The sequence below is a fragment of the Pseudomonas sp. YA1 genome (genome assembly GCF_058680555.1).
In genome coordinates, this window is the sequence record NZ_JBZWBG010000017.1 from 1 (window position 1) to 55,233 (window position 55,233).

The window sequence follows — 55,233 nt, forward strand, 5'->3', positions numbered from 1 at the left end:
TGCCAGATCCAGACCAATGCGACTAAGGTTCATGCTGACTCCCCCTCCGGGACTTGTGGCTGCACCATTAGTCTGGCGCTTGACGCCGTAGGAGGGAGGAGTCCATTTCATTGCCCTACGCCCCGGTGGTCCCGACTCCCGTAGGGCGCATGACGCCAACGGCGTTATCCACCGATACCGCCATTTCCGCCACGGCGGATAACCGCAAGCGGCTATTCGCCCTACGCCCCGGTGGTCCCGGCTCCCGTAGGGCGCATAACGCCAACGGCGTTATCCGCCGATACCGCCACTTCCGCCACGGCGGATAACCGCACGCGGTTATTCGCCCTACGCCCCGGTGGTCCCGACTCCCGTAGGGCGCATGACGCCACCGATACCGCCATTTCCGCCACGGCGGATAACCGCAAGCGGCTATTCGCCCTACGCCCCGGTGGTCCCGGCTCCCGTAGGGCGCATGACGCCAACGGCGTTATCCGCCGACATCCGGCCTCGTTGTCACATGCCACGCGAACCGGCATATTGCCAACCCGCCGGACATCGCACCGGCCCGTCGCACGCTATGCTCATGCCCACACCCGGACCGGAAGCGCCTCCATGCATTTGCTGTTCAGCGTCTACCTGAAGATGCTGGTGCTCTATAGCCCCTTCTTCGTGCTGTCCTGCTTCATCAGCCTCAGCCGCGGCTTCGGCCCGCGCGACCGCAAGCGCATGGCCTGGCGGGTGGCCCTGGCGGCGCTGATCGCCAGCGTCGCGCTGTACCTGTTCGGCCGCTACATCTTCATCCTCTTCGGTATCACCGCCGACGCCTTCCGCATCGGCGCCGGCAGCGTGCTGTTCATCTCCGCGCTGGGCATGGCCCAGGGCCGCGCGGCGGTGCAGAGCGACAACGTGCAGCAGGACGTGACCATCGTCCCGCTGACCATTCCCCTCACCGTCGGCCCCGGCACCATTGGCGCGCTGCTGGTGATGGGCGTCGGCCAGGGCTGGGAGGCCAAGCTGATCTCGCTGGTGGCGATCTTCCTCGCCTGCCTGACCCTCGGCACCACGCTCTATCTTTCCGACCGCATCGAACGCCTGCTTGGCGACCAGGGCCTGCAGATCGTCAGTCGCCTGATGGGTCTGTTCGTCTGCGCGCTGGCGGCGCAGATCATCGTCACCGGCCTGAAGGGTTCGCTGTTCCCAGGCTGAGCGCACCAGCCTGAGGCGGACGCCCTGGATGCCGCGCCCTGACGCACCGCGGTGGTGCCCGGGCGAAGCGGCGGCGCTCCCATGGACGCGCCGCCGGCGGTAGGGAGGGAGGTCAGCGCGACGCCTCCCCATCCGGAGCCCACGCCCCCTTCTCCGTCGATATCCGGCGAAAACCCGTTGAAAACGCGGCCTTCCCCGGCATAGCCAGGCCTGCTCGGCATGCTTCCCCGGCGACTCGCGGCGCCTTTTCGCCGACCGATACCGGCCAGCGCCAAGAAGAGGCACAGCCTTTGCTCTGGAGCCTCGACGAAGAGATCCAGGCCGCAGTGCGCACCCCGCCGTCCACCGGACGGATGCCCGACGACAAGCACGACGCCTCCTGAAAACTGCCGCCCCGACCGCTGGTGAATGGAGAACAACACCAATGAAACGTCGCAGTCTGCTCAAGGCCTTCACGCTGTCCGCGTCCATCGCTTCCATGGGCCTGTCCTGGTCCATCCAGGCCGCCGAAACCATCAAGGTCGGCATCCTTCACTCGCTGTCCGGGACCATGGCGATCTCCGAGACCTCGCTGAAGGACATGGCCCTGATGACCATCGACGAGATCAACGCCAAGGGCGGGGTCAACGGCAAGAAGCTGGAGGCGGTGGTGGTCGATCCGGCGTCGAACTGGCCGCTGTTCGCGGAAAAGGCCCGCCAGTTGCTGACCCAGGACAAGGTCGCGGTGGTCTTCGGTTGCTGGACCTCGGTGTCGCGCAAATCCGTGTTGCCGGTGTTCGAGGAACTCAACGGATTGCTGTTCTACCCGGTCCAGTACGAGGGCGAGGAACTCTCGCCGAACGTCTTCTATACCGGCGCGGCGCCGAACCAGCAGGCGATCCCCGCGGTGGAGTACCTGATGAGCGAGGACGGCGGCGGCGCCAGGCGCTTCTTCCTGCTCGGCACCGACTATGTCTACCCGCGCACCACCAACAAGATCCTGCGCGCCTTCCTGCACAGCAAGGGCGTGGACGACAAGGACATCCAGGAGGTCTACACGCCGTTCGGCCACAGCGACTACCAGACCATCGTCGCCGACATCAAGAAGTTCGCCGCAGGCGGCAAGACCGCGGTGGTCTCCACCGTCAACGGCGACTCCAACGTGCCCTTCTACAAGGAACTGGCCAACCAGGGCCTGGAAGCCACCGAGGTGCCTGTGGTGGCCTTCTCCGTAGGCGAGGAAGAACTGCGCGGCATCGACACCAAGCCGCTGGTCGGCAACCTGGCGGCATGGAACTACTTCGAGTCGGTGAGCAATCCGGTCAACGAGAAGTTCGTCGCCGACTGGAAAGCCTACGCCAAGGCGAAGAACCTGCCGAACTACGCCACCGCGGTGACCAACGATCCCATGGAAGCCACCTACGTCGGCATCCACATGTGGGCGCAGGCCGTGGAAAAGGCCGGCAGCACCGAGGTCGACAAGGTTCGCGAGGCGATGGCCGGACAAAGCTTCAAGGCGCCATCCGGCTACACGCTGGTCATGGACAAGAGCAACCACCACCTGCACAAGCCGGTGATGATCGGCGAGATCCAGGACGACGGCCAGTTCGAAGTGGTCTGGAAGACCCCCGAACCGCTTCGCGCGCAACCCTGGAGCCCGTTCATCCCGGGCAACGAGAAGAAGCCGGAGCATGCGCTGAAGAGCAACTGATTTCTGCCGTGAAGAACCCTGCCCCCCCTGACCAGGCGTTCCCCTGAACGGAACGGGAACGCCCCGGTCGCGCGCCGAACGGCCCCCTCGCCCTTCAGGGAGAGGGCGGGGGAGAGGGGCAACGACCGGCCACACCGCACGTCGCCCAGGAACCCCAGCATGCCCCTTGCCCTCCTCACCCGCCCGCTCCAGGCCTGTGTCCTGGTCCTGGCCGCCCTTCTCGCGGTGACGGCCTACGCCGGACCGGCGCAGGACTTCGCCGCTGCCGACAACGGCGGTCGCGCCCACCTTCTCGAACACTGGGCGGCTACGCCCGACGCCGGTCGCCTGGCCTTTCTCGAAGCGCTGCGCCACAACCGCATTGCGCTGGATAGCCACCAGCAGCCATTCCTCCTCGGCGCCGACCAGCGCTTCCAGGCCGCCGAAGGCGACGCCCTGCCGGACGGCGAGCCGAAGCCGCTGCGCCTGAACAATCGCCTGCGCGGCCTGCTCAACACCGCCCTGGCCAGCCACCAGTTGGTGGCCAACGAAGTGCCGCTGCGGCTGGCCGCCGCGCAGCAGTTGCAGAAGACCGCCAAGGCCGCGCAACGGCCGCTGCTCGAAGCGCGCCTGCGGATAGAGAGCGACGCTGGCGTGAAGGAAGCCCTCGGCCTGGCCCTGGCCAACCTGCAACTCGGCGATCCCGACCCGGCGCTACGCCTTTCCGCCGTGCGCCTGCTCGGCGAGTCCGGCGATCCGCTGGCGCGAACCCGCCTGGAGAACCTGCTCGACCCAGCGGTAGAACCGGAGGAAGGCGTACGCATCGCCGCCGCCACCAGCCTGGCCCAGGTCAAGCGCCGGCTGCTGGTCGGCGACCTGCTCGGCCAGGCCTTCAGCGGCCTGTCGCTGGGCTCGATCCTGCTGCTCGCGGCGCTCGGCCTGGCGATCACCTACGGCCTGCTCGGGGTGATCAACATGGCCCACGGCGAAATGCTCATGCTCGGCGCCTACTCCACCTACGTGGTGCAACTGCTGTTCCAGCGCCTGGCGCCGGAATGGCTGGCGCTCTACCCGTTGCTGGCGCTACCGGTGGCGTTCTGCGTCAGCGCCGCCATCGGCATGGCCCTGGAGCGCACGGTGATCCGCCATCTCTACGGCCGGCCGCTGGAAACCCTGCTCGCCACCTGGGGCATCAGCCTGGTGCTGATCCAGCTGGTGCGGATGCTGTTCGGCGCGCAGAACGTCGAGGTAGCCAACCCGGCCTGGCTGTCCGGCGGCATCCAAGTGCTGCCGAACCTGGTGCTGCCGTGGAACCGCATCGTCATCATCGGCTTCGCCCTGTTCGTGCTGCTCCTCACCTGGCTGCTGCTGAACCGCACGCGGCTCGGCCTGAACGTCCGCGCGGTGACCCAGAACCGCAACATGGCGGCCTGCTGCGGGGTGCCCACAGGGCGCGTGGACATGCTCGCCTTCGGTCTCGGCTCGGGCATCGCCGGGCTCGGCGGGGTAGCCCTGTCGCAGGTCGGCAACGTCGGCCCGGACCTCGGCCAGGGCTACATCATCGACTCCTTCCTGGTGGTGGTGCTCGGCGGCGTCGGCCAGCTCGCCGGCAGCGTCCTCGCCGCCTTCGGCCTCGGCGTGGCGAACAAGATCCTCGAACCGCAGATCGGCGCGGTGCTGGGCAAGATCCTGATCCTCGCGCTGATCGTCCTGTTCATCCAGAAACGCCCGCAGGGACTGTTCGCCCTGAAAGGGAGGGTCATCGATTGAACCAGCCACTCACCGTCACCCTCGCCCGCAAGGCCGGCGGCCGCGTCACCGTTATCGCGCTCGGCGCAGCCTTCGCCACGCTGCTGGCCATGCCGCTGCTGCACCTGCTGCCGGCGGACAGCGCGCTGCACCTCTCGGCCTACAGCCTGACCCTGACCGGCAAGATCCTCTGCTACGCCATCGTCGCCCTCGCCCTCGACCTGGTCTGGGGCTACGCCGGCCTGCTGTCCCTCGGCCACGGGCTGTTCTTCGCCCTCGGCGGCTACGCCATGGGCATGTACCTGATGCGCCAGGCCTCCGGCGACAGCCTGCCGGCGTTCATGACCTTCCTTTCCTGGAACGAACTGCCCTGGTACTGGGCCGGCACCCAGCACTTCCTCTGGGCGCTGTGCCTGGTGGTGCTGGTGCCCGGCGCGCTGGCCTTCGCCTTCGGCTACTTCGCCTTCCGCTCGCGGATCCGCGGCGTGTACTTCTCGATCATGACCCAGGCCCTGACCTTCGCCGGCATGCTGCTGTTCTTCCGCAACGAGACCGGTTTCGGCGGCAACAACGGCTTCACCGACTTCCGCAGCATCCTCGGCTTCCCGATCACCGCGCCGGGCACCCGCGCCGCCCTGTTCCTCGCCACCGTCGCGCTGCTCGCGGCCAGCCTGCTGCTCGGCTGGCGCCTGGCGCGGAGCAAGTTCGGCCGGGTCCTCACCGCGCTGCGCGACGCCGAGAACCGCCTGATGTTCTGCGGCTACGACCCGCGCGGCTACAAGCTCTTCGTCTGGACCCTGAGCGCGGTGCTCTGCGGCCTCGCCGGCGCGCTGTTCGTGCCGCAGGTGGGGATCATCAACCCCAGCGAGATGTCGCCGACCAACTCCATCGAAGCCGCCGTCTGGGTCGCCCTCGGCGGACGCGGCACCCTGCTCGGCCCGCTGCTCGGCGCCGGCGTGGTGAACGGCGCGAAGAGCTGGTTCACCGTGGCCTTCCCGGAGTACTGGCTGTTCTTCCTCGGCGCACTGTTCATCGTCGTCACCCTGTACCTGCCGCGCGGTCTGCTCGGCCTGCTGCGCAAGGAGAAGGAGCAATGAGGACCACCCCGCACCTGATGCTCGAACCGGCCTTCCACCCCGGCCTCGATACCGCCGGCAGCGGCCGCGACGCCATCGGCCTGGGCGCCGCCACCAGCGGCCGGCTGGACGCGCGCCACGGCACCATCCTCAGCCTGGAAGACATCAACGTCAGCTTCGACGGCTTCAAGGCCCTGCGCGACCTGACCCTGTACATCGGCGTCGGCGAATTGCGCTGCATCATCGGCCCCAACGGCGCCGGCAAGACCACCCTGATGGACGTGATCACCGGCAAGACCCGCCCGCAGAGCGGTACCGCGTATTTCGGCGACACCCTCGACCTGACCCGCATGAGCGAGGTGCAGATCGCCCAGGCCGGGATCGGCCGCAAGTTCCAGAAGCCCACGGTGTTCGAGGCCCTGAGCGTGTTCGAGAACCTCGAACTGGCGCAGAGGGCCGACAAGTCGGTGTGGGCCAGCCTGCGCGCGCGGCTCGACGGCACGCAGAGGGAACGCATCGAGGAGGTGCTCGCCACCATCCACCTGCTGGAGTCGCGGCAGCGTCCGGCGGGTTTGCTGTCCCACGGCCAGAAGCAGTTCCTCGAGATCGGCATGCTGCTGGTGCAGGAACCGCAGTTGCTGCTGCTCGACGAGCCGGTGGCGGGCATGACCGATGCCGAGACCGAATTCACCGCCGAGCTGTTCAAGTCCCTGGCGCGCAAGCACTCGCTGATGGTGGTGGAGCACGACATGGGTTTCGTCGGCAGCATCGCCGACCATGTCACCGTGCTGCACCAGGGCCACGTGCTGGCCGAAGGCTCGCTGGCGGAGGTACAGGCCGACGAACAGGTGATCGAGGTCTACCTCGGTCGCTGACGCCAGCCATCCGCTCGGCGGGTAGCACCTGCCAAGTGGCGCCCGTCGCGTAGGGCGAATGACCGCTCGCGGTTACCCGCCGAGCCAGGTTGGGAATCGCAGTGAAGAACCATCACGGGACAAATGGAAGAGAACCATGCTGCAAGTCGACAAGCTCCACCAGTACTACGGCGGTAGCCATATCCTCCGTGGCCTGAGCTTCGAGGCGAAGGTCGGCGAGGTGACCTGCCTGCTCGGTCGCAACGGGGTGGGCAAGACCACCCTGCTGCGCTGCCTGATGGGCCTGGTCCCGGCCCGCGAGGGCCAGGTCGCCTGGGAAGGCCGTTCGCTCACCGGACTCAGGCCGCACCAGCGGGTCCGCGCCGGGATCGCCTACGTGCCGCAGGGACGGGAAATCTTCCCCCGGCTGACGGTGGAAGAGAACCTGCTGATGGGACTGTCCCGTTTCAGCGCCAGGGACGCCCGGGCGGTGCCGGACTTCATCTACGAGCTGTTCCCGGTCCTGCGCGAAATGAAACAGCGCCGCGGCGGCGACCTCTCCGGCGGCCAGCAGCAGCAACTGGCGATCGGCCGCGCCCTGGCCAGCCAGCCGCGACTGCTGATCCTCGACGAACCCACGGAAGGCATCCAGCCTTCGGTGATCAAGGAGATCGGCACGGTCGTCCGCAGCCTGGCGGCGCGCGGCGACATGGCGATCCTGCTGGTCGAGCAGTTCTACGACTTCGCCGCCGAACTGGCCGACCAATACCTGGTGATGGCGCGCGGCGAGATCGTCCAGCAGGGCCGCGGCCGCGACATGGAGAGCGAGGGCGTGCGCGGGCTGGTGGCGATTTGAACGGACTGGGACACACTGCCGCTGGCGCAACCGGGGCCTGCGCTGGCAATCTCTATGCCCTCGTCTTTCCGCAGGAGGTCGAAATGACCGTCACTCTGCGCCCGGCCGTCCAGGCCGACGCGGGCTTCGCCGCGCTCTGCGTCGCCGCCGCCTATGCCCCGTGGATCGCGGTGATCGGCCGCAAACCCTGGCCGATGACCCAGGACTACCACGAGGTGATCGCCAGCGACCGGGTCCTCATCGCCGAGCACGACGGCCAGCCGGTCGGCCTGCTGGTGACCCGGGAAACCGCCGACGGCTTCCTCGTCGACAACCTCGCCGTGCTTCCCGAATGCAAGGGCCAGGGCATCGGCCGACAGCTGCTGGAACGCGCCGAGCGCGACGCGACGAGCCTCGGCTACCGCTCGCTGTACCTCTACACCAACGAGCGGATGACGGAAAACATCGCGCTCTACGCCAGGGTCGGCTACCTCGAATACGAACGCCGCCAGGAAGAGGGATTCCGCCGCGTGTTCATGCGCAAGGCCCTGGCCTGACCCGACCGATGACCGCCGCCCTCCCCGACCTGAGCTTCCACCCCGCCTGGCACGCCCAGCTGGAGCTGGCCTACGCCCGCGCCGGCGACGCCACACGCCCGGTGACGCGGCGCCACGCCGGACCGCTGCGGGTGCAGAAGCACCTCTACGCCGAAGGCCCGGAAGTCTGCCAGCACATCCTCGTGCATCCGCCCGGCGGCATCGCCGGCGGCGACAGCCTGGCCTTCGACGTGCGCCTCGGCGAACGCGCCTGGGCCCAGCTCACCAGCCCCGGCGCGGCCAAGTGGTACCGCGCCGCCTGCCCGTCGCGGCAGACCCTGGAGATCCACCTGGAGCCCGGCGCCACCCTGGAATGGCTGCCGCAGGAAAGCATCGTCTTCGCCGGCGCCCAGGCCGAACTGGAAACCCGTATCCAACTGCGCGGCGACGCCCGCCTGTTCTACTGGGACATGGTCGCGCTCGGCCGCCCGGCCAGCGGCGAGCGCTTCGCCAGCGGCCACTTCGTCGCAGCCCTGGACATCCGTCGCGACGACCGCCTGCTCTGGCACGAGCGCCAGCGCATCGACGGCGGCGACCGCCTGCTCGACTCGCCGATCGGCCTCGCCGGGCACCCGGTGCTGGCGACCCTGGTCGCCAGCGGCGAGATCGACACCGACCTGCTGCAACGCTGCCGCGCGCTCCCCTGCGCCGGCCGCGGCAACCTCAGCCAGTTGCCCGGAGGCCTGCTGGTGGCGCGCTGCCTGGCCGACGAGGCGCTGCACGCGCGAGCCTGGCTGATCGAACTCTGGCGCCTGCTGCGGCCGGCGCTGCTCGGCCGCGAGGCCGTTCCCCCACGCATCTGGAGTACCTGAGATGGACTTGTCCCCCCGCGAGAAAGACAAGCTGCTGATCTTCACCGCCGGCCTGCTCGCCGAGCGCCGGCTGGCACGCGGTCTCAAGCTGAACTACCCGGAGGCGGTGGCGCTGATCTCCGCCGCCCTGCTGGAGGGCGCGCGCGACGGCCGCAGCGTCGCCGAACTGATGCACTACGGCACCACCCTGCTGAGCCGCGAGCAGGTGATGGAGGGCGTGCCGGAGATGATCCCGGACATCCAGGTAGAGGCCACCTTCCCCGACGGCACCAAGCTGGTGACCGTCCACCAGCCCATCGCCTGAGGCCGCCCATGAGCGCTTCGATCCGCGACGCCGGCGTCGCCGACCTGCCCGGCATCCTCGCCATCTACAACGACGCCGTGGGCAATACCACGGCGATCTGGAACGAAACCCCGGTGGACCTGGCCAACCGCCAGGCCTGGTTCGACACCCGCGCCCGCCAGGGCTACCCGATCCTGGTGGCGAGCGACGCCGCCGGCGAAGTGCTCGGCTACGCCTCCTACGGCGACTGGCGACCCTTCGAGGGCTTCCGCGGCACCGTCGAGCACTCCGTCTACGTGCGCGACGACCAGCGCGGCAAAGGCCTCGGCGTGCAACTGCTACAGGCGCTGATCGAACGTGCGCGGGCCCAGGGACTGCACGTCATGGTGGCCGCCATCGAAAGCGGCAATGCCGCCTCGATCGGCCTGCACCGGCGCCTCGGCTTCGAGATCAGCGGGCAGATGCCGCAGGTGGGCCAGAAGTTCGGCCGCTGGCTCGACCTGACCTTCATGCAACTGAACCTCGACCCGACGCGCAGCGCGCCCTGAACCCCAAGGAGCCCCCATGATCCCCGGTGAATACGACATCCAGCCCGGCGATATCGAACTCAACGCCGGCCGCCGCACCCTCGCCCTGAGCGTGGCGAACACCGGTGACCGGCCGATCCAGGTCGGCTCGCACTACCACTTCTTCGAGGTGAACGACGCCCTCGCCTTCGACCGTCCGGCCACCCGTGGCATGCGCCTGAACATCGCCGCCGGCACCGCGGTGCGCTTCGAACCGGGGCAGAGCCGCGAGGTGGAGCTGGTGGAAATCGGCGGCGGACGGCGGGTATACGGCTTTGCCGGGCGGGTGATGGGGGACCTCTAGGGCCCCACTGGCCAGGTTCGACCAAAGACAGCGAACACCGACGATCGCCAAAGGAGCGTTCGATGAAAATCAGCAGACAAGCCTACGCCGACATGTTCGGCCCCACCGTCGGCGACCGCGTGCGCCTGGCCGACACCGACCTGTGGCTCGAGGTGGAACGGGACTTCACCGTCTATGGCGAGGAAGTGAAGTTCGGCGGCGGCAAGGTCATCCGCGACGGCATGGGCCAGAGCCAGCTGGGCGCGGCGCAGGTGGTCGACACGGTGATCACCAACGCGCTGATCCTCGACCACTGGGGCGTGGTCAAGGCCGACGTCGGTCTCAAGGACGGGCGCATCCAGGCCATCGGCAAGGCCGGCAACCCGGACATCCAGCCCGGGGTGAACATCGCCATCGGCGCCGGCACCGAGGTGATCGCCGGCGAGGGCATGATCCTCACCGCCGGCGGCATCGACACGCACATCCACTTCATCTGCCCGCAGCAGATCGAAGAGGCGCTGATGAGCGGCGTCACCACCATGATCGGCGGCGGCACCGGCCCCGCCGCCGGGACCAACGCCACCACCTGCACCTCCGGTCCCTGGCACATGGCGCGGATGCTCCAGGCCGCCGACGCCTTCCCGATGAACATCGGCTTCACCGGCAAGGGCAACGCCAGCCTGCCGCTGCCGCTGGAGGAGCAGGTACTCGCCGGCGCCATCGGCCTGAAGCTGCACGAGGACTGGGGCAGCACCCCGGCGGCGATCGACAACTGCCTGGAGGTGGCCGAGCGCCACGACATCCAGGTGGCGATCCACACCGACACCCTCAACGAATCCGGCTTCGTCGAGACCACCCTCGGCGCCTTCAAGGGCCGCACCATCCACACCTACCACACCGAGGGCGCCGGCGGCGGCCACGCACCGGACATCATCAAGGCCTGCGGCTTCGCCAACGTGCTGCCCAGCTCGACCAACCCGACACGGCCGTTCACCCGCAATACCATCGACGAGCACCTGGACATGCTGATGGTCTGCCACCACCTCGACCCGGCCATCGCCGAGGACGTGGCCTTCGCCGAGTCGCGCATCCGCCGCGAGACCATCGCCGCCGAGGACATCCTCCACGACCTCGGCGCGTTCAGCATGATCAGCTCCGACAGCCAGGCCATGGGCCGGGTCGGCGAAGTGATCACGCGCACCTGGCAGACCGCCGACAAGATGAAGCGCCAGCGCGGCCGCCTCGACGGCGACGGTGCGCGCAACGACAACTTCCGCGCCAGGCGCTACATCGCCAAGTACACCATCAACCCGGCGATCACCCACGGCATCAGCCATGAAGTGGGCTCCGTCGAAGCCGGCAAGTGGGCCGACCTGGTGCTCTGGCGCCCGGCCTTCTTCGGCGTCAAGCCGAGCCTGATCCTCAAGGGCGGGGCCATCGCCGCCAGCCTGATGGGCGACATCAACGGCTCGATCCCCACGCCGCAGCCGGTGCACTACCGGCCGATGTTCGCCAGCTACGCCGGCAGCCGTCACGCGACCAGCCTGACCTTCGTCAGCCAGGCCGCCTTCGCCGCCGGCGTACCGCAGCAGCTCGGCCTGCGCAAGGCCATCGGCGTGGTCAGCGGCTGTCGCGGTGTGCAGAAGTCCGACCTGATCCACAACGGCTACCTGCCGACCATCGAGGTCGACGCACAGAACTACCAGGTACGCGCCGACGGCCAGTTGCTCTGGTGCGAACCGGCGGACGTGCTGCCGATGGCGCAGCGCTATTTCCTGTTCTGATTCCCACGCGACGGGTCCCGGCGCCACGCCGGGACGTCGACCGCTCCGTTCGGACAGCTTGGCTTGTCGGCGCTAGCGGCGACAATGGTGCCTCCCCGCAGCCGCCGGCAGTCCGTCCATGTCCTCCCGCCAATCGTCCCGCAACGCTTCCACCCCGTATCTGGCCAAGGCCTTCCAGGCGACGGCCATCGTCGTGGTCAGCTACTTCCTCTACTGGACCTACCAGCTCTACCAGTACGGCGAGATTCCCATCAGCAAGAAGGACGTGATGCTGCGCCAAGCCATCCTCGCGCGCTTTCCGGCGGACTACGAGGTGGAGATCAAGGGCGCCGACCTGCTCGGCTTCGGCGAGAAATTCCTGGTCGCCTACGGCAATCGGCGCTTCGTCGGCAAGGCCTTCGCCATGGACGACCAGGTCATCGAGCGCCTGGAGCGGAACCAGGGACGGACCAACCTGCCGCTGGTGAAGGTGTTCTACATCGCCGAACCCGGCCTCCTCTCCTCGCTGCTCAACCTCTCCCCGTTCCTGGATATCCAGAAGAACATGGTCGAGCTGAGCCTCCGGGAATACCGGAAGATCCAGTTGGTCCCCTTCGATCCGGACGCGAAGCGGAAACCGCGCGAGCAGTTCGAAACCGATTATGCCTTCCCCCAGCTGTTCAGCCTCAGCCAACTGGAAGTCGCCGACTACGACGGTGACGGCCGCGACGAACTGCGCCTGGGCTACCTGTCCTACGCCGGCGGTTCGGGAGGGACGCGCTGGTCGGTGATCTACGACCTGAAGGAGGGCGCGCTGAGCGCCCATTCCGGCTATCCGGAAATGCTCGACATCGACGTCGCCCGGTTCATCCAGGCGGTCAACCTGCACGCCGGCCTCGACGGCACCCTACCGCGCGACCAGCGTCAGCTGGAAGACGTGGTCGGCCGAGGCAGCGAGCGCTTCGCGCTGACCGCCGCGGAGCGCCAGGCACTGGTCGCCGACCCGCCGCAGCGGGACGACTACGCCAGGGTCCTGATGAGCCTTTCGCCGCGCTCGCCCTACGCCCCCGATCGCTTCATCGACCTCGGCGATGGCAGCCGACTGAGCCTGGCCCCGCGCCATACCGACGATTACTCGACCTTCCTCGACATCGGCGGGAAGAAAATCTTCGTCGAAGCCTTCTACGTCGACGACGACGCCTGCCACTGGTGCGAGCATCGCTGGCGAGTGATGGCTTTCCATTACGACGACGGTCGCTGGATCTCGGACCGCACCATCAACGGCGACGGCTTCAACGGGCAGTGGCTGCGCAACGCGGAGCCGCTGGGCCTCAACGACGTTTTCGGTACCTACCGCGACCAGGGCCCGGCGGGCCTGGCCTGGTCCTTCATCGACCCGCGCTGGACCGCCTCCAGCCAGCATGACCTGGACGATCCGCTGGGCGTGGGGATGCGCACCCTGTCGCCGGTGGAGCAATGGGTGAAGGAACGCTATCGGGAAAACTGAGGCAGGCCTTCAGCGCAACTGGCTGTCCTTGCTGCCGCGGCGGTTGTAGCCGCTGAACTTCGCCTGTTCCCTGTCGTGCTCGGCCTGGCAGTTGACGCACAGGCGCACGCCGGGAATCGCCCGGCGCCGCGCCTCGGGGATCGCCGCGTCGCACTCTTCGCAATGGGTCAGGCTCTCGCCACGGGGCAACTGGCTGCGCGCACGAGCGATGGCATCCTCGATCGTGCTGTCGATCTGTTCCTGCACCGCACCGTCGTTCGCCCACCCGCTGGCCATGACTGACTCCTCTGGCTGAAACCCTGGAACCTCCAGATATGGGCGTTCGCCCGCGGCTTTGCAAGGGCGGCGCGACCATCGGCCTGGCGTGGCACAATCGCCAGCCAAGCCTGAAGGTACACCGCATGATGGGACCGTTCCGCCGCCTCGCCCACCTGATCGACCAGGGCCGCCAGCTCGACGCCGCGCTCGCCGGCGATCCGTTCGCCCTGCCGGCGCCGGAGGACCGCTATAGCGTCCGGCAACTGCACGGCCTGTATCCGCGCCGTCATCCCGGTCTCTACGCACCGCTGCTCGGCAGCCTGGCGCTGCTGCTCGGTGCCGCGCCGCTGGGTCTTGCCGCGCTGCGCCTGGCATTGCCGGAGGCTCCTTTGCGGCCGCTGGGCTGGCTCTCCGCCCTGCCGCTGCTGGCGGCCTGGCTGTGGCTGATCGCCCTGCTCTCCCGCGGCGCCAGCCTCGGCCCGCGCCTGGCCCGCGACGCCAGTCTGCTGCTGGTCGGCGCCGGGCTCCTGCTGCGCCTGGCCAGCGGCGAGACGTCGGGCCTGGTGGCGCTCGGCGGCGGCGCCTGTGCCTGGCTGCTGTTCAACAGCCGCGCGATGCAACGCTACATGGAACTGGTCTACGCCCAGCGCCTGTACCGCGCCCAGTCGGCCAACCGCCCCGGTTCGGCGCAGCGGCGCCTGGTCAACCAGGCCGCCTACCGCGAACGCAAGCGACGCGAGCGCTCCGGGCGATCCTGAACCAGACTGTCGCCCTGCGACCTTCTGCGCATTGGCGGGCGCCGCCACCAGCGCGTAGGGTAACGCGCTCTCTCTCCTCGGCCTCAAGGACGACCCGGACATGAAGATCGACTCAGCCTCCAGCTCTCCGAGCCTGGCCCAGCGGCAGCTGATGACCCGCACTCCCGACCAGGATTTCCAGCGCGACTTCCAGGCCGCCTACGCGCGCCTCGCGGTCGCCGCCGAAGGCAGCGCGGAGCAGGCCGGGGCGCTGGCCGACACCCTCGGCGCCACCCAGCTGGAATACAGCCGGGTGCGCGGCGTCAGCCTGGAAGACCAGTTGCGCTTCGCCCATGTGCTCAACCGCGCCTGCGAAAACGGCGCGCAACTGGACGCCCGCGGCTTCCTCGCCCGCCTGGGCGCCGACGACCTGCAGGCGCTGCAGCGCAACATGGGCCTGGCCGAGCCGATCCGGGTCGAGGCGCTGAGCGAGGAAGGCGCGCGCAACCTGCTGCTGCCGGAAGGCTACAGCGTCGACCTGGACGGCGACGGCATCACCGAGGTGGGCGCCGCGAAGATCCGCCACTTCCCCCCGCGCGACGCACCGCAGGCCTTCCTCGACCAGTGGCTGGCGCTCACCGCCGGCATGGACGGCGCCGCCTATTCGAACGCCCGCGACGGGTTGCAATGGGCTTTCGATATCCGCGCCATGGCCGGCCAGCCCCTGGCCACCGACCAGTTGGCCAGCTACCGCACGGCGGTGGACGACTACCTGGGCATGCTCGCCGAGCACCGCCACGCCCTGGTTCCCGGCCAGTACGAACGCGACCTGCCGCTGTACCAGGCGCTGCGCCAGCGCCTGGCCTGAGGTCGCCTACTCTTTGACTTCCATGTAGTCGCGGGCCCAGGCCTGGTATTCCTCGGGGAAGGTGTACTTCTTCGACAGCTCCGAGGCGGTCAGGTCCGAGGCCACCGCACCGCGCTCCTCGCGCAGGCAGTCGTAGGTCGCCTTGATCGCGGCGAAATAGGCGGCGTGGCCGTTGACCACGACACGCACGCCGAGCCGCGCCAGGCGGGCGTCGTCGCGCAGTTGCGGATTACCGTAGGTGACCAGCATCAGCGGGATGTGCAGGTGCTCGGCGATCGCCTCGAGGTGGGCGAAGTCGCGCACGCCGACCAGGCAGATGCCATCGGCGCCGGCTTCCTGGTAGGCCAGGGTGCGCTGGATCACCGCATCGACGTCGATCAGTTCGGCGTTGGTCCGGGCAATGATGGTCAACGCCGGGTCGACCCTCGCCTCCAGGGCCGCGCGGATCTTGCCGACGCCTTCCTCGACGCAGATCAGGTCGGTGGACTTGCGCCCGAACTGCGCCGGCAGCAGGGTGTCCTCGATGGTCAGCGCAGCGATTCCGGCGCGCTCCAGTTCGACCACCGTACGCATTACGTTCAGCGCGTTGCCGTAGCCGTGGTCGGCGTCGGCGATCACCGGCAGGCGCGCCACCCGGCCGATGCGGGTGGCCTGCTCGACGAATTCGCTGAGGGTGATCAGGGCGAAGTCCGGCGCCGCCAGGACCTGCAGGGAAGCCACCGAACCGCCGAGGATGCCGCACTCGAAGCCGAGGTCGGCGGCGATGCGCGCCGACATGGGATCGAACACGGAAGCGGTGTGGTAGCAACGGGAGGAGTCCAACAGCGCGCGAAACATCGCACGCAACTCATGGTGTGAGGCTCTATGCATGACGAAATCCAGGACAACACGGCAAGACGGAGTGGGAAAGCAGCGCCAACATAGCACCATGCGCGGGCCCCTTGGCAAATCCGTATCCAAAGGTCGGGGCGGCCCGCACGGACGTACCAGGACGCTTCCTGCCGATCGCCGGCGGTGAAATCCGCGACGCTCTCGCATACACTGCGCGGCCGTTTTTTTCCCGGACCGTTTCGCGCCATGAACCCGAGCACCGCCGCCCGCGCCCTGGGCATCGATTTTGGCACCTCCAACTCCACCGTCGGCTGGTGGCGGCCGGAGGTCGAACCGCTGATCGAGCTGGAGGACGGCAAGATCACCCTGCCCTCGGTGGTGTTCTTCAACGTCGAGGAGCGCCGCCCGGTCTACGGCCGCCAGGCGCTCGGCGAGTACCTGGAGGGCTACGAGGGCCGGCTGATGCGCTCGCTGAAGAGCCTGCTGGGCTCCAAGCTGCTGAAGAGCGAGACCACCGTGCTCGGCAGCGCCCTGCCGTTCAAGGACCTGCTCGGCCTGTTCATCGGCCAGCTCAAGGCGCGCGGCGAGGCCGCCGCCGGGCAAGCCTTCGACGCGGTGGTGCTGGGTCGCCCGGTGTTCTTCGTCGACGACGACCCGGAGGCCGACCGCGAGGCCCAGGACACCCTGGTGCAGGTGGCCAACAAGCTCGGCTTCAAGGAGGTTTCCTTCCAGTACGAACCGATCGCCGCGGCCTTCGACTACGAGCGCGGCATCCAGCGCGAGGAACTGGTCCTGATCGTCGACATCGGCGGCGGCACCTCGGACTTCTCCCTGGTGCGCCTGGCGCCGGAGCGGCGCAACCTGGCCGAGCGCCAGGACGACATCCTGGCCACCGGCGGCGTGCACATCGGCGGTACCGACTTCGACAAGCAGCTCAGCCTGGAAGGCGTGATGCCGCTGTTCGGCTACGGCAGCCGGATGAAGAGCGACGCCTTCATGCCCACCAGCTACCACCTGAACCTGGCCACTTGGCACACCATCAACGCGGTGTACGCGCAGAAGTCGCAATTGGCGCTGAAGAACATGCGCTACGACATCGTCGACAGCACCGGCATCGACCGCCTCTTCAGGCTCATCGAGGAACGCGCCGGGCACTGGCTGGCGATGCAGGTGGAAGACAGCAAGATCCGCCTGACCGAAACCGAGCGCCTGCACCTCTCGCTGGAGCGCATCGAGGCCGGGCTCGGCGTGGAGCTGACCCGTGGGCTGTTCGAGAACGCCGTCGACGGACTGCTGGAGCGCGTGCGCAACAGCGTCGCGCAACTGCTGGCCTCGGCCGGGGTCGACCCGGACCGGGTCGACACGGTGTTCTTCACCGGCGGTTCGAGCGGCATTCCGGCGCTGCGCCGGAGCGTCTCGGCGATGCTGCCCAACGCCCGTCATGTCGAGGGCAACCTGTTCGGCAGCATCGGCAGCGGCCTGGCCATCGAGGCGAAGAAGCGCTATGGCTGAGCCGCCCTGGCCGCGCCCCTGTCCTATAGGGGGATAAGGTCACACCGGGCCCGCCATGGCGGATAACCGCGAGCGGTTATCCGCCCTACGCCAGGACCACGCCACACCCGTCCGCAGGGCGGATAACGCCACAGGCGTTATCCGCCGCCACACCGAGCCCGACGAGGGTGGGGCTCACTTCTTCAGGCAGGTGCTCATGAACGCCTTGCGTTCGTCGCCCTTGAGCGCCTTGGCGGTGGCGTCGGCGTTGCAGGTCTTCATCTTCTCCTGCTGGGTCGCCGCCTTGGCACTGCCGCCGGCCTTCAGGCAACTGCTCATGAATGCCTTGCGCTCGTCGCCCTTGAGCGACTTGGCGCTGGCGTCGGCGTTGCAGCTCTTCATCTTCTCCTGCTGCGCGGTGGCCTTGCCGCCGGCAGGCGCGCCGGCCTTCAGGCAGCCGCTCATGAACGCCTTGCGTTCGTCGCCCTTGAGCGCCTTGGTGGTGGCCTCGGCGTTGCAGGCGGTCATCTTCTCCTGCTGCGCGGTGGCAGCGAAACCATGGGCCGAGACGGCCATGGCCAATACGAACATCGGGATACGCAGGATATTCATCGAACTCTCCTTGAAGGGCTGCACGTTCGCATGCAGGTGCGCTGAAGTCTAGCGACTGCGGCGGGCTTTGCAGGGGCTGGGAACGCGTCCTGTGCGCTTGCGACAAGCGTCATGTTTCGCGGCTAGACTGACGCTTCGCACGAGGAGGAGTTCCATGCAACAGGTCATCGCGGTGAGCCTCTGCGCCACCCACGCGTTCAGCAAGCAGGTGCGTCCCGCCATCCGCCTCCTGAAAGGCCTCGGCGTCGAGGGCGACGCCCACCACGGCGTCACCGTGAAGCACCGCTCGCGGGTGCGGCAGGACCCGACCCAGCCGAACCTGCGCCAGGTCCACCTGATCCACGAGGAACTGCACGACGAGCTACGCGCCAGCGGCTTCGCCATCGGCCCGGGGACCATGGGCGAGAACATCACCACCCGTGGCGTCGACCTGCTCGGCCTGCCCACCGGCACCCGCCTGCGCCTGGGGGAAAGCGCCCTGGTCGAGCTGACCGGCCTGCGCAATCCCTGCTCGCAACTGGACAACTACCAGCCCGGACTGACCGCCGCCGTGCTCGGCCGCGACGAACAGGGCAACCTGATTCGCAAGGCCGGGGTGATGGCGATCGTCCTGGAAGACGGCGAGGTTCGCCCCGGCGACGCCATCGATATCCAGCTGCCCCCCTTGCCGCACCGGGCCCTGGAGAAGGTCTGAGGCAATCCGCCGCGATTCCGGGCGAACTCTGCGCGAGGGCCTGCGTTCCAATGTTGGCAAGCACCGCTCAACCACAAGGAGTCACAGCATGTACAAGCAGTCACTGGCGGCACTGTTCGTGATGGCAACCCTGGCCGGCTGCGCGTCGACCAAGGTGCAGAACCCGGTCAACTACATCACCTTCCGCAACGAACCGCTGGTCAAGGATGTCGAGAAAGGCATGAGCCAGCAGGAAGTCCTGCGCATCGGCGGCACGCCTTCCGGCACCCAGAAGCGCCTGATGAAACCGGGGAGCTGCAACAGCTACATCCTCAACAAGGACGGCCAGCAGCAGCCGTTCTACGTCAGTTTCGACGGCAGCGGCAAGGTCGACGGCTCGGGCTTCCTGAGCTGCTCCGAGCTGGACCGCCACGAGCGCGACGCCCGCCCCTGACGGCTCGACGCCCCGCTTCCTTACGGAGGCGGGGCGTCTGCGTTCAGGCCCGGGACAGGGCCTCGATCAGTTCGGCCTTGCGCATCGTCGAACGACCGCGGATGTCGCGCTTGCGCGCCAGCTGCATCAATTCCTCGCGGGTCATCTCGCTCACCGAAGTGCTGCCCTGACGTTTGCCACGGCTCGCCGAGCCGCGGTTGGCCGGTCTCCCTGAGCGGGCCTGGGCGGCGCGATGGGCCGAGTCCTTGCGGTCGGCGCGCTTGGCCGTCTCGCTCTTGGCGCGGCCGGAACCGCCCTTGCGCTCGCCGCCGCCGGACTGCTTGTTCACCGTCGCCCAGGCGCGCGCCTCGGCTTCCGATTCGCTCACACCCTTGGCCTTGTAGCTCTCCTCGATGTGCTCGGCCTTGCGCTGCTGCTTGTCGCTGTACTTGCTCTTGTCGCCACGGGGCATGGGGATATCTCCCTTTGCGATGGGTTCACTGTTGGGACCGGGAGGCGACGGCGGACGTTCAGAGAAAGTGCACACCGGCACAAACCCCTTGACCTTGCCCCAGGGGCAATCCGTAGTCTGCCGCTATCCCGCAGCAGGAACCGGAAATGCTCACCATCGGCCAACTGGCGCGAATCTTCGAGATCTCCACCAAGACGCTTCGCCACTACGATGCCATCGGCCTGTTCGTCCCCGCGCGCACCGGTAGCGACAACGGCTACCGCTACTACCGGCCGGAACAGATCGAGCAGCTCTCGCGCATACTCGCGCTGCGCCGGCTGGACGTTCCGCTGGAAGCCATCGACCGCCTGAAACGCGATGGCGCGCTGGACGACCCGCAACGCCTGCGGCATTTCCTGCAACGACACCAGCACACCCTGCGCGAAGAGATCAGCGCCCGCCAGCGCCTGCTGGCGGAACTCGACCGAACCCTGGCGACGCTCGCCCACTGGAGGATCCGCAACATGCATGCACGAATCGTCGAACGTCCCGCCTTCAGCGTGGTGGGCATGGAATACTTCGGCAGCGCCCCCGGCGACACCATCGGCCAGCTCTGGGAACGCTTCATCCCGCGCGAGCACGAGATCGCTGGCAAGCACGATCCCGAGGTCTCCTATGGCATCTGCGCGCAGCAGCCCAACGGTGAATTCCACTACGTCGCCGGCTTCGAGGTGCAGGAAGGCTGGCCGGTGCCGGAGGGCATGGTGCGCTTCCAGGTGCCGGCGCAGAAGTACGCGGTGTTCACCCACAAGGGCACGGCGCCGCAGATCGCCGAGAGCTTCCAGGCGATCTACAGCCACCTGCTCGCCGAACGCGGCCTGGAGCCCAAGGCGGGGGTCGACTTCGAATACTACGACCAGCGTTTCCGCGGACCGCTGGATCCGAACTCGCAAGTCGACCTGTATATCCCCATCTACTGACTCAGCGCTTGCCGGCCGGCGCCTTGGCCGGCTGGCGCATGCGTTGCAGCAGGGCGGTGCACTGGTTGTCGTCGCTCTTGCTCGGCGCCACCAGAGCCAGCAGGCTGGCCGCCGGGCCCACCGCCACGCCGAGGGCGATCATTCCCGCGCCGCGCGCCACCAGCGGCCCGGCGTGGACCCCGGCGTCGGGCTTGGCGAAGGTGCCGCGCACGTACAGCGGCGAGCGCAGCGAGAAGATCCGCAGGCCCTTGCTGTGCGGGGTGACATCGAGGTCGAGCTTCTCGTTGGCGAAGTTCACCGTGCCGTCGACGTTGACCAGCGCGTTCTCGGTGTCGAAGACGAACAGCCGGCTGGTCATCAGGCCCTTCTGCAGCCCGAAGTCGGCGGCCGCGCAGTTGATCTTCACCTCGTCGTCGCCGAACAGCTTGGTCACCAGGTAGTTTCCGACATTGAGGCCGGCGATTTCGGTCAGGCCTTTGCTGATCGCACCGTCGTTGATCAGCATCTTCAGTTCGCCATCGGCGCCACCGAGGATCTTCGCCACCGAATTGCCGCTGCCGCTGAGACTGGCGTCGCCGTTCAGCTCGCCGAAGCTGGTCTGCATCGGCGCGAAGCCGGGGAACAACTGTTTCAGCTTGAAGCCCCGCGCGCTCATCTTCACTCGGCTCTGCATCGGCTGCTTGCCGCCGTCGAGGCGAATGTCCGACTCCAGCTTGCCGCCGGCCACGCCGAAGCGCAGGGGCTCCAGGCGCAGCAGGCCATCGTTGAGCACCAGATGGGTATAGAGGTCGCTGATCGGCAACTGGTCGCTGTGGACGATACGCTTGCCGGTGAATTCCACGTCGGCGTCCATGTCGCGCCAGCGCTCGGTGCGGAACTCCTCCACCGGCAGCACCTTGTCGCCCGGCTGGCGGCTGGTCTGCCCGCGCTTCTGTTTCTCGGCATTGCTGTCGGCGCCGATCAGCGGGCCGAGGTCGGCAAAGCGCAGTTGCTCGGAGGTCAGCTTGCCGGACAGCTTCGGCCTAGGCTGGCGAGCGACGAAGGTCAGGCTGCCGTGCAGGTCGCTGGCGCCGACCTTGCCGTTGAAGTTCTCGTAGCGGAACAGTGCGCCGCCCTCCTCCTTGAGCCGCGCCAGCAGGTGTCCGTCGGTGGAGTAGGCCGGAGTGTCCGGCAGGGTGATGCCGGTCAGCGGATAGAGATTGGCCATGCTGGTCCCGGACAGCTTCAGGCGCAGGTCGAGGGCGCCGAGGTTGAGCGGGTCGGTCAGGGTGCCGACCACCGCGGCACGGGTGCTGCCGGCACTGACCTCGGCCTGTAGCGGGAAGGGCTTGCTCGCATCCTGCAACGCCAGCATCCCGCCGACCTTGCCCGAGCCGGCCAGAGCCTGGCCCTTGTAGGTGCCCTTGACCTTCCAGCCGAACACATAGTCCTGGGCGTTCGCCGCATCGCCCGTGGCCAGCGCCTTGCCGGCCAACTGGCCGAACGGCACCGGCTTGCCGAGCGGGTCGACCAGCACTTCCAGGCGGGTCTTCAAACGCTGGTCGTCGAGGCTGACGCGACCCTTGTCGAAACCGATCTCGCGGATGTCCAGTTGCCAGGCGGACGGCTCGTCGCTGTCGCTGGCAGGCAGGTCGAAATCCCAGTTGGCGCGGCCGTCGGCCAGGCGCAGGAGGTCGGCGCGCGGCTGGGTCAGCTTGATCTGTGGAATGCGGATGGTCTGCCAGAGCAACGGCAACGGCGCGAGGCGGAACTCGATGCGTTCCAGGCTGGCGAACTCGCTCGCCTTGGTCTTGCCCGCCGTCCAGTCCGGGTTGCCGAGGGTGATGTCCTCGGCGCTGAAGCGCGGCCAGGGGATCCAGGCGCGCCAGCCTTCCTCGCCCTCCTCGCGGCGCCAGGCCACGGCGAGGTTGCCGTTGATGGCGAACGGGCGGTTCAGCGCCGCCGAGACCTTTTCGTTGAGGGTGGGCTTGATCAGGTTCCAGTCGAAGGTGGCGATGAACACCACCAACGCCGCCAGCAGCAGGACCAGGCTGGCGAGGCTCCAGGTCAGGATCTTTCGGCCGCGCGTCATGCACAACTCCTTTTCGCCGCGTCGGTTGTCGGGCAGGCGCGGCAACGCGCCTCGCTCAGCCCGTCAGTGTGCAGGCTGGCCCATGGACTCGCCAGCGCGAATACGCCGGCCCGTTCCGTTAGGACCGGCGAAACGCCGGCATTGCTCCCCGTCCCACGCATTTCAGGCAAAAGGCCAGTTCGGCGGCGGGGCGATAAAACTTTTTCGACCGCGCGGGACTCACACCTTAGGTAAGCAGAAAAAAGCCGGCCGCAGAGCCGGCCCCTTTTTCACCGGATCAGCCCCAAGGAGATAACCGATGACCACCGTTCAACTGACGGACGTCCAGACCCTTCGCGACCGTGCCCGCAAGAACATCCAGGAAGGCGCGGTCACCGAAGGCTATTCGGCCGATCGCCAGACCGTCCTGCGCCTGCTCAACGAAGCGCTCGCCACCGAGCTGGTCTGCTTCCTGCGCTACAAGCGCCACTACTTCATGGCCACCGGCCTGAAGGCGAGCATCGCCGCCGCCGAGTTCCTCGAGCACGCCAACCAGGAAATGCAGCATGCCGACCAGTTGGCCGAGCGCATCATGCAACTGGGCGGCGAGCCGGACTTCAATCCGCGCGGCCTGGAGGAGCGCTCCCATGCCGAATACGTCGAAGGCAAGACCCTGGAGGACATGGTCACCGAGAACCTGATCGCCGAGCGCATCGCCATCGACAGCTATCGCGAGATCATCACCTACCTCGGTAACGACGACCCCACTAGCCGACGCATCTTCGAGGAAATCCTGGCCCAGGAAGAAGAACATGCGGACGACATGGCCGACATCCTCGACGACCTCGCCTGACTCTAGAGCAAGACCCGTCCGAGAGCCGGCGCCCGCAGCGCCGGCTTTTCTTTTCGCCTTATTTATCCAATTTATCGATTAAATAGAGAAAAGCTAACCATCCTTTACGAAATCTGCAACATCACAAAAATAATCAATTAACTTACTGATAAATAATAAGAAAACACATAATCACCCATGTCGATAGACACTATCATCGCACTTCGTTTTTAAATCGACTTATCCGAACTGAAAATGACTCCAACGCAACCAACAACCCACTCGGAGTCACCGCCATGAAAGCTTCCCTGATCCTCGGCCTCGCCCTCGCCACCCTGACCGCCAACGCCGCCTTCGCCGCCGACGGCTCCAGCCGCACCATCGACCGGCTGCACCAGGACATGTCCAGCGTCGAACTGCGCATCGCCGACAATGGCAGCGAGCAGACCATCGACCGCCTGCACAAGGACATGACCAAGGCCGAAGCCCGCCTGGCCGACAACGGCAGCGAGCAAACCGTCGACCGCCTGCACAAGGACATGACCAAGGCCGAAGCCCGTCTGGCCGACAACGGCAGCGAACAGACCGTCGACCGCCTGCACAAGGACATGACCAAGGCCGAAGCCCGTCTGGCCGACAACGGCAGCGAACAGACCGTGGACCGCCTGCATCGCAGCATGAGCCGTTTCGACCTGCGCACCGCCTGACCGCTCGTTACGCCGCAAGGCGCGAGAAAAGCCCGGCTCGATGCCGGGCTTTCCTATTTTCCCATCCCTGTCGCGCTGGGCGCATGGCCCGAGGCAAGCCGCACTCTCCCGCCTCAGACTCCGCTGAACCAGTTGTAGCCCTGGTCCTCCCAGTAACCTCCGGGATTGCTGTTGCTGACGAAGATCTCCACCACGTGCTTGGCGTTCTTGAAGCCGAGCTTGGTGGGAATCCGCAGGCGCAGCGGATAGCCGTTCTCCTCCGGCAGCGCCTGCCCGGACATCTCCAGCGCCAGCAGGGTCTGCGGATGCAGCGCGCTGGGCATGTCGAGGCTGGAGTAGTAGCGGTCGGCGCACTTGAAGCCGACGTACTTCGCCGAGGTGTCGGCGCCGACCAGCTCCAGGAAGGTGCGCAGCGGCACTCCGCTCCACTGGCCGATCGCGCTCCAGCCCTCGATGCAGATCAGTTGCGTGACCTGGCTGGCCTGCGGCAGCCGGCGCAGTTGCTCCAGGCTCCAGGGGCGCTTGTCGCGGACCCGCCCGGAAACCTGCAGGCGGTATTCCGGCAGGTCGATCTCCGGCACGTTGTAGGCCGGGTAGAACGCGTTGAAGGGGAACGGCGAGACCACCTGCGACGGATCGAAGGTCGGCGCCAGCCGCGTACGGCTGAACAGCCAGGCCTGGACCCGGTCGTTCCAGCGCGACATGGCCCAGAGTACCTTGTCGACCGAATCGCCATCCTGTAGCCGGCACCCCGAGAGCATCGCCAGGGCGCCCAGGGACAGGCCGCCGCGCAACAGCAGGCGGCGTTGCAAATCGACCATCTGCCGCTCGCTGGACGGGTCGATCGCGATCTTCGCGCGCTCCTTCTCCGGCCCCTTCATCCTTCGCTCCTCCGTCCGCGCCGCCACTCGCGTCCGATGATCATCGGCACCAGGGTGCGCGGCACCAACAGCACCAGCAGCAGGTGCACGACGACGAACCCGACGACCCCGGCCATGGTCAGGAAATGCACCCAGCGCGCCCCCTGGAAGCCACCGAACAGCGCGGTCAGCCCGTGCAGTTGCACCGGTTTCCAGATCGCCAGCCCGGACAGCACCAGCAGCGCACCGAGCGCCAGGACCAGCCAGTACAGCAGGCGCTGCACCGCGTTGTAGCGGCCCGGCTCATGGACCAGGCGCAGGCCGAGGGCGAGGCGCAGGTCGCGCCAGACGCCGGCCGCGCTCAAAGGCAGGAAGTCGCGACGAAAATGCCCGCTGGACAGTCCGTAGGCGAGGTAGCACAGGCCGTTGCCGAGCAGCAGCCACATGGCGGCGAGATGCCAGGCGATGGAACCGCCGAGCCAGCCGCCGAGGGTGGCCCAGGCGGGAAAACGGAAATCCAGCAGCGGCGAAGCGTTGTAGATGCCCCAGCCGCTGCCGATCAGGCAGGCCATGGCATAGGCATTGAGCCAGTGGCAGAGTCTCACCGGCCAGGCGTGCAACGCACGGTTCATGGCTTTTCTCCCAGGAAACCCGGCCGGGACGGACGCGCCGTCCCGGCGAAACCTCACATCGGCGGGGTCACGCCGTCCTTGCCGACCGAGATGGCCAGGGCGGTGAGGCTGCCGTCGGCGCCCTTCTGCGGGAACAGCACGACCTTGGCGCCAGGCTTGAGCAGGCTGCGCTCGCCCGGCTCCAGGCTGACGATGGGCACGTCGTCCGGCACCACCACGGTCTTCTCGCCATCGCCGTATTTCACGGTCATGCGCCGGCCCTGGCTGACCACCAGGTTGCCGACCGTACCGTTGGTCATGGTCGAGGCGCTGCCATCGGCGTTCTCCCAGGGCCGGTGGCCTTCGCCGCTGCCGCGCAGGCTGGGGGCGAAGACATGCACCTCGAGGGCCTTCAGGGTGCCGTCGGGCTGCGGCACGGCGGCGGTGCCGATGAAGCTGTCGGGCTGGATGTCCTCCGGCTTCGCCAGCGACACGGCGCGGATAGCGGTCTTGTCGGTGAGCCTGACCGTCAGTTGCTGGCCGTTGCGGGCCTTCAGTTGCAGGTGGTCGTCGGCGGCCTGCTGGATGGTGCCGCGCAGCGGTTGCAGCATGCCCGCAGGCGGTTGCGCGGCGAAGCTGGTGGCACTGGCCAGGAGCAGGCCGAAGAGCAGCGCGGGGGAAGCCTTGAGTCGAAGCATCGGTCGATCCTCGGTGGGGTTGAGCCTCGATGGTCGCCCCGCCGGCGGTACCCGGAGATGACTTTCGCATGACAAAAATGTCACCGAGTCCGCGCCGCGCGCTGGCTAGAATGGCGGCGAACGAGGGGGAACGAGACATGCGCATCCTGGTGATCGAAGACGATACGAAGACCGGCGAGTACCTGAAGAAGGGCCTCGGCGAGTCGGGCTATGCGGTCGACTGGTCGCAGCACGGCGCCGACGGTCTCTACCTGGCGCTGGAGAACCGCTACGACCTGGTGGTCCTCGACGTGATGCTGCCCGGCCTGGACGGTTGGCAGATCATGGAAGTGCTGCGCAAGAAGCACGATGTGCCGGTGCTCTTCCTCACCGCCCGCGACCAGTTGCAGGACCGTATCCGCGGCCTCGAACTGGGTGCCGACGACTACCTGGTGAAACCCTTCTCCTTCACCGAGTTGCTGCTGCGTATCCGTACCCTGCTGCGCCGCGGCGTGGTCCGCGAGGCAGAGCAGGTGCAACTGGCCGACCTGCAACTGGACGTGCTGCGGCGCAAGGTCAGCCGCCAGGGGCAGGTGATCGCCCTGACCAACAAGGAGTTCGCCCTCCTGCACCTGCTGATGCGCCGCGAGGGCGAGGTGCTGTCGCGCACCCTGATCGCCTCGGAGGTCTGGGACATGAACTTCGACAGCGACACCAACGTCGTCGACGTGGCGATCAAGCGCCTGCGCGCCAAGGTCGACAATCCCTTCCCGAACAAGCTGATCCATACCGTGCGCGGCATCGGCTACGTCTGCGAGGAGCGCCCGTGCCCGCCCGCCGCTCCCTGACCCTCTACGCGGCGCTGCTGTTCGCCGCGGTGGCGGCGCTGGTGGTCAGCGCGGTCGGTTTCTACCTGTACCGCTCGGTGGAAGAGGCGATGCTGCGGCGCAGCGACGTGATGGTCGCCGGCCGGGTCGAGCACTTCCGCAACCTGTTGCGCGACAACCTCACCCTGGCCGAGCTGAAGGCGCGCCCGCGTCTGTTCGAGAACATGCTTGGCAACGAGCAGGACATCCTGCTCCTCGGCCAGCCCGGCGAGGCGCCGATCGTCGCGGTCAACCCGCGCCACGAACGCCTGCCGTCGCTACGGGTGGTCGCCGCTGGCCAGGCGTTGAATCCGTCCGTCGTGCACGCCGCGCTGACCCACGACGGCGTCCCGATGCGCGTGCTCGCCGCCGAGGTCCTGGTCGGCGGCCGCGAACCGTTGCAGATCACCGCTGCGCACCTGCTGCTGGGCGAGACGCGGATGCTCGCCCAGTACCGCGACCGGGTCATCGCCGCCGTGCTGCTGGCGTTCCTCGGCACCGCCCTGCTCGGCTGGCTGGTCCTGCGCCACGGCCTGCGCCCGCTGCGCACGCTGGCGGCGAAGGCGGCGGAGATCCATCCGACCAGCCTGGATACCCGCCTCGACGTCGCCGCCGCGCCTGCCGAGTTGCAGCAGGTGGCACAGTCGTTCAACGCCATGCTCGAACGCCTCGACGACGGCTACCAGCGCCTGCAGCAGTTCTCCGCCGACCTCGCCCATGAGATCCGCACGCCCATCGGTTCGCTGATGGGCCACGGCCAGGTGGCCCTGCGCCAGCCGCGCAGCAACGAGGAGTACCAGGCGCTGATCGCCTCCAACCAGGAAGAGCTGGAGCGCATCGCGCGGATGGTCGAGAGCATCCTGTTCCTCGCTCGCGCCGACGACGTACGGGCAGCGGTGGAGCGCAGCCGCCTGGACCTGGGCGAAGAGCTGCGGCGCCAGGCGGAGTATTTCGAAGGGCTGGCCGAGGAACGTGGGCTGAGCCTCGACGTCCAGGTCAGCGGCCAGCTACGCGCCGATCCGCAACTGTTCCGCCGGGCGCTGAGCAACCTACTGGCCAACGCCATCCGCTACGCCAGCGCCGAGAGCCTGATCGAAGTGCGCGGCCTGCGCCGATCGGGGGAATTCCTGCTGAGCGTGGAGAACGCCTGCGACAGGCTGCCGGCCGAACCGCTGTCGCGCCTGTTCGACCGTTTCTACCGTGGCGACGCCGCGCGCAGCGACGCCCAGTCCAGCGGTCTCGGCCTGGCCATCGTCCAGGCGATCATGCGCCTGCACGGCGGCCGCGCCGAAGCGAGCGCCCCGGCTCCGGGACGCATCCGCTTCGAGCTGGCGTTCCCGGCTCAGGACTGAGCGGGCTTCTCGCCGGCGTCCGGCTCGCCGTCGGAGCGGCCGATATTCGCCGGCGCCTCCACCACCAGCTCCTCCGGCACTTCCTCGACGCGCGGGTCGAGGGTGGCGGCCATCGGGCTGACCGTGTCCGGCATCGCCACGTGTTGCAGCGGCGCCTCGTCGACCCGGTGTTCGCCGGTGACGCGCTTGGGCTGCACCCAGAACACCAGCAGCACCGCGTAGCCGGACACCAGCATGTAGAACAGCCCCGGACCGAAGTGGCGCATCAGCGCGCCGGCCACCAGCGGGCCGATACAGGCGCCGACCCCGTAGGTGGTCAGGAGCATCGCCGACAACGCGACCCGGCGCGGCTGCTCGACGTGGTCGTTGGCCAGCGCCACCGCCAGCGGGTAGAGGGTGAACAGCAGCATGCCGGTAACGAACCCGTTGGCCAGCAGCAGCCAGTACGGCAGCGTCACCAGCCCCCACATCGGGATCGAGGCCAGGCACAGCAGCACCGCATTGCCGCGGATCAGCCAACTGCGGTCGAGGCGGTCGGACAGCCAGCCCAGCGGCCACTGCGCACAGAAGCCGGCGACGATGCACATGCCGACGAAGAAACTCGATTGCGAGGCATCCAGGCCGTTGCGGTTGGCGTAGACCGGCGCCAGGCCGTAGAAGGCGCCGACCATCAGGCCGGCGATGAAGATGGTGCCCAGCGCCTGCGGCACGCGTTGCCAGAAGAAACGCACTTCCAGCGGCGCGGCGACCAGCTTGGCCGGGTGCACGCGACGGGTCATGGCCAGCGGGATCAGGCACGAGGCGAAGCAGATGGCGACCAGCAGCAACGGCTTGTAGTCGAGGGTCGGGCTCAGCGCCAGCAGGCCCTGGCCGAGCACCAGGCCAAGGTCGACGGCGACCATGTAGCCGGCGAACACCTTGCCGCGCTGGTGGCTCTCGGCCTGCTCGTTGAGCCAGCTCTCGATCACCATGTACTGGTTCATCATCACCGCACCGGTGATGAAGCGCAGCAGCAGCCAGACTTCCAGCTGATCGACCAGGGCATGCAGCAGCACGGTCACGGTGGCAATCCCGGCGCAAGCCACGTAGGAGCGGATATGGCCGAAGCTGGCGATCAGCTTGTGTCCGAATTTTCCACCGCAGACCAGGCCGAAATAGTAGGACGCCATCAGCCCGCCGACCCACAGGTCGCCTGCGCCTTCCTGGGTCAGGCGCAGGCCGATGTAGGTGGTGAACAGGCCGGAGCCGGCCAGCATGAGCAGGGTGGCGGTGTAGAGCGCGGGAAAGGTGACGAGCGGGCTGAACATGACGGTTCCTGGACGGACGGGCCCCACGGCCGGCATCCGCCGAGCATTGATAGGTTCGGGAAGGATCGACGCTGCTGGCCGATCGCGGGCGCAGGCCGTCCTGCGTTCGGCGAGACTCCGACGCCGCGCGGCGGCCGGAAGCCACGTCGCGGCGCACAGGGCGGCATTATCCCCGCTCCGGAGCGGCCCCGCCACGGGCGCCGCGAGCGTTCCGTCGGCTCAGCTGCGCCCCGCCGGGAGCGGCTCGCGCGGCGGCAGCCGATATACCCAGATGCGCCGCAAGACAGTGAGGAATTGCCGTCCAAGGCGTCCGCTGTTGTAGGTCTGCCCGTAGCGCCGGGCGATTTCGCGGACCTCGCGGGACAGCGCGGCGTAGCGACGCGCCGGCAGGTCCGGGTAGAGATGATGCTCGATCTGGTGGCTGAGGTTGCCGGTCAGGATGTGGAACAGCGGCCCGCCCTCCAGGTTGCTGGAGCCGCGCAACTGGCGCAGGTACCAGTGGCCACGGGTCTCCCCCTCCAGCACCGAGGGCGGGAAGACCACCGCCTTCTCGGTGAAGTGGCCGCAGAAGATCACCGTGAAGGTCCACAGGTTGCGCAGCACGTTGGCCAGCAGGTTGCCGACGAACACCGCGCCAAAGCCGCCGGCGAACAGGCCGAGAAGCGGGAACAGCAGGTAGTCCTTGGTCCACTGGCGACCCAGCTTGGCACGCAGGCGGCGTAGCAGCGGCATGAGTTCGGCCTTGTCCAGGCGCCCCTTGGCGTACTTGTCCAGGCGCAGATGCTGGATCGCCACCGCGTACTGGAACAGCAGCGCCTGCAGCGTCACCCACAGCGGTTGCCAGCGGTAGAACGGCTTCCAGCGCTGCTCCGGGAACAGACGCACGACCCCGTAGCCGACGTCGTCGTCCTTGCCCAGCACGTTGGTGTAGGTGTGGTGGATATGGTTGTGGGTGTGCCGCCAGAAGTCGGACGGCCCGGCGATGTCCCACTCGTAGGCGCGGCCGGCGAATTCCGGATCGTTCATCCAGTCGTACTGGCCGTGCATGACGTTGTGGCCCAGCTCCATGTTCTCGAGGATCTTGCCCAGGCCGAGAAGCAGGCTGCCGAGCAGCCAGGTCGGCGGCAGCCAGCCGAACATCAGCAGCGCCCTGCCGCTCCAGCAGCAGACGCGCACCGCCGCGCGGACCCGGCGGATGTAGCGCGCGTCGTCCGCGCCGAGATCGGCCAGGGTACGCTGGCGCAGGGCGTCGAGTTCGGCGCCGAAGGCCGCCAGTTGTTCCGGGGTCAGTTCGCGGTCGTCGCGCATCGCAGGGCTCGCAGGTCGGTTCACAGGTCCAGCGCCAGGTCGCCGTGGGCGGCGCTGACGCAGAGGCGGATAGGCTGGCCGGGCTCGCTGCACAGCGCGCCGCTGCGCAGGTCGCGCACGCAGCCGCTGAGCAGGACGCAGGTGCAACTGGCACAGATGCCCTGGCGGCAACCGTGGGCCGGGCGCAAGCCGTGGGCCTCGGCCTGTTCCAGCAGGCTGGCGGCGCTGTCGCCGGAGACTTCCCGCTGCGACCGGGCGAAGCGCAGGCGCACTTCGCGCGGCGCCTCCCCGCTGAGCCAGCGCGGGACGCTGAAGGATTCCGTCTGCAAGCCGGCGAAGCGTGCCCCCAGTTGCTCGCCCACCGCCTCGACGAAAGCCGCCGGCCCGCAGGCCAGGGCTTGGCTGCGCGCCAGGTCGGCTGCCCAGCCGTCCAGGTGGCGCGGCTGGAAATGCCCCTCCAGGCAGCCATCGGCCCGCGCCCCGCGGGTCAGGCTCCAGCGCAACTCCAGGTTCGGGTGGCGCGCCGCCAGCGCCTCCAGCTCGCCGAGCCAGGCGCGCTGGCCGGGATGACGGACGTAGTGCAGCCACAGCACGGGACCACGATAGCCGTTCTCCAGCGCCTCGCGGAGCAGGCCGAGCAAGGGCGTCAGGCCGCTGCCGGCGGCCAGCAGGCAGACCGCCTCGGCCTGCATCGGCCAGCGCAGATCGCCTTGCGCGGGCTGCAACTCGACACGCTGGCCGACCGCCAGGTGTTCGCACAACCAGGGCGAGAGCAGCCCGTCCGGGTGACGCTTGACGGCGATTTCCAGGCGCTCGCCGACCACCCGGGTCAGGCTGTAGCTGCGCCCGACCCGCACCCCGTCGCGCTCCGCCAGCAGCTGGATGTGCTGGCCCGACCGCGCCGGCGGCCAGCCGGGGGCGGTACGCAGGGCCAGGGCGAGCATATCGTCGGCCACCCAGTAGCGTGCCTCGACCCGCGCATAGTGGCGGTTCAGCGACGCCAGCGGATGGGCGTGGCGCAGCAGGCCGTCGACATCGGCCTCGCGCAGCCAGCCACGGGCGGCGAGACGGCGCAGGGGTGCGAGCAAGGGGGTCAGGAGAGCGAGGGGAAGCAAGGCCATCGAGAATATTTCAGTGAACGATCGTTCACAAAACTTTGCCCGTTCCGCGCAATCGAGTCAACAAGCGTTCACTGATGTATCCTTCGACCGCTGCCGTCCCCGGTTCGACCGGGTCGCGGGGCTTTTGCTACAGTCGCCGGTCCGCCAAAGGAAGCCGTATGTCCTCACCCCGCGCCGAACAGAAACAGCAGACCCGCCACGCGCTGATGAGCGCCGCGCGCCACCTGATGGAAAGCGGGCGCGGCTTCGGCAGCCTCAGCCTGCGCGAAGTGACGCGCGCCGCCGGCATCGTCCCGGCCGGCTTCTACCGGCACTTCAGCGACATGGACCAGCTCGGCCTGGCGCTGGTCGCCGAGGTCGACGAGACCTTCCGCGCCACCCTGCGCGCGGTGCGCCGCAACGAGTTCGAACTGGGCGGGCTGATCGACGCCTCGGTGCGCATCTTCCTCGACGCGGTCGGCGCCAACCGCTCGCAGTTCCTCTTCCTCGCCCGCGAGCAATACGGCGGCTCGTTGCCGATCCGCCAGGCCATCGCCAGCCTGCGCCAGCGCATCACCGACGACCTGGCCGCCGACCTGGCGCTGCTGAACAAGATGCCGCACCTCGACGGCGCGGCCCTCGACGTGTTCGCCGACCTGGTGGTGAAGACCGTCTTCGCCACCCTTCCGGAGCTGATCGACCCACCCGCCGCCGATCTGCCGCCGCACCTGATGCCAGCCGCGAAGATCACCCACCAGCTGCGTTTCATCATGATCGGCGGCAAGCACTGGCACGGCCTGCCCGGCTGACCCCACACCTCCCCAGCGGACCTCCGGCTCGGCGTTCGCCCGCGGACTAGACGCGCGCGCACCTTTCCGGTGCGGCAAAAAAGTCGTTGCGCACCAACCTGGCGCGCTGCAATATTTTGTTACATCCCTATGGCCCCGTTTTCCCGGTACAGGCGTCCCGCATCGACCTGGCAAGGCCCTTGCTGGTGCTTGTTGTGATTCCTTTCCTGTCGCATTGCGGAAACTGCCCATGCTGGTCATTCACCAACGCCTGCCCGCCCGCTCGCCCCGCTGGGACGAAGAACTCCACCTGACCTACGAGGCGCGCAGTAAAAGCCGCCTGCGCTGCTTCGCGGCGAGCGGCGAGGAGGTCGGCCTGTTCCTCGAGCGCGGCCAGCCGCCGCTGGCCGACGGCGACTGCCTGAAGGCCCGCGACGGTCGCCTGGTGCGGGTCGTCGCCCGCCCCGAGCGTCTGCTCCACGTCACCTGCGCCAGCCCGCTGGAACTGACCCGCGCCGCCTACCACCTGGGCAACCGTCACGTCGCCCTGCAGGTCGGCGACGGCTGGCTGCGCCTGCTCGACGACTACGTGCTGAAAGCCATGCTCGAACAGCTCGGCGCCACGGTGGAAGCCATCGAGGCGCCGTTCCAGCCGGAGCACGGCGCCTACGGCGGAGGCCACCACCACTCGCACCATGGCGCGGCGGAGTTCAACTACGCGCCGCGCCTGCACCAGTTCGGCGTGCGCCGGTGAACAGCATCTGGGCGCGCCTGCGCCTGGCCAGCTCGCAGTTGCCGATCGGCGGATACAGCTATTCCCAGGGCCTGGAGGCGGCCCTCGACAATGGCTGGGTGCGCGACGCCGAGAGCGCGCGGACCTGGCTGGTCGACCAGTTGCAACTGAACCTGGCGCGCTTCGAGGCACCGCTGCTGGCCGGCCTGCTGCGCGCCGCGCTGGTCGGCGACTGGGCCGCCTGCGATGCGGCCAGCGAACGCCATAGGGCCAGCCGCGAGACCCGCGAGCTGGCCCAGGAGAGCCGGCAGATGGGCTTTTCCCTGCACCAATTGCTGGAAGCCCTGCCCGAGCTCGACGCTCCCGGCCGCGCCTGGCTGGCTCGCCAGGACCCGCCCAATCTCGCCGCCGCCTGGGCGATGGCCGCGCGCGCCTGGCGCCTGGACCCCGAGGAGGCGCTCAGTGCCTGGTTCTGGAGCTGGCTGGAAAACCAGTTGGCGGTGCTGATGAAAACCCTGCCGCTCGGCCAACTGGCCGCGCAGAAACTTGCTTCCAGCCTGCTGCCGGAACTCGACCGCGCCTGCGCCGAGGCGCTGCGACGGCCCGCCGTCGAGGGCAGCGCCGCGTTCGGCCTGGCGCTGGCCAGCATGACCCACGAAACCCAGTACAGCCGTCTGTTCCGTTCCTAGGAGAAAACCCATGACATCCCAACCCCTGCGTGTCGGCATCGGCGGTCCGGTGGGCTCCGGCAAGACCGCCCTGACCCTGGCCCTGTGTCGCGAACTGCGCGAGCGCTACAACCTCGCGGTGGTCACCAACGACATCTATACCCAGGAAGACGCAGAGTTCCTGGTGCGCAACGAGGCCCTCGCCCCCGAGCGGATCATCGGCGTGGAAACCGGCGGCTGCCCGCACACGGCGATCCGCGAGGACGCCTCGATCAACCTGGAGGCGGTGGACCAGCTCAACCGGCGCTTCCCCGGCCTCGAACTGATCCTGGTGGAATCCGGCGGCGACAACCTGTCGGCCACCTTCAGCCCCGAGCTGTCCGACCTGACCCTCTACGTGATCGACGTTTCCGCCGGCGACAAGATCCCGCGCAAGGGCGGCCCCGGCATCTGCAAGTCGGACCTGCTGGTGATCAACAAGATCGACCTGGCGCCGCTGGTCGGCGCCTCCCTCGACGTGATGGACCGGGACGCCCGGCGCATGCGCGGCGACAAGCCGTTCGTGTTCAGCAACCAGAAGACCGGCCAGGGGCTGGACGAAATCATCGCCTTCATCGAGCGCCAGGGCCTGCTGACCGCCGCCTGACGCCACCTCGCAACGACAAGGAACCGCCAATGAAACTGCCCAAGCTGCTCGCCGCCCTCGTCCTGCTCGCCGCGCCGGCGCTGGCCTTCGCCCACCCCGGCCACGGCGAACACGGCCTGGTCGCCGGCCTCGCCCATCCGCTCACCGGTCTCGACCACCTGCTGGCGATGTTCGCCGTCGGCCTCTGGGCCGCCCAGCAACAGGGAGCCGCGCGTCTCGCCCTGCCCTGCACCTTCGTCGGCACCATGCTGGTCGGCGGGCTGCTCGGCTTCGAGGGCCTGCAACTGCCGTTCATGGAGACCGGCATCGCCGCCTCGGTGCTCGCCCTCGGCCTCTGCGTGGCCCTCGCCGTGCGCCCGCCGCTGCCGCTGGCGATGGCCGCCACCGCACTATTCGCCCTGGCCCACGGGGTCGCCCACGGCCTGGAGCTACCGGACCTCTCCAGCCCCTGGCTGTACGCGCTCGGTTTCGTCGCCGCCACCGCCGCGCTGCACGCCGCCGGCTACGCGCTGGTGCGCTTCCTGCCGCAGGCGGCCGCGCCCCTGGTACGTCTCGCCGGGCTGGCCTCGGCGGGCGCCGGGGTCTGGTTGCTGGCCGGCTGAGCCGCCGCGCCTCCCCTCAGCGCCTGATCAGCACCCGTCGGCCTTGGTGCACGAGGCGCAGGCCATGGGTCTGCGCCAGCATCGCCAGGGCCAGCGGCAGGTCGTCGACGGGAAAGGTGCCGGAGACCCGAAGCGGGTCCAGCGACGGCTCGCACTCGATGCTCTCGCCGCCGTAGCGCATCAGTTCTCCCGCCCACTGCCGCAGCGGCATGTCGTCGGCCACCAGCAGGCCCTGGCGCCAGGCCAGCGCGGCCTCGCTGGCGGACTCGACGGGGCCGATCCGCTGGCGATCGAAGCGCACCCGCTGGCCAGCCTCGATCACCCGGCCATCCGCCGCGCTCGCGGCGCCCTCCGGACGCACCTGGACCGCGCCTTCGTACACCGCCAGCACTGTCTCTGCGCCCTCGCGTCGGACGCTGAAAGCGGTACCCAGCGCGCGCATCAGGCCCTGTTCGGTGCGCACCAGGAACGGTCGCGGCGGCTCGCGCCGATCCGCCGCGGTGCGGAGGTAGATCTCTCCGCGATACAGGCGCAGCAGGCGCTGGCCGGCGTCGTAGCGCACGTCCAGCGCGCTGTCGGTGTTCATCTCGACCTGGCTGCCGTCCTCCAGCACCAGGTCGCGCCGCTCGCCGACGGCAGTGAGGTAGTCGGCGCCGAAGCCGTCGCGCCAGACCTGGGCGCGCCATCCCCACCAGACCAGCGGCGCGCCGCCGAGCAGCAGGACGAGGCCGCGCAGGACCGCGCGCCGGCCGCTGCCGGACGGACGCTCGAGCGCACGCCGGGCCAGCGCCGGCGGCAGCGAACCGATATTCGCCAGCAGACGCTCGGCGCGCCGCCAGGCGCGCTGGTGCTCGGGGCTGCGCGAGCGCCAGGACTCCAGCTCGGCCTGCTGCGCCGGAGCCAGCGGCCCCTCCTGCATCAGCAGCAGCCAGGAGGCGGTCTCCCTGAGCACCTGCGGGGCGATCGCCTCGGCGGCCGGCGGCCCGGAAAGCTCCGAATCGCCCGCCTGCGGCGCCCGGCTGGAAGCGCGGTCATTCATCGGGCATCAGGCTCAGGCAGGTCACGTAGGCCTGGTGGATGAACTTCTTCACCGTCGGCAGCGCGACGCCCAGCGCCTGGGCGATGTCCTTCTGCTTCATGCCGTCCAGCGTCGCCATCAGGAATGCCTGTTTCACCCGCGGGCGCAGGGTGTCGAGCAGCGCGTCGATCTCGTGCAGGGTCTCGACGATCACGCTCTGTTGTTCCGGCGACGGCTGCAACGGCTCGGGCAACGTGGCCAGGGCCTCCAGCCAGGCGAGTTCCAGCGATTGGCGACGGCGCCAGCTGACCAGCACGCAGTTGGCGATGCGGGTGAGGTAGGCGCGCGGCTGACGGATCGCGTCACGCTGGCCGCCATCGCGGCTGGCGAGGATGCGCAGGAAGGTGTCGTGGGCCAGGTCATCGGCCACGCCGCGTCCCCAGGAGCGAAGTCGGTAGGCCAGCCAGTTGCGCAACCAGGCATGGTTTTCACGGTAGAGCGTGGCGACGCAGTCGCGGTCCGCTTGCAGGCAGGGGCTTGGCGCATTCATCGGAGGCGCATTCATCGGAATAGTCAGCTGGCTTCAATCGCAAATGAAAACTATTATCACTAATTTTCTGCTGACCACAATGTCGGCGCCCTTCCTCGACCGACCCCGCCGAACCCGAAATATCCCTTTTCCAATCTCGTGCGACAGAGGGAATGAGAGCCCGCAATGACGGGCGCCAACCCTGCGAGCGAAGAAGTCATGTCCCTACAACGCCCTATCCCCAGCCTGGCGCGTCCCTTGTCGCGCCTCTCCCCGCTCACCCTTGCCCTGCGCTGCGCCCTGCTCGGCCTGTCGGCGGTCGGCGCCGGCCTGCTCGGCGGCGGCCTGGCCCACGCGCAGAGCGTCGGCCAGCACAGCGCGGCTACCCGCCTGGACGACGCCACGCCACGCAGCTACGACATCCCGGCGGGGTCGCTGGGCGCCTCCCTGGGCGCCTTCGCCAGCCAGTCGGGCCTGCTGCTGTCCTTCGACCCCGCGCTGACCCGCGGCCGCACCGCGCCGGCGCTCAAGGGCCGCTACAGCGTACTGGAAGGCTTGCAGCGAGTGCTGTCGAACACCGGCCTGCAGGTCGCGGCGGGAACCTCCGGCGCCTACCTGCTGGTCGAGCCGCGCATGTCCGGAGAAGCCCCGGCCGACCTGTCGCCGGTGGTGGTCTCGGCCGCCGAGCTGGCCGATCCGCAGAAGGAAACCTATACCGCGCCGCGCTCGTCGGTGTACCTCTCCAGCGAAGAGATCGACCGCTTCGGCCGGGTTTCCGTGGGTGACCTGCTCCAGGGCATCCCGGGCGTACAGGTCGGCGACAGCCGCAACGGTGGCGCGCTGGACGTCAACATCCGCGGCATCCAGGGGCAGAGCCGGGTGGCGGTGCGGGTCGACGGCGCGGAGCAGGCGCTGGACGTCTACCGCGGCTACGCCGGCACCCAGCAGCGCAGCTACATCGATCCCGACCTGGTCAGCAGCGTGACCGTCGACAAGGGTCCCTCGACCCGCTCGGGCGCGATCGGCGGCAGCGTGGAAATGCGCACCATCGGCGTCAAGGACATCCTGGTGGACGGTAAGGACCTCGGCGTGCGCTTCACCGGCAACGTCTGGAACAACGGCGTCGCCCCGCAGCACCGCAGCGCCAGTTCGAAGACCGAGAATCTCAGCAGCGTGCCGCACGATGACCGCGGCAGCCTGTTCGGCTCCCAGGCCAAGTCCGGCAGCGCCGCCTTCGCCTACCGCAACGAGCATCTGGACCTGGTCGCCGCCTATGCGCAGCGCAATCAGGGCAACTACTTTTCCGGCAAGAAAGGCCAGGACCGCTATCGCGTCTACAACCGCTACGGTCGCGAGGAAAGCAGCGTAGCCAAGGTCTACAACGCAGGGGAGGAAGTGCTCAACTCGTCGTCGGAGACCGAGTCCTACCTGCTCAAGGCGACCTGGCGCATCGCCGACGAGCACACCCTGGACCTCGGCTATCGTCGCTACGACGGGCGCACCGGGGAGATCATGCCGTCGGACATCTTCCGTTTCGGCACCGCCGGCATCTACCAGTACCCATTGAGCGAAGTGAAGATCGACACCTACACCGCACGCTACCGTTACCTGCCCGAGAACAATCCGCTGGTGGACCTCAGCACCGGCCTGTGGATGACCGAGGCGAAGAGCGACATGCTGACCTCGGTGCTGGCACCGCGCTCCCAGGCCTATCGCTCCGACCGCAACTGGACGCGCCAGGACAACCGGCGCATCGGCGGCGACCTGAACAACGTGGCGCGCTTCGAAACCGACTTCGGCGATTTCAAGCTCGACCTCGGCGGCTCGTTCCAGGTCGAAGACATCCAGCCGCAGAAAAGCGTGGTCACCACCCTCCACGACATCAACGCCAACCGCACCCTGAGGGACGCCACCCGCCAGGAATACGGCCTCAACGGCAAGCTCGAGTTCAAGCCGGTCGAGCGCCTGACGCTATGGGGCGGCGGCCGCTACAGCCACTTCAACAGCAAGGACAACGGCATCTCCGCCTCGCCGCGGCGCGAGGATCGCGACATGCGCTTCATCACGGTGAGCAGGCCCGGCTACTACGGCTCGATGATGTGGTTCCCCGACCAGAACGGCCAGTACACCGACGCCACCGATCCGCGCCTCAACAACGGCATCGTCACCAACAACACCAATAATCCGTTCGAAGGCATTCCCTTCGACGAGTTCGGCCCGGCCAACGTGACGGTCCATCCCTCGCGGGTCACCAACGTGGTCACCGGCTACAACTACAGCAAGAAGGGCAGCAGCCGCGGCGGCGGTTTCTCGCCGGCATTCGGGATCAATTTCGAGCTGGCCCCGGATACCTTCGTCTACGCCTCCTACACCGAAGGCCTGCGCCTGCCGTCGCTGTTCGAGACCAGCCAGGGCACTCTCCAGGTGGAGCCGGGCAAGGACCTCAAGCCCGAGCGTTCGCGCAGCTGGGAGATCGGTGCCAGCGCGCTGCGCGACAGCCTGTTGGCCGACGGCGACTCGGCGGCGATCAAGCTGGCCTACTTCAACAACACCATCAAGAACTACATCACCCGCTATTACGATCCGGGCCAGATGGGCCTGATGACCTTCAGCAACACCGACAGCTACCGCACCAGCGGTCTCGAACTGCAATCGCACTACGACGCAGGGCGGGTGTTCGCCGACCTGTCGGCGACCTACTACCTGAAGACCGAGACCTGCGACGCCGCCTTCGCCGCCAGGCTGCGCGCCGGCGCCAACCGCTACCAGCGCACCGAGAACACGCCGAACTGCACACCGGGCAGCTTCATGGGCTCCTATACCAACACGCAGAACCCGCCGCGGCTGGCGACCAACCTGACCGCCGGCCTGCGCTTCTTCGACCAGGCCCTGACCCTGGGCGGACGCATGACCTATACCTCCGGCCCCACCGCCACGGCGGACAAGCCCTGGCAGGTCGGCGCCACCACACCGCAGATCGAGTACCGCTCGGTGCAGTTGTTCGACCTGTTCCTCAAGTACAAGCTGTTCGAGCACACCGAACTGAATGCCTCGCTGCAGAACCTTACCGACCGCTATTACCTCGACCCGCTGGCACAGAGTTTCATGCCCGCGCCCGGGCGTACCCTGCGGGTGGGGATGCAGGCGAAGTTCTGAGCCGCCCTCTCCCCCTCCAGGCGTTGTCGGCGGAGCGCCGCTCCGGTAGGGCGGATAACCGCCCAGCGGCTATCCGCCGAAGCACCGGGCCTCCCGCTCCCCGTCCCTCCGAAACTGTCCGGAGGAGCGGCGAGACAGCGTCCGTCACCACGACAACGGATAACTCACCACCAGCCGCGTCTGGTCGAAGTCGCTGTTGAAGCTGCGTCGGTTGCTGGCGTGGTTGAGGCGCACGTTGAGCCGCGCCAGCGGACCGCTCTGCACGGTGTAGCCGAGTTCGACATCGCGCTCCCATTCCTTGCCGCCGCTACCGGCCTTGGTGGTGGCGTTCGAGCCATGGCCGTAGCGGACCATGCCGATCAGGCCGGGCCAGCCGAGGCCGACGAAATCGTAGTCGTAGCGAACCTGCCAGGAGCGTTCGTCGGCGTTGGTGAAGTTGCCGTTGAACATGTCGTTGCCCATGCTCCGCCCACTGCTGCCGTAGACCGACTGCCAGCCGCTGTCGCCGCCAACCTTCTGCAGGCCAAGGTAGAAGGTGTGCAGGCCGATGCCGGCGGAAAACAGGCCGTAGACGGTATGGCTGTCGATCTCGCCGGCGCGCGCGGCACCGTCGTCGCGGTCGACGAACAGGCCGAGGTTGGCGCCCAGGGTCCAGTCGCCGACACGCTGCTTGTGCAGCAGGTTGGCGTAGCTCTGCCGGTAGACGTCCTCCAGTTGCCCGTGCCACAGGCCCAGTTGGGTGCGCTCGCGGTTGAAGCGGTATTCGGCGCCGGCGTAGTTGAAACCGTCCGATTTCTGCGTCGGCGCGGTCCAGGCCGACAGGTCCTGCATGTCCGCCGAATTGCGCAGGCTCACCGCGTCGAAGCGTCCGGCCTGCAGGGCCAGGCCCGGCAGCTCGCGGGAAACCACGGCGAAGCCGCGGAACGTCTGCGGCAGCAGGCGTCCGTCGTCGTAGCGCAACAGCGGAATGTCCGGGAGCATCTCGCCGATCTTCAATTCGCTGGCCGAAACGCGCAGCTTGGCGGCCACGCCGACACGCCCATAGTCGTCCGCCGCGCGACCGCCATCGTGCAACGGAAGAAGCTCGGAATTGCTGGTGCCACGTCCGCTGTTCAGCTTCACGCCGAACAGGCCGATGGCGTCGAGGCCGACGCCGACCGTGCCCGGGGTATAGCCGGAACTGAACTTGAGGATGAAGCCCTGCGCCCACTCGTCCACCAGGCTCTTGCCGGCATCGTGGTCGCGGAAATCGCGGTTGAAGTAATAGTTGCGCAGGACCAGGTCGGTCTTCGCATCCTCCAGGAAGCCGCCCTCGGCAGCTTGCGCGGCAAGACAGGCGAGCATCGGCAGGACCGCCCCTGCGTTGCGCGGGACTGCGGTTTTACGACGGATTTTCATTGTTATTGTGCTCCGTTTTTCAGGGACGACCGGGCCCCGGCAGCCTCTGCGGGCCACCTGGCGACGACGGTCGGGTCAGCGGCGGGGCGCGGGCCCCGCCGCCAGGGTCAGAACGGGTACTGGCGCGGCGCGTGCTGCACGCTGATCCAGTGGTCGGTGGTGAATTCCTCGATGGCCCAGTCGCCGTTGAAGCGGCCAAGCCCGGAGTTCTTCTCGCCGCCGAAGGGCGCGTTGGCCTCGTCGTTCACCGGAATGTCGTTGACGTGGGTCATCCCCGCGCGAAGCTGGCGGGCAAAGCGCACCGCGCGTTCCAGGTCGCGGCTGAACACCGCGCTGGACAGCCCGTATTCGCTGGCGTTGGCCAACTCCAGCGCATGCGCCTCGTCGCGCGCGCGGAGCAGGCCGACCAGCGGGCCGAAGATTTCATCGCGGGCGATCTCCATCGTCGCGCTGACCTCGCCGAATACGTGCGGAGCCAGCAACTGCCCATCGACGCCGCCCTCGTACAGCGGCTTGGCGCCTTCCTGGCGGGCCAGGCGGATCTTTTCCAGCAGGCCTTCGAGCTGGCGCGCGTTGACGATCGGCCCAACCGCGGTATCGGCGCGCTGCGGATCGCCGACGCGGAGGCCCTTGACCCGCTCGACGAAGCGCGCGGCGAAGGCGTCGTAGAGGCTGTCCTCGACGATGATGCGGTTGATCGCCATGCAGATCTGCCCCTGGTGGAGGAACTTGCCGAACACCGCGGCATTCACCGCCTGCTCCAGGTCGGCGTCGCCGAGCACCACGAACGGACTGTTGCCGCCCAGCTCCAGCGCCACGTGCTTGAGATGCGCGCCGCCGCTGGCGATGCGGCCGATGTTGCGGCCCACCGGGGTCGATCCGGTGAAGGTCACCAGGCCCGGCACCGGGTGTTCGACGAAGGCGTCGCCGATCTCGCTGCCGGGGCCGACCACCACGCTGAACAGCCCGGCCGGCAGCCCGGCCTCTTCGAAGATCCGCGCCAGCAGCAGTCCGCCGCAGACCGGCGTGTCGCTGGCCGGCTTGACCACCACCGCGTTGCCCAGCGCCAGGGCCGGGGCGATGGAACGCTGGGTCAGGTGCAGCGGGAAGTTCCACGGGCTGATCACCCCGACCACACCGATGGCGCTGCGGTAGACCCGGCTTTCCTTGCCCGGCACGTCGGACTCGACGATGCGCCCGTGCACCCGTGCCGGGAACGACGCCGACTCCAGGGTGATCGCGCGCACCGCGCCCCATTCGATCTCGGCCTTCAGGCGGGTGCTGCCGGACTCGCGGATGAGCCAGTCGACGATCTCCTCGTGGCGGCGGTCGAACACCTCCACCGCCTTGTACAGCACCGCCGCGCGTGCCGAGGGCCCGAGCGCAGCCCATGCCGGCTGGACCTCGGCGGCCTTGGCGTAGGCGGCATCGAGGTCGTCGCGGTCGGCCTGCTCGATCTCCAGCAGCAGGCTGCCGTCGAACGGATTGCTCACCTTCAGCCGGCGGCCGGCCCGGCCGTGGCGCCACTCGCCGGCCAGTGGCTGGAGACCGAGGTCGGTATAACGGGAATCGCTCATCGCTCTTCTCCTCTTTCGAAAATCACAGGGGTTTCTTCGCCGTCGCGTCGACGGACACTTCCGCCGGCACGCGCGGCCGCAGGTGGATGCAGGCGATCGCCAGCGCGCCGATCACGCCAGGCGCGGCGAAGGCCAGGAAGTTCTGCTGGAACGGCAGCTCCAGGGCCAGCAGGCTGCCGCCGAGCATCGGCCCGGCGATGGCGCCGAGGCGACCGACGCCGGCAGCCCAGCCGACCCCGGTGGAGCGCACCCAGGCCGGGTAGAACTGCGCGGCGTAGGCATGGATCACCGCCAGGGTGCCGATGGTGGTGGCGCCGGCCACCACCAGCAGGCCGTTGAGCAGCCAGGGGCCTGGCCCCAGGCCGAGGGCCGCCAGGGAGGCCGCGGCCAGAGCGAAGAACAGCACCAGGGTGCGGCCGGCGCCGAGGCGGTCGGCCAGCCAGCCGCCGAACAACGCACCGAGGGTCGCCCCGACATTCAGGGTGACGAGGAACGCCAGGCTCGAACCGAGGGCGTAGCCGCCGCCGGCCATCAGCTTCGGCAACCAGGTGTTGAGCCCGTAGCTCATCAGCATGCACATGGCGAAGGCCACCCACAGCAACAGGGTGCCCAGTGCCTGGCGCCCCTCGAACAACTGGGCGACCCGTCCGCTCGGCGCTTCGGCCGCGACAGCGTTCGCCCGCTCGGCGCCGGGCCGGTAGTCGGGATCGACCTTGCGCAGCAGCGCGTCCAGTTCGGCGCGGCGGCCCTTGAGTTCGAGGAACGCCGCCGACTCCGGCAACCAGCGCAGCATCAGCGGCACCGCCAGCACCGGCAGCACCGCCACGTAGAACACCGATTGCCAGCCCCAGGCGGGGATCATGGCGATCGCCAGTAGCGCCGAGAGCACCGCGCCCACCGAGTAGAAGGCCGACATCACCGTGACCAGGGTGCTGCGCCGCCCGGCCGGGGCGAATTCGCTGATCAGGTTGATCGCGCTGGGCACCAGCGCGCCCAGCGCCAGGCCGGTGAAGAAGCGTCCGGCGCCCAGTTCCAGCGGGTCGCGGGCGTGGCCGGTGAGGAAGGCGGCGAGGCTCGCCAGCAGGGTGGTGGCGATCACCAGGCGGCGCCGGCCGAAGCGGTCCGCCAGCGGCGCCAGCAGGGTGCCGCCGAAGAGCATGCCGAACAGCGCGCAACTGCCGAGGGTGCCGGCCTGCACCGGGCTCAGCTGCCACTCCTGCATCAGGCGTGGCACCACCGAGCCGTAGATGACCATGTCGTAGCCGTCGAACAGCATGATGAAACACCCCCAGCCGAGAATCAGCCAGTGAGTACGGTTAAAGCGGGCAGCGTCGATCACCGCCGCAGCGGATTGCCTGTTCATACCAACCTCTCTCTTGTTCTTGTTATGGGCGCACGCGGGCGTCGGTCGGCACCGCCCACTCTGGCATGGGGCGGCGCCGTGGAACATCAGGGTTCGATGGTTTGCGTCGGCACCTCGATCAAAACCGGGCGATCAGCGGCCAGGGCATGCTTCAAGGCGCTTTCCAGCTCTTCGCGGGTGGCCGCGTGGAGCGCCTCGACGCCATAGCCGCGGGCGATCGCGCAGAAGTCCAGGCCGGGCACGTCGAGCCCCGGCGCATCGGGCACCTCGAGCACCCCGGCGAACCAGCGCAGGGCGCCGTAGGTACCGTTCTTGAGGATGATGAACACCGCCGGCACACGGTATTGCGCGGCGCTCCAGAGTGCGGTGATGCCATAGTTGGCCGAGCCGTCGCCGATGATCCCGATCACCTGCCGCCGCGGCTGCGCCAGTTGCGCGCCGACCGCCGCCGGCAGGCCGAAGCCGAGTCCGCCGGCGGCCGGGAAGAAGTAGCTGCCCGGCTCGCGCATCTCCACGCGCTGCCAGAAGGCGGTCACGGTGGAAGTCGACTCCTTGACGAAGATGGCGTCGCGCGGCGCCAGCGCATCGATCACGTCGAACACGGTTTCCGGCCGCAGCGGTCCGCCCTCCTCGGCCAGCGCCGGCGGTCGCGGCAGCGCCTCGGGCAACGGCCGCGCACTGGGGCGGACCTGTTCGAGCAGTGCCTCGAGGGTCAGCGCGATGTCGCCGACCAACGCGTCGCCCATCGGCGCCCGTGCCGCTTCGCCGGGATCGCAGGTGACCTGCACCAGCTCGGCGCCGGCCGGCAGGTAATCGCCGGGGGCGAACTGGTGATAGCGGAACACCGGCGCGCCGACCACCAGGATCAGGTCGTGGCCGTCCAGCAGCCGGCTGATCCCGGCGATGGCCGCCGGCAGCACGCCGCGGAAGCAGGCATGGCGGGTGGGGAACGGACAGCGCGAGGCCGACGGCGCGACCCAGGCCGGCATCCGCAGCTTCTCCGCCAGTTGCACGGCCAGGCCGTTGGCATTCGCCCCGTCGACGTCCGGACCGAGCACCAGCACCGGGTTGCGCGAGCGCGACAGGCGCTCGCCGAGTTCGGCCAGCAATGCCGGCGCCGGCAGCGCGGCGCCGCTGACCTGGCGCGCGGCCAGGTGTTCGACACCGGCCGGCGCCGGTTGCGCCCAGTCGTCGTAGGGAATCGACAGGTACACCGGCGCCCGCGGCGGCAGGCTGGCGGTCTGGATCGCCTGGCTCAACGCGCGCGGCACATCCTGGGCGCAGGCCGGCTCGTGGCTCCATTTCACCAGCGGCTTGGGCAGTTGTCCGGCATCGACGTTGGCGAGCATCGCCTCGACCCCGATCATCGAGCGCACCTGCTGCCCGGCGGTGATGACCAGGGGGCTATGGGAGTACCAGGCGTTGGTCAGCGCGCCCATGCCGTTGCCGGTGCCGGCCGCCGCATGCAGGTTGACGAAGGCCGGGCGGCCGCTGGCCAGGGCGAAGCCATCGGCCATGCCGACCACCGCGCCCTCGTGCAGGCCGAGGATGTAGCGGAAATCCTCGGGGAAGTCCTTGAGGAACGGCAGCTCGTTGGAGCCGGGGTTGCCGAAGACGGTGGTCAGGCCGTGGCGACGGAGGATCTCGTAAGACGCGGAATGGACGGTTTTCATGCAGGCCTTCAAGCTCGTTTCCTGGATTTGCGCTACTGTTGCAGCCGCTCGATAGTCAATCAAATCGATACTCTTTCTATAAAAAATAGAATTGGTCTATATGAGTCCGATCGATCTCAACCTGATCCGCACCTTCGTCACCCTCTACGAAGCGGGCAGCGTGACCCTCGCCGCGGAGCGCCTGTTCGTCACCCAGCCATCGGTGAGCTACGCCCTGGCGCGCCTGCGCGAACTGTTCGACGACGCGTTGTTCACCCGCACCCGCGACGGCATCCAGCCGACCTTCGTCGCCGAGCAGCTCTACGGCACCTTCCGCGAGTCGCTGACGCGCATCGAGGGCGCGGTACAGAGCGTTCGCCACTTCGATCCGGCGACCACCGAGCGACGTTTCCGCATCGCCCTCACCGATCTCGGCGAAGTGGGTTTCCTCTCGCTGATCCTCGAACGCCTGACCCGCGACGCGCCGTTCGCCGAAGTGGAAGTGCTGCCGCTGCAGGTGGACGAGGTCGGCGCCTGGCTGAGCAGCGCCAAGGTCGACGCGGCGATCTGCCGCCAGCCGGTGCCCGGCGCGCGCAGCCAGCGGGTCCTGCACGAGCGCTACGTGTGCCTGCTCAGCGACCGCCACCCGCGGATCGGCGACAGCCTGAGCCTGGAGCAGTACCTGGCCGAGCGGCACATCGTGGTGACCCGTACCTCCGGCCACGGCATCGCCGAGGACGTGCTCGAGGCCATGCAGGTGCAGCGCCGCATCAGCCTGCGGGTGCCGCACTTCTCGGTGCTGCCAAAGATCATTCCCGGTACCGAGCTGCTGACCATCCTGCCGGCGCAGATCGCCTATCGCTTCGTCGCCGAAGGCGGCATGCGCATGCTCGAACTGCCCTTCACCCTGCCGCCGTTCGACGTCTCCCTGCACTGGCACGAGAGCAGCGAACGCTCGGCGGCGCTGAACTGGTTCCGCACCACCATCGCCGAGGCGATCATCGCCGCCCAACGCTGAAACGCCGGCGGCCCTCACGCAGCGTCTCCCAGCGTCGGCGAGCGCTCGCGACGCCGCGCACCGAGCAGCGGCAACACGGCGGCCGCGGCGACGAACACCGCCGCGAACGCCCCATAGAGGGACAGCGGCTGCCAGCCGTCGTCGAGCAGGAGCCCGGCCACCAGCGGCGAGAGGATCGCCCCGCCGCGACCGACGCCGATCCCCCAGCCGACCCCGGTGGCGCGCACCGAAGCGTCGTAGAGGCTCGGCGCCAGGGCATACAGGCCGGCCACGCAGGCGTTGGCGCAAAGCCCGATCAGCAGTCCCAGCGGCAAGGCCGCGCCGGGCAGCCCGGCGCTCAGCGAGAACAGCGCGAGCAGAGCGGCGGTAAGCAGCATGAACAGCGCCAGCACCCGTTCCAGGCGAAAGCGCGCGGCAAGCCCGCCGAGCAAGGCGGCACCGAAGATCCCGCCGATGCTCAGCAGGGTGCCGCCGGTGATGCCCTGGGCGGTGGACAGGCCGGCGGCGACCAGCAGCTTCGGCGTCCAGCTCATGATGAAGTAGAAGCCGAACATCACCAGGAAAAACAGCGCCCAGAGCAGCAGCGTGGTACGTCGCTGGGCAACGCAAAGCAACCGGGCGAGGCGGCTACCGTGCTCCGCTCCGCCACCGGGCGGGCTCGGCAGTTCCGCGAGCGCCGCGCGGCCCAGGCGCCGGGCCAGCGCGTTGACCCGTTGCAACGCCCGCGGCGGCCGGCGCGCCAGGAGGAAGTCCAGCGACTCCGGCAGGCACAGGCAGACCAGCGGGATCACCGCCAGGGTCAGGCCAGCGCCGAAGACGAACACCGAGCGCCAGCCCCAGGCGCCGATCAGCCATACCGCGAGCAGTCCGCCAAGGGTCGCGCCGAGCGCGTAGCCGGTGGACTGCAGGCTTACCGCCAGGCCGCGCCAGCGGCGCGAGGCGTACTCGCTGGCGATCACGTTGCTGCTGGCGAGGATGCCGCCGATACCCAGCCCGGTCAGCCCGCGCAGCAACGCCAGTTGCCAGGCCGCCTGGCTCAGCGCCGAGGCGAGCATGCCCAGGCCCGACAGCGCCAGGCAGGCGAGGATCAGCGGGCGGCGCCCCCAGCGGTCGGCCCAGGGCGCGATGAACAGCGAGCCGGCGGCCATGCCGAAAAGGCCGGCGCTGAGCAGCAGGCCGATCTCGGCGCCGCCCAGGTTCCATTCGGCGGCCACCGAAGATGCGGTGAAGGCCATCACCAGCACGTCGAAGCCATCGATCAGGTTGAGCACGATGCACACAGCCACCGCCAGCCACTGGAACGGCCGCATCGGTTCGTCGTCGAGAGCGCGGCGCAAGTCCCGGTTCATGGGCGGCCCTCCCCGAGCGGACAGGAAAGAAGCGACGGCAGGCGGGAGCGAGGCGCGGGAATGCAGGAATCCATCATCGGGAAGACCCTTTTTCTTGTTGTTGTAGGCACGGCAAGCGCAGGCACCCTGGCACCGTTGCGTCGATGCCGCAATCCTATTGGATCCATTTGTGCGACAAGAAGACGGAAGACCAGCGGATATCCCACTGTCAGCGAAATCTGAGAAAGGCTCTGGAACGAGATAATTGAGCGATTTATTCCTGAAGTTTTTTATGTGCGACTATCGAACGGATTATTTTTTGTACAGAAGCGGTTGACTTGGAAAAGTTGCCTCGCGAATTATTGGATCCAATTACAAAAACAACGAGAGGATCCGACGATGTTTCCGAAGAACGCCTGGTACGTGGCCTGCACCCCCGACGAACTGGCCGGCAAGCCGCTCGGCCGACGCATCTGCGACGAGCCGATGGTTTTCTACCGAGGCGAGGACGGCCGCGTGGCGGCCCTCGAGGATTTCTGCCCGCACCGTGGCGCGCCGCTGTCGCTGGGCTTCGTCGAGGACGGCGTGCTGGTCTGCGGCTACCACGGCCTGGCGATGGGCGAGGACGGTCGCACCCGCGCGATGCCCGGCCAGCGGGTCCGCGGCTTCCCCTGCATCCGTCGCTTCCCGGTGCAGGAACGGCACGGCTTCGTCTGGGTCTGGCCGGGCGCGGAAGAACAGGCCGACGCCGCGCTGATACCCCGCCTGGAATGGGCGGAAAGCCCCGATTGGGCCTATGGCGGCGGGCTGTACCACATCCACTGCGACTATCGCCTGATGATCGACAACCTGATGGACCTGACCCACGAGACCTACGTCCATGCGTCCAGCATCGGCCAGAAGGAAATCGACGAGGCCGCGCCGACCACGCGGGTGGAAGGCGACGAGGTGATCACCAGCCGCCACATGCAGAATGTCATGGCCCCGCCGTTCTGGCGCATGGCCCTGCGCGGCAACGGCCTGGCCGACGACGTGGCGGTGGACCGCTGGCAGATCTGCCGCTTCACGCCGCCCAGCCACGTGCTGATCGAGGTCGGCGTGGCCCACGCCGGCCACGGTGGCTACCAGGCGCCGGCGGAGCGCAAGGCGGCGAGCATCGTGGTCGACTTCATCACCCCGGAGAGCGCCACTTCCATCTGGTACTTCTGGGGCATGGCGCGCAACTTCCAGGCCCACGACCAGGCGCTTACCGAGAGCATTCGCGAAGGCCAGGGAAAGATCTTCGGCGAAGACCTGGAAATGCTCGAAAGCCAACAGCGCAACCTGCTGCGCCATCCACGGCGCGACCTGCTGAAACTGAACATCGACGCCGGCGGCGTGCAGGCCCGGCGCATCATCGAGCGCCTGCTGGCGGACGAGCGCCAGGCCGCCGCCCCCAACCGCGCCCAGGCCTGACGGGAGCCTTCGCCATGATCGAGGTCATCGTCGGCGCCATCCGCCTGGAGGCGCAGGATATCCACAGCTTCGAACTGTTCCGGGCCGACGGGGCGGCACTGCCGTCCTTCGAGCCGGGCGCGCACATCGACCTGCACCTGCCCAACGGCCTGGTCCGCCAGTACTCCCTCTGCGGCCCCGCCGAACGGCCGCGCCACTACCGTATCGCCGTACTGCGCTGCCGCGACTCGCGCGGCGGCTCGGCCACGCTGCACGCCGAACTGCGGGTCGGCCAGCGGCTGCGCATCGGCGAGCCGCGCAATCTCTTCCCGCTGTCGCCGGAGCCCGGTCCGCGCCTGCTGTTCGCCGGCGGCATCGGCATCACGCCGCTGCTGGCGATGGCCGAACGCCTGGCCCGCGATGGCGCCGACTTCCAGTTGCACTACTGCGCGCATTCCGCCGAGCGCGCGGCCTTCGTCGACTATCTTGACCGGTGCGCCTTCGCCGACCGCGTGTACTGCCACTTCGACCACGGCGACAGCAGCCGCCGCGCGGACCTTCGCGCCCTGCTGGCGGCCAGTCCGCGCGACGCCCAGCTATACCTTTGCGGGCCGGCGGGCTTCATGCAGTGGATCGAAGAAAGCGCCCGCGAACTGGGCTGGGAAGCAAGCCGCTTGCATCGCGAGCACTTCGCCGCCGCGCCACGGGACGCCAATGCGGACGGCACCTTCGAAGTGCAGTTGGCGAGCAACGGGGCGCTGATCCGGGTCGCCGCCGGGCAGACCGTGCTGGCGGCCCTGCGCGAAGCCGGGGTGGACCTGCCGGCCTCCTGCGAGCAGGGCATCTGCGGCACCTGCCTGACCCGCGTGCTGGACGGCGAGCCGGAGCATCGCGACCTCTACCTCAGCGAAGAGGAGCAGGCCGCCAACGATTGCTTCACGCCCTGCTGTTCGCGTTCGCGCAGCCCACGGCTGGTGCTGGATCTCTAGTCGGCGGCGACGTCGCCGTGAAGCACGGTGACGCCCTTCCGCGCCGGATCGAAGTAGTCGGCGTAGCGCAGGGTCGCATTGGCGTGCTCGCGCATGATCGCCTCGGCGCGCGCCCCCTGGCCGTTGACCAGCGCGTCGACCACCGCGTGGTGCTGCATGTGGGCGAAGTTGAAACGGCGGAATTCCTGCTCGAGATTGTCGCGATCCACCGCCAGGGCGCTCACCGAGGCGAACGGCAGGTGGTCGTTGCGCGCCAGCGCCACGGCGATCGCCGGGTTGCCACTGGCCTCGATGATGGTGCGGTGGAAGCGCATGTTCATGCGCTGGTAGCGCTCCAGCTCCTCCAGCAGGACCTGGCCGTTGGCGAACAATCGGTCGCCCTCGGCCAGGCATTCCTCCAGGGTCGCCCGTGCCTCGGCGGACAGCCCGCGCTCGGCCGCCTGGCGCGCCGCCAGGCCTTCCAGCACGCCGCGCACCTCGACCGCGCCGGCGATATCCTCGCGGGTCACCGCGCGCACCCTGTAGCCGCGCCCGGTCTTGCACAGCAGGCCTTCCTGCTCGAGGGTACGCAGGGCGATGCGCACCGGCATGCGCGAGACCTGCAGGCGTTCGGCGGTGGGAATCTCGACGATGCGCTCGCCGGCGGCGAGTTCGCCGGAAGCGATCAGCTTGCGCAGCTCGGCCAGCACGCGTTGGCCCGGTTTGCTCATGGAATTCGCTTATTCGATCGGGACGACCGGGGCATCATAGCGCGCCCCGGCCGCCTCCGCCGGTCAGCTTTCGCGGTGGATGGCGAAGCCGGCCCAGGACTGGCTCACCGGCATGATCTCGAGGCTGTTGATGTTCAGGTGGGCGGGCTGGTTCATGATCCAGAAGATGGTCTCGGCGATGTCTTCCGGCTGGATCGGATGGGCCCCGGCGTAGGTCTTGTCGTAGCGCGCCTGGTCGCCGCCGAAGCGGACCAGGGAGAACTCGCTCTCGCACAGCCCCGGCTCGAGGTTGGTCACGCGCACCCCGGTGCCCTGCAGGTCGCAACGCAGGTTCAGGGAGAATTGCTCGACGAAGGCCTTGGTGCCGCCGTAGACATGGCTACCCGGATAGGGCCACTTGCCGGCCACCGAACCCAGGTTGACGATGCTCGCCCCGGCGCCGTGGGCGATCAGCCGCGGCAACAGCAGGCGCGTGCTGTAGAGCAGGCCCTTGATGTTGGTGTCGACCATGGTGTCCCAGTCGTCCAGGTCGCAGGACTGCGCCGGGTCGGTGCCCAGCGCCAGGCCGGCGTTGTTGATCAGGCCGCGCAGGGTGGCGAACTCTTCCGGCAGGTTGTCCACGGCCGCGCTCATCGCCGCGCGGTCGCGCACGTCCAGGGTCAGCGGCAACACCCGGGTCTTCGCCGAAAGCTCGCCGGCCAGGGCCTGCAGACGCTCCTCGCGACGGCCGGTGAGCACCAGCGACCAGCCGGCCTCGGCGAAACGACGGGCGCAGGCTTCGCCGAAGCCTGAGGTGGCGCCGGTGATGAACAGGGTGGACGACATGGGGCATCTCCTCGTACGGGGCGGAAAAACGATGTCCGGGGATTCTAGAGCCTCGCCGTGCCCGGTTGGCCATACAGTTGCGCACGAGTTTGCCGAGGCGCCTGCTCAAAAAACGACCAACCTCGCGGAGCCCGCACCGTGCTTGGGCCGCAGCGAACAGCCACCAACTTGTCCACAGGGCGTCGCACAGTTTTCCTGAACAACTGTGGCAGCGGCATGACCACGCGCTGGGGATAAGTGCCCCGGCGCGAGCACTGATCATTTTCTGACCAGCCACGCCTAACCCTCGCCAATTCAGGGGCTTGGCGGTTCTTACCCACCTTATCCACAAGCCCCCGCACAGAAATCCTGAACAACCTCAGGCGGCGTTATCCACAACCCGGCGCGCGGCGACCAGGTCCTCCAGCGCATAACCCACCGACTTGAACAGGGTGATTTCCCCGGGATCGCCGCGCCGCCCTGCCCCGCCCAGCAAGTCGCGCAGTTCGGTGGATATCGCCTCGCGCCCGATGGCGCCTTCGGCGATCGCCTGCAACAGGTCGCCGGCCTCTTCCAGCGCGCCTGCGCGGGTATCCACCACGACCCGCGCGCGCGCCACCGCCAGGGCGTCAGTCTCGCGTATGGACGGCAGGAAGGCGCCGACCAGGTCGAGATGGACGCCCGGCTTCAGCCATGCGCCGCGCACCAGCGCTTCGCGGGCGGTGGTAACGCAACTGACGCAATCGGCCGCCTCCACCGCCGCGCGCAACCCGTCGGCCGCTCGCGCCGGGTAGCCCTCCTCGCGCAGCCGGGCGGCCAGCGCGGCGGCCTTGGCCGGATCGCGGCCCCAGATGTCGATGTGGCGATAGTCGCGCACGCAGGCGTGGGCCCGCACCATGTGCGCAGCCAGGGTTCCGCAGCCGACCACCAGCAGGCGCCGCGCATCGTCCCGCGCCAGGTAGTCGGCGGCCAGCGCCGAGCTGCAGGCGGTACGCCGGGCGGTCAGCTCCGAAGCCTCCAGCAACGCCAGCGGGCGACCGTCTTCGCCGTCGAACAGAGCGAACACCGCGGCCACCGCCGGCAGGCCACGCGCCCCATTGCCAGGGAACACCGTCACCAGTTTCACGCCGATCCCCTCACCGGCCTGCCACACCGGCATCTGTAGCAGCGAGGCCTGCGCCGGCAAGGCATGGCAGCTGCGTAGCGGCGCACTGCAAGGCTTGGCCAGGCCGATGCGCAACGCCTCGATCAGTTGTGGATAGGACAGGCGCTCGGCGACCTCGGCGTTGCTGAAAAAGCGCAGGCTGTGCATAAGTCGAGTTTCCTCCGTGGCTCCAGGGCAGCGCCCGCCCCGGCGGCCAGGCAGCCGGGGCGGGGCGCGCTCAATGTCCGCCGAGATAGGCGTTGCGCACCTCCTGGTTGCCGAGCAGTTCTTCGCCGCTGCCGCTCATGCGGATTTCCCCGGTGACCATCACGTAGGCGCGGTCGGAGAGCTTCAGCGCATGGTTGGCGTTCTGCTCGACGAGGAAGATGGTCATGCCGCTCCTGGCCAGCTCGCGCAGGGTCTGGAAGATCTGCTTGACCACGATCGGCGCCAGGCCCAGGGAGGGCTCGTCGAGCAACAGCAACTTCGGCCGGCTCATCAGCGCGCGGGCGATGGCGAGCATCTGCTGCTCGCCGCCGGACATGGTCATGGCGCGCTGGTTGCGCCGCTCCTTCAGGCGCGGGAACAGCTCGAACATGCGCTGCATGTCCTCCTCGGCGTGGTCCATTCCGATGGGAATGGTACCCATCAGCAGGTTTTCCTCGACGCTCATGTCGGGGAACACCCGGCGTCCTTCCGGCGACTGCGCGATGCCGTTGGACGCCACGTAGTGCGCCGACTTCTGGCGGATGTCCTGGCCGCGATAGAGGATCTGCCCGGCCGCCGCGCGCGGCTGGCCGAAGATCGACATCAACAGCGTCGACTTGCCCGCGCCGTTGGCACCGATCAGGCTCACCGTCTCGCCCTCGTTGACCTGCAGCGAGACCTTCTTCAGCGCCTGGATCGGCCCGTAGAACACGTCCACCTCACGGAATTCCAGCAACGCCGCGCTCATGACAGCTCCTCTTCGTCGGCACCGAGATAGGCGGCGATCACCTTCTCGTCATGGCGGATCTGTTCGGGGTTGCCACGGGCGATCACGTCGCCGTGGTCGAGCACAATGATGTGGTCGGAGATGTTCATCACCATGCCCATGTCATGCTCGATCAGCAGTACGGTGATCCCGTGGTGGTCGCGCAGGTAGCGGACGATGTTGCTCAGGGCGTGGGTCTCGGCCGGGTTGAGGCCGGCGGCCGGTTCGTCCAGGCAGATGAGTTCCGGCCGCGTGCACATGGCCCGGGCGATCTCCAGGCGCCGTTGCTGGCCGTAGGACATCTCGCCGGCCAGGCGGTTGGCGCAGTCCACCAGGTCGACCACCTCCAGCCAGTAGAACGCGTGGTCCAGCGCCTCGCTCTCGGCACGGCGATAGCCGGGAGTGTTGAGGATGCCGGCGAGCAGGTTGCGGTTGACGAACATGTGCTGCGCCACCAGCAGGTTCTCCACCACCGACATGTCCTTGAACAGGCGGATGTTCTGGAAGGTCCGCGCCAG

Annotated in this window: 54 protein-coding genes and 1 pseudogene (1 of these 55 only partly in view); 32 read left to right on the forward strand and 23 right to left on the reverse strand. The window is 68.3% G+C overall.

Features of this window, described 5'->3' with window-relative positions:
• The first annotated feature begins 594 nt into the window (after positions 1-594).
• From AC4OR5_RS22740 to AC4OR5_RS22800, 13 genes are all read left to right on the forward strand, one after another.
• Entirely contained in the window at positions 595-1,188 is a 594-nt protein-coding gene (locus tag AC4OR5_RS22740; RefSeq protein WP_003095417.1) for a MarC family protein, read from the forward strand.
• Between the two features lie 424 nt (positions 1,189-1,612).
• On the forward strand, positions 1,613-2,878 hold the full coding sequence (urtA, locus tag AC4OR5_RS22745; RefSeq protein WP_003123536.1) for an urea ABC transporter substrate-binding protein: 1,266 nt from the start codon (positions 1,613-1,615) through the stop codon (positions 2,876-2,878).
• A 159-nt stretch (positions 2,879-3,037) separates the two neighbouring features.
• Positions 3,038-4,627, forward strand: coding sequence for an urea ABC transporter permease subunit UrtB (gene urtB / locus AC4OR5_RS22750; RefSeq protein WP_058159923.1), 1,590 nt, complete (start codon positions 3,038-3,040; stop codon positions 4,625-4,627).
• Complete coding sequence (gene urtC, locus AC4OR5_RS22755) at positions 4,624-5,703, forward strand: urea ABC transporter permease subunit UrtC (protein WP_023107243.1); 1,080 nt, start codon at positions 4,624-4,626, stop codon at positions 5,701-5,703. Before urtB ends, urtC begins: the two co-directional genes overlap by 4 nt.
• Complete coding sequence (urtD, locus tag AC4OR5_RS22760; protein WP_079992387.1) at positions 5,700-6,557, forward strand: urea ABC transporter ATP-binding protein UrtD; 858 nt, start codon at positions 5,700-5,702, stop codon at positions 6,555-6,557. Before urtC ends, urtD begins: the two co-directional genes overlap by 4 nt.
• A gap of 136 nt (positions 6,558-6,693) precedes the next feature.
• Positions 6,694-7,392, forward strand: a complete 699-nt coding sequence (gene urtE / locus AC4OR5_RS22765; protein ID WP_003105134.1) for an urea ABC transporter ATP-binding subunit UrtE — start codon at positions 6,694-6,696, stop codon at positions 7,390-7,392.
• 83 nt (positions 7,393-7,475) lie between these two features.
• A complete protein-coding gene (locus AC4OR5_RS22770; protein WP_003095437.1) occupies positions 7,476-7,928 on the forward strand; it encodes a GNAT family N-acetyltransferase in 453 nt (150 codons plus the stop codon).
• An 8-nt stretch (positions 7,929-7,936) separates the two neighbouring features.
• Positions 7,937-8,779: an urease accessory protein UreD gene (locus AC4OR5_RS22775; RefSeq protein WP_003116109.1), complete on the forward strand. Its 843-nt coding sequence runs from the start codon at positions 7,937-7,939 to the stop codon at positions 8,777-8,779.
• Between the two features lies 1 nt (position 8,780).
• Complete coding sequence (locus tag AC4OR5_RS22780; protein ID WP_003095443.1) at positions 8,781-9,083, forward strand: urease subunit gamma; 303 nt, start codon at positions 8,781-8,783, stop codon at positions 9,081-9,083.
• A gap of 8 nt (positions 9,084-9,091) precedes the next feature.
• Positions 9,092-9,610 (forward strand): L-methionine sulfoximine N-acetyltransferase, encoded by a 519-nt coding sequence (locus AC4OR5_RS22785; protein ID WP_003099390.1) that lies wholly within the window; start codon positions 9,092-9,094, stop codon positions 9,608-9,610.
• 16 nt (positions 9,611-9,626) lie between these two features.
• The gene (locus AC4OR5_RS22790; RefSeq protein WP_003095450.1) at positions 9,627-9,932 is read left to right on the forward strand and encodes an urease subunit beta; all 306 of its coding nucleotides are present in this window, start codon (positions 9,627-9,629) and stop codon (positions 9,930-9,932) included.
• 62 nt (positions 9,933-9,994) lie between these two features.
• Positions 9,995-11,695 carry an urease subunit alpha gene (gene ureC, locus AC4OR5_RS22795; protein WP_009314318.1) on the forward strand — a complete coding sequence of 567 codons (1,701 nt, stop codon included), beginning with the start codon at positions 9,995-9,997 and terminating at the stop codon, positions 11,693-11,695.
• 118 nt (positions 11,696-11,813) lie between these two features.
• On the forward strand, positions 11,814-13,181 hold the full coding sequence (locus tag AC4OR5_RS22800; RefSeq protein WP_019486470.1) for a hypothetical protein: 1,368 nt from the start codon (positions 11,814-11,816) through the stop codon (positions 13,179-13,181).
• 9 nt (positions 13,182-13,190) lie between these two features.
• On the opposite strand, the gene AC4OR5_RS22805 is transcribed toward AC4OR5_RS22800, so the two are convergent.
• Complete coding sequence (locus tag AC4OR5_RS22805; protein ID WP_003095462.1) at positions 13,191-13,457, reverse strand: DksA/TraR family C4-type zinc finger protein; 267 nt, start codon at positions 13,455-13,457, stop codon at positions 13,191-13,193.
• Between the two features lie 125 nt (positions 13,458-13,582).
• On the opposite strand from AC4OR5_RS22805, the gene AC4OR5_RS22810 reads away from it, so the two are divergent.
• Together AC4OR5_RS22810 and AC4OR5_RS22815 are read left to right on the forward strand one after the other, a co-directional pair.
• Positions 13,583-14,197 carry a hypothetical protein gene (locus AC4OR5_RS22810; RefSeq protein WP_079992389.1) on the forward strand — a complete coding sequence of 205 codons (615 nt, stop codon included), beginning with the start codon at positions 13,583-13,585 and terminating at the stop codon, positions 14,195-14,197.
• Between the two features lie 100 nt (positions 14,198-14,297).
• Positions 14,298-15,044 (forward strand): hypothetical protein, encoded by a 747-nt coding sequence (locus AC4OR5_RS22815; RefSeq protein ID WP_003095466.1) that lies wholly within the window; start codon positions 14,298-14,300, stop codon positions 15,042-15,044.
• A 6-nt stretch (positions 15,045-15,050) separates the two neighbouring features.
• On the opposite strand, the gene AC4OR5_RS22820 is transcribed toward AC4OR5_RS22815, so the two are convergent.
• Entirely contained in the window at positions 15,051-15,914 is an 864-nt protein-coding gene (locus AC4OR5_RS22820) for an isocitrate lyase/PEP mutase family protein (RefSeq protein WP_003121125.1), read from the reverse strand.
• A gap of 207 nt (positions 15,915-16,121) precedes the next feature.
• On the opposite strand from AC4OR5_RS22820, the gene AC4OR5_RS22825 reads away from it, so the two are divergent.
• The gene (locus AC4OR5_RS22825; RefSeq protein ID WP_003095476.1) at positions 16,122-17,387 is read left to right on the forward strand and encodes an Hsp70 family protein; all 1,266 of its coding nucleotides are present in this window, start codon (positions 16,122-16,124) and stop codon (positions 17,385-17,387) included.
• Positions 17,388-17,561: 174 nt separating this feature from the next.
• Here the strand turns inward: AC4OR5_RS22825 and AC4OR5_RS22830 are convergent, their stop codons facing one another.
• Positions 17,562-17,978: a PsiF family protein gene (locus AC4OR5_RS22830; protein ID WP_003095479.1), complete on the reverse strand. Its 417-nt coding sequence runs from the start codon at positions 17,976-17,978 to the stop codon at positions 17,562-17,564.
• A 154-nt stretch (positions 17,979-18,132) separates the two neighbouring features.
• On the opposite strand from AC4OR5_RS22830, the gene AC4OR5_RS22835 reads away from it, so the two are divergent.
• Positions 18,133-18,672 carry an MOSC domain-containing protein gene (locus AC4OR5_RS22835; protein WP_003095483.1) on the forward strand — a complete coding sequence of 180 codons (540 nt, stop codon included), beginning with the start codon at positions 18,133-18,135 and terminating at the stop codon, positions 18,670-18,672.
• A gap of 88 nt (positions 18,673-18,760) precedes the next feature.
• Complete coding sequence (gene osmE, locus AC4OR5_RS22840) at positions 18,761-19,105, forward strand: osmotically-inducible lipoprotein OsmE (protein WP_003095488.1); 345 nt, start codon at positions 18,761-18,763, stop codon at positions 19,103-19,105.
• 43 nt (positions 19,106-19,148) lie between these two features.
• On the opposite strand, the gene AC4OR5_RS22845 is transcribed toward osmE, so the two are convergent.
• Positions 19,149-19,556 (reverse strand): Rho termination factor N-terminal domain-containing protein, encoded by a 408-nt coding sequence (locus AC4OR5_RS22845; protein ID WP_003095492.1) that lies wholly within the window; start codon positions 19,554-19,556, stop codon positions 19,149-19,151.
• A gap of 146 nt (positions 19,557-19,702) precedes the next feature.
• Between AC4OR5_RS22845 and brlR the strand changes: the two genes are divergently transcribed.
• The gene (gene brlR, locus AC4OR5_RS22850; RefSeq protein WP_003110937.1) at positions 19,703-20,515 is read left to right on the forward strand and encodes a c-di-GMP-binding multidrug transporter transcriptional regulator BrlR; all 813 of its coding nucleotides are present in this window, start codon (positions 19,703-19,705) and stop codon (positions 20,513-20,515) included.
• A gap of 1 nt (position 20,516) precedes the next feature.
• On the opposite strand, the gene AC4OR5_RS22855 is transcribed toward brlR, so the two are convergent.
• Positions 20,517-22,586 (reverse strand): AsmA family protein, encoded by a 2,070-nt coding sequence (locus AC4OR5_RS22855; RefSeq protein WP_058159926.1) that lies wholly within the window; start codon positions 22,584-22,586, stop codon positions 20,517-20,519.
• Positions 22,587-22,884: 298 nt separating this feature from the next.
• Here AC4OR5_RS22855 and AC4OR5_RS22860 point away from each other — a divergent pair, with 298 nt between their 5' ends.
• Positions 22,885-23,418, forward strand: coding sequence for a ferritin-like domain-containing protein (locus AC4OR5_RS22860; protein WP_058159927.1), 534 nt, complete (start codon positions 22,885-22,887; stop codon positions 23,416-23,418).
• A 275-nt stretch (positions 23,419-23,693) separates the two neighbouring features.
• A pseudogene (locus tag AC4OR5_RS22865) lies at positions 23,694-24,032 on the forward strand (ATP synthase subunit epsilon domain-containing protein); the annotation flags it as partial.
• A 185-nt stretch (positions 24,033-24,217) separates the two neighbouring features.
• Here AC4OR5_RS22865 and AC4OR5_RS22870 read toward each other — a convergent pair.
• Genes AC4OR5_RS22870 through AC4OR5_RS22880 form a run of 3 tightly spaced genes read right to left on the reverse strand, consistent with a single transcriptional unit; the run spans position 24,218 to position 26,273 of the window.
• Positions 24,218-24,985 carry a molybdopterin-binding protein gene (locus AC4OR5_RS22870; protein WP_058159928.1) on the reverse strand — a complete coding sequence of 256 codons (768 nt, stop codon included), beginning with the start codon at positions 24,983-24,985 and terminating at the stop codon, positions 24,218-24,220.
• Complete coding sequence (locus AC4OR5_RS22875) at positions 24,982-25,596, reverse strand: cytochrome b/b6 domain-containing protein (RefSeq protein WP_058159929.1); 615 nt, start codon at positions 25,594-25,596, stop codon at positions 24,982-24,984. The genes AC4OR5_RS22870 and AC4OR5_RS22875 overlap by 4 nt, the downstream gene beginning before the upstream one ends.
• A 53-nt stretch (positions 25,597-25,649) precedes the next feature.
• Entirely contained in the window at positions 25,650-26,273 is a 624-nt protein-coding gene (locus AC4OR5_RS22880) for a hypothetical protein (protein ID WP_023107252.1), read from the reverse strand.
• Between the two features lie 137 nt (positions 26,274-26,410).
• On the opposite strand from AC4OR5_RS22880, the gene AC4OR5_RS22885 reads away from it, so the two are divergent.
• Both AC4OR5_RS22885 and AC4OR5_RS22890 read left to right on the forward strand, forming a co-directional pair.
• Positions 26,411-27,100, forward strand: coding sequence for a heavy metal response regulator transcription factor (locus tag AC4OR5_RS22885; protein WP_003095515.1), 690 nt, complete (start codon positions 26,411-26,413; stop codon positions 27,098-27,100).
• Complete coding sequence (locus AC4OR5_RS22890; RefSeq protein WP_033937833.1) at positions 27,079-28,470, forward strand: heavy metal sensor histidine kinase; 1,392 nt, start codon at positions 27,079-27,081, stop codon at positions 28,468-28,470. The genes AC4OR5_RS22885 and AC4OR5_RS22890 overlap by 22 nt, the downstream gene beginning before the upstream one ends.
• Here AC4OR5_RS22890 and AC4OR5_RS22895 read toward each other — a convergent pair.
• The 3 genes from AC4OR5_RS22895 to AC4OR5_RS22905 form a co-directional block, all read right to left on the reverse strand.
• Entirely contained in the window at positions 28,461-29,777 is a 1,317-nt protein-coding gene (locus AC4OR5_RS22895) for an MFS transporter (RefSeq protein ID WP_003095519.1), read from the reverse strand. The genes AC4OR5_RS22890 and AC4OR5_RS22895 overlap by 10 nt on opposite strands.
• A gap of 219 nt (positions 29,778-29,996) precedes the next feature.
• Positions 29,997-31,109 carry a fatty acid desaturase DesB gene (gene desB / locus AC4OR5_RS22900; RefSeq protein ID WP_004347735.1) on the reverse strand — a complete coding sequence of 371 codons (1,113 nt, stop codon included), beginning with the start codon at positions 31,107-31,109 and terminating at the stop codon, positions 29,997-29,999.
• Complete coding sequence (locus tag AC4OR5_RS22905; RefSeq protein WP_043102766.1) at positions 31,106-32,206, reverse strand: ferredoxin reductase; 1,101 nt, start codon at positions 32,204-32,206, stop codon at positions 31,106-31,108. The genes desB and AC4OR5_RS22905 overlap by 4 nt, the downstream gene beginning before the upstream one ends.
• Positions 32,207-32,364: 158 nt before the next feature.
• Here AC4OR5_RS22905 and desT point away from each other — a divergent pair, with 158 nt between their 5' ends.
• The 5 genes from desT to AC4OR5_RS22930 all read left to right on the forward strand — a co-directional run bounded on the left by desT (position 32,365) and on the right by AC4OR5_RS22930 (position 35,622).
• Complete coding sequence (gene desT, locus AC4OR5_RS22910) at positions 32,365-32,994, forward strand: TetR family transcriptional regulator DesT (protein ID WP_003107570.1); 630 nt, start codon at positions 32,365-32,367, stop codon at positions 32,992-32,994.
• A 229-nt stretch (positions 32,995-33,223) separates the two neighbouring features.
• Positions 33,224-33,727, forward strand: a complete 504-nt coding sequence (ureE, locus tag AC4OR5_RS22915; RefSeq protein WP_058159930.1) for an urease accessory protein UreE — start codon at positions 33,224-33,226, stop codon at positions 33,725-33,727.
• Complete coding sequence (locus AC4OR5_RS22920; protein ID WP_049321320.1) at positions 33,724-34,395, forward strand: urease accessory protein UreF; 672 nt, start codon at positions 33,724-33,726, stop codon at positions 34,393-34,395. Before ureE ends, AC4OR5_RS22920 begins: the two co-directional genes overlap by 4 nt.
• Before the next feature lie 10 nt (positions 34,396-34,405).
• Positions 34,406-35,020: an urease accessory protein UreG gene (gene ureG, locus AC4OR5_RS22925; protein WP_003095530.1), complete on the forward strand. Its 615-nt coding sequence runs from the start codon at positions 34,406-34,408 to the stop codon at positions 35,018-35,020.
• Between the two features lie 29 nt (positions 35,021-35,049).
• Positions 35,050-35,622, forward strand: a complete 573-nt coding sequence (locus AC4OR5_RS22930) for a HupE/UreJ family protein (protein WP_003123552.1) — start codon at positions 35,050-35,052, stop codon at positions 35,620-35,622.
• 16 nt (positions 35,623-35,638) lie between these two features.
• Here the strand turns inward: AC4OR5_RS22930 and AC4OR5_RS22935 are convergent, their stop codons facing one another.
• Together AC4OR5_RS22935 and AC4OR5_RS22940 are read right to left on the reverse strand one after the other, a co-directional pair.
• Entirely contained in the window at positions 35,639-36,661 is a 1,023-nt protein-coding gene (locus AC4OR5_RS22935; RefSeq protein WP_034037027.1) for a FecR family protein, read from the reverse strand.
• Positions 36,654-37,190, reverse strand: coding sequence for a sigma-70 family RNA polymerase sigma factor (locus tag AC4OR5_RS22940; protein WP_003095533.1), 537 nt, complete (start codon positions 37,188-37,190; stop codon positions 36,654-36,656). Before AC4OR5_RS22940 ends, AC4OR5_RS22935 begins: the two co-directional genes overlap by 8 nt.
• A gap of 198 nt (positions 37,191-37,388) precedes the next feature.
• On the opposite strand from AC4OR5_RS22940, the gene AC4OR5_RS22945 reads away from it, so the two are divergent.
• The gene (locus AC4OR5_RS22945; protein ID WP_277750031.1) at positions 37,389-40,325 is read left to right on the forward strand and encodes a TonB-dependent receptor; all 2,937 of its coding nucleotides are present in this window, start codon (positions 37,389-37,391) and stop codon (positions 40,323-40,325) included.
• A 144-nt stretch (positions 40,326-40,469) separates the two neighbouring features.
• Here AC4OR5_RS22945 and AC4OR5_RS22950 read toward each other — a convergent pair whose 3' ends face one another.
• From AC4OR5_RS22950 to mdlC, 4 genes are all read right to left on the reverse strand, one after another.
• Positions 40,470-41,723 carry an OprD family porin gene (locus tag AC4OR5_RS22950; protein ID WP_058159932.1) on the reverse strand — a complete coding sequence of 418 codons (1,254 nt, stop codon included), beginning with the start codon at positions 41,721-41,723 and terminating at the stop codon, positions 40,470-40,472.
• A 107-nt stretch (positions 41,724-41,830) separates the two neighbouring features.
• On the reverse strand, positions 41,831-43,300 hold the full coding sequence (locus AC4OR5_RS22955; protein ID WP_058159933.1) for an aldehyde dehydrogenase family protein: 1,470 nt from the start codon (positions 43,298-43,300) through the stop codon (positions 41,831-41,833).
• A gap of 22 nt (positions 43,301-43,322) precedes the next feature.
• Positions 43,323-44,663, reverse strand: coding sequence for an MFS transporter (locus AC4OR5_RS22960; RefSeq protein ID WP_003135480.1), 1,341 nt, complete (start codon positions 44,661-44,663; stop codon positions 43,323-43,325).
• Positions 44,664-44,749: 86 nt separating this feature from the next.
• Positions 44,750-46,336, reverse strand: a complete 1,587-nt coding sequence (mdlC, locus tag AC4OR5_RS22965) for a benzoylformate decarboxylase (protein WP_003109446.1) — start codon at positions 46,334-46,336, stop codon at positions 44,750-44,752.
• A gap of 100 nt (positions 46,337-46,436) precedes the next feature.
• Here mdlC and AC4OR5_RS22970 point away from each other — a divergent pair, with 100 nt between their 5' ends.
• Positions 46,437-47,333, forward strand: a complete 897-nt coding sequence (locus AC4OR5_RS22970; RefSeq protein ID WP_003095545.1) for a LysR family transcriptional regulator — start codon at positions 46,437-46,439, stop codon at positions 47,331-47,333.
• Between the two features lie 14 nt (positions 47,334-47,347).
• Here the strand turns inward: AC4OR5_RS22970 and AC4OR5_RS22975 are convergent, their stop codons facing one another.
• Positions 47,348-48,682, reverse strand: a complete 1,335-nt coding sequence (locus tag AC4OR5_RS22975; RefSeq protein WP_003095547.1) for an MFS transporter — start codon at positions 48,680-48,682, stop codon at positions 47,348-47,350.
• A gap of 378 nt (positions 48,683-49,060) precedes the next feature.
• Between AC4OR5_RS22975 and AC4OR5_RS22980 the strand changes: the two genes are divergently transcribed.
• Complete coding sequence (locus AC4OR5_RS22980; RefSeq protein ID WP_003099966.1) at positions 49,061-50,116, forward strand: aromatic ring-hydroxylating dioxygenase subunit alpha; 1,056 nt, start codon at positions 49,061-49,063, stop codon at positions 50,114-50,116.
• 14 nt (positions 50,117-50,130) lie between these two features.
• Entirely contained in the window at positions 50,131-51,084 is a 954-nt protein-coding gene (locus tag AC4OR5_RS22985) for a PDR/VanB family oxidoreductase (RefSeq protein WP_003095554.1), read from the forward strand.
• Here AC4OR5_RS22985 and AC4OR5_RS22990 read toward each other — a convergent pair.
• The 5 genes from AC4OR5_RS22990 to AC4OR5_RS23010 form a co-directional block, all read right to left on the reverse strand.
• Positions 51,081-51,794 (reverse strand): GntR family transcriptional regulator, encoded by a 714-nt coding sequence (locus AC4OR5_RS22990; protein ID WP_003109450.1) that lies wholly within the window; start codon positions 51,792-51,794, stop codon positions 51,081-51,083. The genes AC4OR5_RS22985 and AC4OR5_RS22990 overlap by 4 nt on opposite strands.
• Before the next feature lie 63 nt (positions 51,795-51,857).
• Positions 51,858-52,619, reverse strand: a complete 762-nt coding sequence (locus AC4OR5_RS22995; protein WP_003095557.1) for an SDR family oxidoreductase — start codon at positions 52,617-52,619, stop codon at positions 51,858-51,860.
• Between the two features lie 358 nt (positions 52,620-52,977).
• Entirely contained in the window at positions 52,978-53,910 is a 933-nt protein-coding gene (gene lhpI / locus AC4OR5_RS23000; protein WP_116271222.1) for a bifunctional Delta(1)-pyrroline-2-carboxylate/Delta(1)-piperideine-2-carboxylate reductase, read from the reverse strand.
• A 70-nt stretch (positions 53,911-53,980) separates the two neighbouring features.
• Complete coding sequence (locus AC4OR5_RS23005) at positions 53,981-54,697, reverse strand: ABC transporter ATP-binding protein (RefSeq protein WP_003095563.1); 717 nt, start codon at positions 54,695-54,697, stop codon at positions 53,981-53,983.
• A protein-coding gene (locus AC4OR5_RS23010; protein ID WP_003095566.1) for an ATP-binding cassette domain-containing protein crosses the window boundary here: on the reverse strand, positions 54,694-55,233 show its 3' portion. It continues 333 nt past the right edge of the window; only the last 540 of its 873 coding nucleotides appear in the window; the start codon falls outside the window, past its right edge; its stop codon occupies positions 54,694-54,696. Before AC4OR5_RS23010 ends, AC4OR5_RS23005 begins: the two co-directional genes overlap by 4 nt.

Bases quoted from the DNA above. Each gene is read 5' to 3' on its own strand.
- AC4OR5_RS22740 (WP_003095417.1), top strand. From the start codon at position 595: ATGCATTTGCTGTTCAGCGTCTACCTGAAGATGCTGGTGCTCTATAGC.
- urtA (WP_003123536.1), top strand. From the start codon at position 1,613: ATGAAACGTCGCAGTCTGCTCAAGGCCTTCACGCTGTCCGCGTCCATC.
- urtB (WP_058159923.1), top strand. From the start codon at position 3,038: ATGCCCCTTGCCCTCCTCACCCGCCCGCTCCAGGCCTGTGTCCTGGTC.
- urtD (WP_079992387.1), top strand. From the start codon at position 5,700: ATGAGGACCACCCCGCACCTGATGCTCGAACCGGCCTTCCACCCCGGC.
- urtE (WP_003105134.1), top strand. From the start codon at position 6,694: ATGCTGCAAGTCGACAAGCTCCACCAGTACTACGGCGGTAGCCATATC.
- AC4OR5_RS22770 (WP_003095437.1), top strand. From the start codon at position 7,476: ATGACCGTCACTCTGCGCCCGGCCGTCCAGGCCGACGCGGGCTTCGCC.
- AC4OR5_RS22775 (WP_003116109.1), top strand. From the start codon at position 7,937: ATGACCGCCGCCCTCCCCGACCTGAGCTTCCACCCCGCCTGGCACGCC.
- AC4OR5_RS22780 (WP_003095443.1), top strand. From the start codon at position 8,781: ATGGACTTGTCCCCCCGCGAGAAAGACAAGCTGCTGATCTTCACCGCC.
- AC4OR5_RS22785 (WP_003099390.1), top strand. From the start codon at position 9,092: ATGAGCGCTTCGATCCGCGACGCCGGCGTCGCCGACCTGCCCGGCATC.
- AC4OR5_RS22790 (WP_003095450.1), top strand. From the start codon at position 9,627: ATGATCCCCGGTGAATACGACATCCAGCCCGGCGATATCGAACTCAAC.
- ureC (WP_009314318.1), top strand. From the start codon at position 9,995: ATGAAAATCAGCAGACAAGCCTACGCCGACATGTTCGGCCCCACCGTC.
- AC4OR5_RS22800 (WP_019486470.1), top strand. From the start codon at position 11,814: ATGTCCTCCCGCCAATCGTCCCGCAACGCTTCCACCCCGTATCTGGCC.
- AC4OR5_RS22805 (WP_003095462.1), bottom strand. From the start codon at position 13,457: ATGGCCAGCGGGTGGGCGAACGACGGTGCGGTGCAGGAACAGATCGAC.
- AC4OR5_RS22810 (WP_079992389.1), top strand. From the start codon at position 13,583: ATGATGGGACCGTTCCGCCGCCTCGCCCACCTGATCGACCAGGGCCGC.
- AC4OR5_RS22815 (WP_003095466.1), top strand. From the start codon at position 14,298: ATGAAGATCGACTCAGCCTCCAGCTCTCCGAGCCTGGCCCAGCGGCAG.
- AC4OR5_RS22820 (WP_003121125.1), bottom strand. From the start codon at position 15,914: ATGCATAGAGCCTCACACCATGAGTTGCGTGCGATGTTTCGCGCGCTG.
- AC4OR5_RS22825 (WP_003095476.1), top strand. From the start codon at position 16,122: ATGAACCCGAGCACCGCCGCCCGCGCCCTGGGCATCGATTTTGGCACC.
- AC4OR5_RS22830 (WP_003095479.1), bottom strand. From the start codon at position 17,978: ATGAATATCCTGCGTATCCCGATGTTCGTATTGGCCATGGCCGTCTCG.
- AC4OR5_RS22835 (WP_003095483.1), top strand. From the start codon at position 18,133: ATGCAACAGGTCATCGCGGTGAGCCTCTGCGCCACCCACGCGTTCAGC.
- osmE (WP_003095488.1), top strand. From the start codon at position 18,761: ATGTACAAGCAGTCACTGGCGGCACTGTTCGTGATGGCAACCCTGGCC.
- AC4OR5_RS22845 (WP_003095492.1), bottom strand. From the start codon at position 19,556: ATGCCCCGTGGCGACAAGAGCAAGTACAGCGACAAGCAGCAGCGCAAG.
- brlR (WP_003110937.1), top strand. From the start codon at position 19,703: ATGCTCACCATCGGCCAACTGGCGCGAATCTTCGAGATCTCCACCAAG.
- AC4OR5_RS22855 (WP_058159926.1), bottom strand. From the start codon at position 22,586: ATGACGCGCGGCCGAAAGATCCTGACCTGGAGCCTCGCCAGCCTGGTC.
- AC4OR5_RS22860 (WP_058159927.1), top strand. From the start codon at position 22,885: ATGACCACCGTTCAACTGACGGACGTCCAGACCCTTCGCGACCGTGCC.
- AC4OR5_RS22870 (WP_058159928.1), bottom strand. From the start codon at position 24,985: ATGAAGGGGCCGGAGAAGGAGCGCGCGAAGATCGCGATCGACCCGTCC.
- AC4OR5_RS22875 (WP_058159929.1), bottom strand. From the start codon at position 25,596: ATGAACCGTGCGTTGCACGCCTGGCCGGTGAGACTCTGCCACTGGCTC.
- AC4OR5_RS22880 (WP_023107252.1), bottom strand. From the start codon at position 26,273: ATGCTTCGACTCAAGGCTTCCCCCGCGCTGCTCTTCGGCCTGCTCCTG.
- AC4OR5_RS22885 (WP_003095515.1), top strand. From the start codon at position 26,411: ATGCGCATCCTGGTGATCGAAGACGATACGAAGACCGGCGAGTACCTG.
- AC4OR5_RS22895 (WP_003095519.1), bottom strand. From the start codon at position 29,777: ATGTTCAGCCCGCTCGTCACCTTTCCCGCGCTCTACACCGCCACCCTG.
- AC4OR5_RS22905 (WP_043102766.1), bottom strand. From the start codon at position 32,206: ATGGCCTTGCTTCCCCTCGCTCTCCTGACCCCCTTGCTCGCACCCCTG.
- desT (WP_003107570.1), top strand. From the start codon at position 32,365: ATGTCCTCACCCCGCGCCGAACAGAAACAGCAGACCCGCCACGCGCTG.
- ureE (WP_058159930.1), top strand. From the start codon at position 33,224: ATGCTGGTCATTCACCAACGCCTGCCCGCCCGCTCGCCCCGCTGGGAC.
- ureG (WP_003095530.1), top strand. From the start codon at position 34,406: ATGACATCCCAACCCCTGCGTGTCGGCATCGGCGGTCCGGTGGGCTCC.
- AC4OR5_RS22930 (WP_003123552.1), top strand. From the start codon at position 35,050: ATGAAACTGCCCAAGCTGCTCGCCGCCCTCGTCCTGCTCGCCGCGCCG.
- AC4OR5_RS22935 (WP_034037027.1), bottom strand. From the start codon at position 36,661: ATGAATGACCGCGCTTCCAGCCGGGCGCCGCAGGCGGGCGATTCGGAG.
- AC4OR5_RS22940 (WP_003095533.1), bottom strand. From the start codon at position 37,190: ATGAATGCGCCAAGCCCCTGCCTGCAAGCGGACCGCGACTGCGTCGCC.
- AC4OR5_RS22945 (WP_277750031.1), top strand. From the start codon at position 37,389: ATGTCCCTACAACGCCCTATCCCCAGCCTGGCGCGTCCCTTGTCGCGC.
- AC4OR5_RS22950 (WP_058159932.1), bottom strand. From the start codon at position 41,723: ATGAAAATCCGTCGTAAAACCGCAGTCCCGCGCAACGCAGGGGCGGTC.
- AC4OR5_RS22955 (WP_058159933.1), bottom strand. From the start codon at position 43,300: ATGAGCGATTCCCGTTATACCGACCTCGGTCTCCAGCCACTGGCCGGC.
- AC4OR5_RS22960 (WP_003135480.1), bottom strand. From the start codon at position 44,663: ATGAACAGGCAATCCGCTGCGGCGGTGATCGACGCTGCCCGCTTTAAC.
- mdlC (WP_003109446.1), bottom strand. From the start codon at position 46,336: ATGAAAACCGTCCATTCCGCGTCTTACGAGATCCTCCGTCGCCACGGC.
- AC4OR5_RS22970 (WP_003095545.1), top strand. From the start codon at position 46,437: ATGAGTCCGATCGATCTCAACCTGATCCGCACCTTCGTCACCCTCTAC.
- AC4OR5_RS22975 (WP_003095547.1), bottom strand. From the start codon at position 48,682: ATGAACCGGGACTTGCGCCGCGCTCTCGACGACGAACCGATGCGGCCG.
- AC4OR5_RS22980 (WP_003099966.1), top strand. From the start codon at position 49,061: ATGTTTCCGAAGAACGCCTGGTACGTGGCCTGCACCCCCGACGAACTG.
- AC4OR5_RS22985 (WP_003095554.1), top strand. From the start codon at position 50,131: ATGATCGAGGTCATCGTCGGCGCCATCCGCCTGGAGGCGCAGGATATC.
- AC4OR5_RS22990 (WP_003109450.1), bottom strand. From the start codon at position 51,794: ATGAGCAAACCGGGCCAACGCGTGCTGGCCGAGCTGCGCAAGCTGATC.
- AC4OR5_RS22995 (WP_003095557.1), bottom strand. From the start codon at position 52,619: ATGTCGTCCACCCTGTTCATCACCGGCGCCACCTCAGGCTTCGGCGAA.
- lhpI (WP_116271222.1), bottom strand. From the start codon at position 53,910: ATGCACAGCCTGCGCTTTTTCAGCAACGCCGAGGTCGCCGAGCGCCTG.
- AC4OR5_RS23005 (WP_003095563.1), bottom strand. From the start codon at position 54,697: ATGAGCGCGGCGTTGCTGGAATTCCGTGAGGTGGACGTGTTCTACGGG.